This is a genomic window from Bacillus sp. CR71 (assembly GCF_003429245.1).
GTDB lineage: Bacteria > Bacillota > Bacilli > Bacillales > Bacillaceae_G > Bacillus_A > Bacillus_A thuringiensis_S.
Genome location: NZ_CP031748.1, coordinates 2,720,128 through 2,777,798, shown reverse-complemented (window position 1 = coordinate 2,777,798; position 57,671 = coordinate 2,720,128). Strand labels below are relative to the sequence as shown.

The window sequence follows — 57,671 nt, the reverse complement described above, 5'->3', positions numbered from 1 at the left end:
GTTGTCATTGATTTAGATACGGACTATATTTATACCCCAAATAGATAACAGTAAACTAGATTGATTAGTATTTATGATTCAGCTAAGTGTTTAATAAAATAAGTAATTGCCCAAATTAATGTCGCAAATTGAGTGACAAAATACATTGTCCATTCAAAGCCAGTCAGTTTTCTCTCTCGTTTAACCTTCTTTAAGTATCTGTAAAATATGAGTGTACTTAAAAACATAAGTAACAATGATAATTGCTGTAAATCATCGACTATACGTACCGCCATAGACTCCATCGCCCTCCTATTCAAAATAAAAGCTATACTTTAAGAGTATCATTAATTGGTAGTTTATTTCCATTTTAAACAATTATGTCATAAATAAAAAGAGCACTCAGCTATTGAGTGCTCTAAAAAATATTAATTAAACTCAGTTCCTTGTAATGGTTACATGTAATTCCCCTTACTTTTTATAACTCAGTTCTATTACTTGTGGTATATACTTACTATCATATTTTCTCGTATAGATTTCTCCATCTGGAGTAACTAATTGTAAAACAATCTCACCACAAACCCCATCTAGTATTTCAAATTCACCTTGTGCATTTGAAATACTGCGTTCCTTACTTTCTTCAATTGAATCTTCATATATTTTCACATTAGATATAGGTTCGTTATTTTGATCTACGATAATACCTCTTGAATACTTACCAACCACGATGCATTGGTCATCTTTTTTATAATATTTAGTCACAACTATAGCTCCAATTATTATAGCGGCACACACAAACAAGAGAATTATTTGGCGCCTCACAACAAACCTCCTAATTCAAATTATTCTTTTCTAAACTGAAAATTCAAGTGTCTTGATTGGTTGATTTCCTCAATTACTTTACGAATACCTTCTTCAATCTTATCTTCTTTTACATTCGAAACATTTAACTTTAACAGTTTTTCTTTAGGAAAATTCCTCATATAATTCTTATCAATAGTATCGACACTTATTTGCATGTCACCTAATTTTTGTATAAGTGTTTCTGTAACTGTGTTTTTCTGCATTTCTAAACAAGTGTGTATTCCAAATGTGTTTTGTCTATTATATGTAAATAATGATTGATCTTCATTTTGCACTTTTTCTAATGTTTCTGCTAGTTTTATTGATCTATTGTAGTAGGAAGAATTAATTTTACTTTTATGACGTTCAAACATACCGCTCTTTATATAAATTTCTAAAGCCGCTTGAGAAATCATCGGACTATCAATATCTAGTATCTTTTTGTATGTATAGAAAGCATTTGCAATGGATGGTGGGATGACTGCAACTCCAACCCGTAAACCAGGAAAAATAATCTTCGAATAACTTTTCAAATATATGACATGACTACAATTATCCAAGCTATATAACGGATCTGCTTTTGAATCAGTTTCTAAATCTGCTAAATAATCATCTTCCACTATAAATACATTGTATTTCTTAGCCAATAGTGCGATTTTTTCTTTCTCATCTTTAGAATAAGAAGTTCCAAGCGGATGATGATATCTCGGTATCGTATAAAAGAATTTTATTTTTCCAGTTTGAAATATTTGCTCCAATTCATTCAAATCGATACCTTCATTCGTACGTTTAATACCGATTACAGGAACTTTATTTATTTCTAGATAATCAATATATAGATGATATGTTGGCTGTTCAATTAATACAGTTTCATTTCCATTCGGAAATGGTATAGAAGTTAATATAGCAAGCGCCTGCTGCACACCTGACGTTATAAAAATATTGTCTTCTTTCGTGAACACTTGATAATTTGCCAACTGTTTTTGAATGACTGGAATTAAAGATGGTAACCCTTTCGGTGTTCCGTATACGAACAAATCATTTTTATAAGTATCAATAGCCTTATTAATGCAATGCTGAAAATCTAAATATGGGAAAACATCTGGATCTGGTGCTGAAGAAGCGAAATCAATTATCTCGTTATTTTCTATGGTACTCCCAGATTTCTTAACAACGTAGTATCCACTTTGAGGGACAGAATATATAATGTGACGCTTTTCTAATTCATGAAGCGCACGTATAACTGTTGCCTTATTACATTCATATTGCGTAACGAGTGACCGTATAGACGGTAATTTCTTCCCTTCTTTTATTTCTCCATTTTGAATCATATTTTCTATGTCATTTAAAATATGTAAATACTTATACATATTACACCTCCTCCAGCAATTCTATATTTAATTACATCGGTTCTCTATTCATATAGCATTCATTCCTCAATTAGTTAATTTTCCGATCATCTATATCGTAAATCCCAATAGCATATGAATCATTTTCAATCCATTTCTTTACTGCTTCTGTTTTAAGTACACCTTCAACTTCTTTTTCTATTTTCTGTCCAAGTTCTCTCGCCCCTATTTCATCATCGCTAATCTTAGTTTTTATATCAATGGTAACAGGTTGATTCTTTTTATAATTTATTTGCTGAATACCAAACCCTTCATATCCGTTTTTTCTGAATGCGTCATCAAATATATGTCCAAAAACTTGATTCCATCTACTCTCTGCCTTTACAACTTCTCTATTTCTTTGAGTTATATTGATTTTATAAGCCATTACACCTTGTATCGCCAACCTTTTATTAATATCATTTTTTATTTCGTTACTATCTTCGCTATCAGCAATCTCTAAATCTACTATCCTTTCTTTTTCATCTCTTATAGCAGCACTAAAAAAAGATTCCTCCTTTACAGCTGCTGTAGCAATATCCATCACTATAGACTCTTCACTTTTAGCATCTTCAATCTCATTCTCACAGGCACATAATAAAGTGAAACTTTAATCATTGGGGGTTTTGTTCATCCCCAATGATTATTAGTTGAACCAATCGGGCTTTTACGGGCAGTTGATCCCCCCACCTAACTTCTTTCGCTGAATTTTGAGGTGGGGATCTTACTGCCCGTTAATGCGGGATAAAACAAGTGGAAATAAAAATACAAGTAACTTCTTTCCCTTTCTCATGCAGCACCCCTCCATATATTTTCATTTACGATAAACTTTTTACTTTGACATATAAATACTTTCTTTAATTATTTAAATTTAACATTATTTCACATTTACCCCACTTAACAAGGGAATTACAATTAATAAATAGAATATCTCTATGAATAAATAAAAAGTGAGGGATATATAATGCAACGTGTAAATACGATTGATATTAGTAATGTACTACAATTGGAAAAAACTCTTTCGACTTTATTAAATAAAATGATTTCTTCAAAACTAGACCTTGAAAATTGGTTAAAAGAGCAGTCAAAAGTAATTTGGGACATCGAAGAACAATTAAGATCACATTACATCGCCTTTCAATGTAATACGGATGATGAAGAAATAAAGGATACTTTTGAACATGATCAACAATTTGTAAAGCCACTTTTAAAGCGGTACCAAAATTTATTGGATAATAAATATTTAGAGTCACCTTTTCGAATGGAATTAGATTCTAACGTATATGGTTTATTAGATACAAAAATAAAAAATGCTCAAAAGTTATTTTGTGAGGAAAATATCGAATTAGAAATACAGGAAGACAAATTAGTCACAGAGTACTTTGAAATTACTGGAGGATTAAGTGGAATTTGGGACGGAGAAGAAAAAACGATAACAGAATTACAATCCTATTTACAAGATTCGAATCGTGACACCCGTAAAAAGGCAAAAACCATTATTTCTGAACAATTTTTATCTGTTGAAAAAGAACTCCAAAACATATTAAATCAATTAATTGAAATTCGCCATCAAAAAGCAAAAAATATTCAACTAGAGAATTATCGCGATTATATGTTCAAAAAATACGAGCGTTTTGATTATTCAGCGAAAGATTGCTATGAACTAGCTGAATCCATACGTAAGTATGTTGTGCCTCTTAAAGATAAAATATTGCTAGAGAAAAAAGATAAACTGCAAGTTGATACGCTTCGCCCGTGGGATGTATCAGCTGTAACTCCAGATCAAAAAGTACTTAAACCTATTGCAAATGAAAATGATTTAATTGAAAAGAGCACTCATATCTTTAATAAACTAGATGTTGAATTTTCAGCACTTTTAAACCGAATGTATAAACACAATTGTCTTGATTTAACAAGCCGCAAAGGAAAAGCAGCTGGTGGCTTTTGTGAGTACTTACCAGCTTCACAATTATCTTATATTTTTATGAACTTAAATTATACACAAGATGATATTGTCACTTTTATACATGAAATGGGTCATAGTATTCATAACGAACTCATAAAACCATTAAAATTACGACAGTATATAGAAATTCCAGCTGAAACAGCTGAGCTAGCCAGTATGACAATGGAGTTATTCTCGCTTAATTATTGGGATACCTTCTATACAGACAAAAAAGATTTAAAACAAGCAAAAATTAACTTCTTTAAAGATGTTATTTCATATTTACCTATTATGCTTATTGTCGATCAATTTCAACACTGGCTGTATGAAAATCCAAGTCATACTTCTGAAGAAAGAAATGAAAAATACTTACAACTTCAAAAACATTATCAGTCTAGCGTCATACATATTGATGGCTACGAAAACTGGATAGCAACGAGTTGGCTACCTGTACTCCATATTTTTGAAGTACCATTTTATTATATTGAATATGCGATCGCCCAACTTGGTGCATTACAAATGTATAAACAATATAAAGAGGATCCTAAGCAAGCGCTAGAAAATTATAAAAAGGCATTATCACTAGGAAGCTCGCAATCTATAAAAGAAGTGTATGATGCAGCCGGTATTCGTTTTGATTTTTCTGGTGAAACAATTAAAGAACTAATGCTATTTGTAGAAAAAGAATTAGAATTACTTGAGCAATTATAAGAAGAAAGCTGCACCTATATTTTTGGTGTAGCTTTCTTCTTTATTTTATTAATCAGCTCTATGTACTGAGTATCTCCATATCCGATTGTTGGAAAAAGATAAAACAACTTTATTAATAATTCACGAGTTGATAAATCTTTATTTTTAGAGATGAATTTCATTACTGCATTATCTTCTGTTAACATTTCTAAAAATAAGTCTATAGCCTGATACATTACAGGTGGTACCTTATGAGAGGTCTTTTTATGGTTTACTAATACTTCATTGTATATAGAAGAGTAATTCCCCAATTCAAGTTCAATTTGATTTACTTTAAATTCATCCTCTCTAAAGCTATTTAAGTATACCTTCCCTTCATAAGCAGACTGTTCAAGGTGAGAAAGTATGGTAAGTAGGTTCATTTGGCAAAACATATCTTCACCAAACCATAGAACAATACATTTATACTTTTTCGTAAAAAGGTTTTCTAACGGATCTATAACCTTTTTTATATAACTTTCTACTGAACTGTTATGTCCTTTCGCTCTTGTTTTAATAAACTCTTCATTAAAAACTTGAGTAGTAGCCGAGTTCACACACATTGCCTCATTAAATGGTGCATAATCAGAATCACCCATTAGCTTTTCGTTTTTAAATTCTTCATACATAACTTGACCATTTAATATGTTAAGTACCTCTTTATCAAATAGCTCACTCTTCCTATTTCGTAACTGCTCAACCTCTATTTTTCTAGAAATATTCATATTAAACGCCCCTTCTTTATTTAAATTTAGTTTAACAAATGATTGAATAGGCATTTTGTTAAGTTGGTATTCTCTTGGATTCATTCCAAAAACATTTTTAAAACTTCTACTATAAACCTCTTGGGAAGAGTAATCGTAATCCAATGCGACCTCAATTATCTTCCTACCATTCTTTAAATCCTCCGTAGATAAATACAACCTTCTAAGAAGAATATAACGTCTAATACTGAAACCCGTTACTTGATGAAATTTAAAAGAGCAATAATAAGGAGAATACCCCATGTAACGAGATAATTCATCTAATGAAAATCTCTTTTTTAAATTGCTCTCAATCCAATTAATCATCTGCTGTATATGTTCATTCATTTCCTTCACTCCTTATTTAAAAGTATAGGAGAAGTGCGTTTCTTTCTTTTGATATTTCTTGTGTTTTATAACATGAGCCTTTCTCTAAAGTCTTTATAATCTATATATAAGTATTAATTTTATATTTTTTCATCTATCTTATTTTGTCATACCTTCTATTCATTTTTCAATTTAGCGTTAATGAGTATGTTGGCAACACCTTACTAATTATTAAAGGTCAATTTACATCATATTTCATTTTAAAGGATTTCAAAAATTAAACACGAATTTTATAAAATAAAATTCTTTTAATTCCCAAGTTAAAAAATTAAGGTTTGGAAAGGACGTTTCAATGAACAAGCTAGAAAAAGAAATACTTCAATTCATAAATGAACAGTATCCGTTGAATTTTATTAACATTAAGCCAATAACAAATGAGATGTATGAATGTCTTACAGAACAAGGTACATACTTCAGTAGAATTACAAACTACAAAACATATGAAGAACAGATAGAGGAAGTTTTATATACAAATTTTTTATATCAAAATGGTTTAGGTGTTCCACCAATAATCCCTTCATTACAAGGGAATTTTGTAGAAAAATTCACATTAGACAAGGAGATTTTTGCTGTATTATATAAAGCTGCTCCTGGTATACATTTACCAAGGTCTGAATGGAATTCTAATATATTTAAAAAACTTGGTAAACAAATTGGAAAATTACATCGTATATCTAAAAGCTTTGAAAAGATTAAACCAGTAAAACATATAAACGATTGGTATGAAAATGAAGAATATAATTTTCTTAAATATATCCCTAAAGAAGAAAATACAATAAGAGAAATTGCATCTGACGTTTTAACTTCCATAAAAGAGCTACCAAAATCCCCTTCAAATTACGGCTTAATACACGGAGATTTATGGTTAGAAAACATTTTAGTCGAAAATAATTCAAACTTAACAATGATAGATTTTCAAGACTGCGAAAAACATTTTTACATATTCGATTTAGCCGTTCCTATTTATAGTGCAATAGAATATTCATTTGCTGGAAATGGGAATATCGTTGACTATGAGTATTCTATTACAAAAGCACTATTTGAAGGCTACCAAGAGGAAAATGAGCTACCAAAAGAGATGAAAGACAAGTTTCCGTTATTTATTAAATTAAAGGAGATTTTTGAATATAGCTTAATGCATATGTATTGGGATAAAGATGAATTAACGGAGGAACAAGTACGGATTATGAACCTTTATAGGATGAAGATCGAAAATAAGAATACCTATATCAATATTTAAGAATACTGTTGTTTAACTACAAGGAAACTTTAGTTAAACAACAGCATTTATTAATTAGCTGACAACCTTTTTTATGACTTATAAATACTGATTCAATAATCTTTTCAAATACACTTCATTTTGCGGTGATACTTTTTCAGAAAATCTAGCTGCAATAATAATAGGAGCCCATTGAAAAACTTCATCTCTTGATATGCCGGTACGACTGCAATATATATGTAAATACATCTCAGCTAATTCTACCGAAGATTGTGAGTACAACAAGTATGTTCGAAATACATCTGCGCGAATATCACCTGAACTAGCATCTACCCAATCTATAACTTTCACTTTCTCTTCCTTACTCAAAATCAAATTAAATGGATGAAAATCTCCATGACATAGCCTAAAATCAAATGTAATAGATTCTAATTTTTGTAATATATCCTTCTTTTTGCGTTCATCCAATTTATGCACAGATTTAATTTGACGCTCTAACCTTTCCCTCATTAACTCCATTTCATCTGTATTCACATGTATAGCATGGATCTTTTTTTGCTCATTAACACAAAGGCCGATATAACGCTCTGCCTCATTTAAATTATTAAGCAGAAGATCACCAATGTTGTCCCCTTTTACATGTTCCATAATAATTGCCTGTCTATTTTGTATCTTTGTCACTTCGAATACGTTTGGAACTGGCAGCCCGCATGAATAAGCATATTTTTGTTTTTTTGCTTCATTCATAGACTCTGTATCTGGGAGGTAATCTTTAAATAATTTTACAACCTTATCATCAGTTAAATAAATTTCTGCAGTATTCCCTTTTGCAATTGGATTACCTAGATTCACTTCATTTCTCTCCTTAAAATAAGTTTGAATAATGCTTAATCCTTTTCTTTGCATTCACTCTAATCATAACGAAAACCTTCTTCACGAAGATATAAAAAACTTACCACTTTCTATCCTTAAATAGAAAGTGGTAAGTTTAGTTCTTTAGGAATATTGGAATGAAACTCTGGTGTATACACAATAGAAAATGAATATCCCTGCTCAATAAATGATACTTCATTATGTTTACATTCAAAGGGAACATTATTTTTCTTAAAGTTATTTTGGATGTGCTGTAAAAATGCTGAATCCGGTGTTCCGAAAGAAACATGAACTTTCGGTGGTAAAGCTTTCATTGCGATTGGAATCCAAGGTCTCTGCCACCAAGTCGCGACGATATATGCAGTGCCACCTATAACAAAGTTAAAAATATCCCCATCTTCCATCGTTTTCATATTTAGATTTGATTTTAACCATTCCGTAAAAACAGGTACACTTTTAACAGGAAGACCAATTTCCCTTACGTATAAAATGTTTAAAGGTGAGTGTGGTACTAATACATCTTCTTTAACATAACTATGCGCGATAATTTCGAGAAGATTTCCATCGCCATCTCTGAAATATAAGTTGAATCGGCCGCTCTCTTCATCAATTGTATGACCATCTTTCCATTTTACAATGAGTAATCCAGACTTTTCAAGCCATCTTGCAACTTCATGAAATTTTGAATATGGAATCTCAAAAGCAAAGTGCGCAGGTGCAATTGGTTCATATAATTCTTGAAAACTAATTGTAGTGTACGGTGTTACTTTAAATTGAATAAATGATTCTGTTTCTTTTTTTATTGGAAAAGATAATATGTCCCTATAAACTTGTTTTACCCCTTCTATGGAAACCGTTTGTAATTTTATATCTAATATATGTGTAATCACGTTACATTCCCCCTTGTTTCTTATTATCTATTCGTATTGTATTACACTTATAAATAGATAAAATCAAACGGAAGGATGGATTTTTCATGTAGAAACTACAACTTTAGTATGAATATGTTAGCTCCAATTATTTTTTATTTCTGCTATAACAATTTCTGGTTTATCCCAGTGCAACATGTGTGTAGTATCAGGAATTACTTTTACTATACTGTCCGTTTTCTCTTTAAAAACATTTACTGTCTTATCTCTATAATCCGCCCAAACTTGTGGGACTGTAGCTCGAAGTAATACAATATTAGCCGGTAGCTTCTCATATATATCTATAGTTTCATCTTTATGCATACCTCTTATTATATTACTAGCTGTATTTCCCCTGGCATGCCACCATACTTTATTATCCATTTCGATCCCTAGATCCTTTACAGCAACTTCTAACAATGAAGACCACCTAGTATAAGCTGCTTTTTCACTTTTGAAAAATTCGTCCCAATTATTAAAAACGTATTCATCAAAGTCCTTTTCATAATAAGCCATTTCATCTTCCAACGTTTCTTCTTTAAGCCTTTTTGTTTGATATCCACCATCAATAAGAATACTTCCTTGTACTTTTTCTGGATGATTTAACAAATAAAATAACGCTACAAAACTTCCCCATGAATGTGATAGAAAATAGAAGTATTCGATTCTCAATTCATTTATTATTTCATTTAACCAATTTGCTAAATTGTGCATCTCATAATCTTCTGTTCTTTCAAATGGGGGTGTTTTACCATGTCCAGGTGCATCAACGGAGATAAATCTATACTCTTCTTTTAATTCCTCAGCAATTTCTATAAAACTTAAACTCGTACTACCTAATCCATGTAAACAAAAGATAACGGGCTTGTCATTATTCCCCCATTCAGTAATATGTACATTTATTTTTTCATTGCTAATATAGTAACGTTTCAAAACATTTATCCTCCATATTTTGATTTTTTAATTTACACTTTATTTATTTCTATTATTTTCAAGTATCTCCTGTATTCTTTTCCACACAAAAAGCTGCTTTTCTTTAAATGAAAAGCAGCTTTTACACTAAAATATATTACAATTTAACAGCAATAATCATAAATCTTTTTGAATTAGTACGAATCCCTTTTTCAAAACTATACGTATCAATGAACTTTTGTAAAATAGTAAAATCCTCTTCCTGTTCTCCGAATCTAGGAATAATAGGGGTATGTTTTAATAAGAAAATGAGATCTTCAGACCTACTGTAATAATCAGTAACATCATATTCACGTACTTGCACGAGATCAAATCCTGCACTAATAAGTTCATTCATATACTTTTCTTTTAAAGTACCATCCCGTTCACCTAAGCATTGCCCTCTACCAAATGCTTCTTTCAGGTTTAATTTATCATTCTCACTTACTTGTTGTGTTAAGAAAAAGGCACCCTTTTTCATTACTTTCGCTAACTCAGATGCCAGAAACGGGGCATGACAACTTGAAGCAATATCAAAATGTGCATGTGGAAATGTTAAAGCTTCAGAACCCATTTGAAGAAACTCAACATTTTGTACACCTGATTTTTTCAAGTTAGAATGTGCCGTTGCAATCATGCCGTTAGAATTATCAATTCCAATCAACAATTTAGCTGATGATGCTATGTTAAGTACATTTTCTCCTCCCCCTGTACCAACATCAAGTAAAATATGTGATGGTTTACACCTTTCTTTTACCTCACTATAAAAGTCCCATGTATCTCCTACAGTTTCACATTTTATTTTACTAAAATCCCATCCATTTAATCTTCCTATTTTATCATAGAAGCTTTTATACTCTAATTCGTTCATCTTATTACTTCCCCTTTGTAAAAATAAATTAAATATGTATAATAACCTACGACACTCCTTAATTATATATTATAAATTACAAATTATTAAAACAATATTTCCCTTCACACTACAATAAGTTTACATAACATTTTTATGGTTTATCTTTATCTATATATTCTAAATGCCCTCTTCCCCAACTACACATACTATCCAAAACAGTACTGACTGTTTTTCCATGTTCAGTTAAGCTATATTCTACTTTAGGTGGTATTTCTTGATAAATTTCTCGTTTTATTAGTTGATCTTGCTCTAATTCACGTAATTGCTTCGCTAACGTCCCTTGAGATATATCTGGTATCAATCGCTTTAATTCACCAAAACGTTTCATTCCATCTGTTAGCAAAATAAACAAAATGAGTGGCTTCCATTTCCCACCGATTATTTGTAATGTTGCTATTACCCCTTTTAACTTCGGTTCTTGTAAATCCATTTTTCTCACCTCTCCTCAGATATCATAAAGTGAAACTTTAATCAGTGAGGGTTTTGTTCATCCCAAACTGATTATTAGTTGAACCAATCGGGCTTTTACGGGCAATTGATCTCTTACCTAACTTCCTTGCATTTTCCTAACTTTGAGGTGAGAGTTTTACTGCCCGTTAATGCGGGATAAACCATATTTAGCGATTTTTCCAATTACTTATCCGCATAAATAGCGATTAGTACGAAATTTACGACTATGTACATATAAAGTGCGTACTTTTCACTTGCTCCCTTTTAGCGAATAATAAAAGCATAGCACAGTTATATTCTAAATTTTTTATTAAAGGAGTGGCTAAAATATGTCTATTACTACATTAGAAAATAGTCGTATTGTTATCATTGGCGGGAGTTCTGGTATTGGATTGGCAACGGCAAAACAAGTAATTGAACAAGGAGCACATGTTATTATTGCAGGGCGTTCGGAAGAAAAATTAAAAGTTGCTAAAAAATTAATAAATAGCAATCATCTTCAAACTTATATATTGGATAATCAAAATAAAGAGCAATTACAAATTTTTTTCAAGACAGTTGGGAACTTTGATCATTTATTCACACCGGGAGCCTCTTACACACTTGGACCAATTACCTCTACAGAGGAAATTGCTGAAAGTAGCTTCATCGGAAAGTTTTGGCCTCAATATTATGCCGTAAAATATGCAATTCCTTTTCTTTCAAACTCTGGATCTATCGTGTTAATGTCCGGTGCATTTAGTCAAAGACCACTTAAAGGCGCACCTGCTTATGGAGCTTGCAATGGTGCTATTGAAAGTTTAGGGAAGGCTTTAGCTGTGGAATTAGCTCCTATTAGAGTTAATGTGGTTTCTCCTGGAACAATACAAAAAGAAAATGAACAAAATGAAAATAGACTAGTTGCTTACGAAGCTTATAAATCTCTTTCACTTGTACAACGAGCTGGATATAATGATGAAATTGCACATACTGTCCTATATTTAATGCAAAATAGTTTTACTACGGGTAATGTATTGTTTCCTGATGGAGGGTACACATATCATTAAATTATTTAAGACAAAAGCCCCTTATTACGGTGGCTTTTGTTGCTCATTTAAACATTGCTGAAATTTCCAAATAGATGATTACATTACTTTAGTACCAACTGGTTGGTTTTTAGATGATTCATTACAATCCGCTCATTTTGTACATTTGCAAATAAAATTGTGCTAGTAGTTGACGAATCGAATCTCGAAGTAATTTGTCTTGATATTTATGGATAAGTTTCCAAAGAAAAAAGGCATATAATTAATGCCTTTTTTCTTTATCATTATTTAACTGGATAACAAACTTCTGTAACCCACTTATTAGGATCCGATTCCATCGCTGGGCTCACATGATAAATATTAAACATCGGGCCTGCTAATTTGTAACCTTCTGTCTCAATCCATTTTGCCGCAGCCTCATTTACAGCTGTCATCTGTTCATAACTTCCATTAACTGTTATAGAAGCTATATTGGTTGATTTCATATTTTTAAATGTAACGTCTTTTGTATTTTCGTGCTTACCTAGAATACTTAGCTGTATTTCTATATCTACATCATTTTCTTTGTATTCACGATCATGGAAAACCGCAATACTATAACTCGGATGGGCAATACTAATATTTTTCATTTGAATTTCTTGCATTAATACACTCCATAAATCACCTTCGCAATTATACGATGGAATAATCTTTCTAACACTAGCTACAGTTCTTTCTGGAATTTCTTTTATTGAAACATGATAATTCATCTCAACAACATCCTCTCTCATCGTTTTCATTGAGTCTTCGAGGAGACGTAATTGTTTTTGGAGGTTATTCATGTCTTCTTTAATTTGAGCACTACGATTTAAAAATTGCTCTTTTATGCTATCTATATTATCGCATTCTATTATTTCTTTGATGGTAGCAATATTAAACCCCATAGCTTTTAATGTTTGAATTTGATTTACTTTTTTTAATTGGTCAGCTGAATAAAATCGATATCCACTCTGCTCATCGACTTTTACTGGTTGTAATAATTCCACTTTATCGTAGTGTCTCAACATACGTATACTAATGGAAGATAGTTTCGAAAAATCCCCTATTTTAAACATGATTTCCTCCTATAAGTTACATCTACTTTGAAGCTCAACTTCATCATAAACAATGACATTATGTGAGGGTCAACTATTTTTAACGATTTAAATAATAATTTAACATGTTATATTTATATAATTAAAAACCTATATTCCTGTTTTTATGACTACTGCAATTGATAACCATTAGTTATTTTTCTCAAGACATTCATAAACCGCCATCATATCTCGTTTATCCAACTCACGAATACGATTAAAAATTGGTATTTGCCCAACAGCTTCTGTTAATAAGCTCTCATCCACAACATCACTAACTTTTCCAGTTAACCACGTTTGTACATCCACGCCCTCGACAACTTCTTTTAACCCTTCGTCATTAATACCACTTGCATTACAAGTTACACATGGAATTGTTAGTTTAAAGACACCATCATGTAGATTATCTTCGGTTATCACTTTCTTACCTTTACAAAATGGACATGGATTACTTTTTTTAATTTTATTAATTTGGGTAACTATTTTTTTGTATCCAAACGCTTCGTATACATACGTAAGTTTTTTATATTTACCATTTGTGAAATACTTATCTATAATGTTTTCTCTCGTTTCATAAACATTAGGGAAATCACAAACAGTTACTTGATTATTAACACTAATGGATTCGATATTTCCTTTTATTTCACCCCAGAATGGTAAGACATTTTGTAACACCATTTCATAGTTTGAAAAGCTTGCTTGTTCTAATTCAAACATCTTCAGTGCAACTTGTGCTTTTCTTGGCAATAAAGAAACATCTTCTGTCAATACCATATCGCCACCAACAATAGACTTCAATTTAACAAGTGTCGGTAAATCACCAACTGTTTTCACTACTTCATTAATAGGCTGATTAATTATTTCACGAATATCTACGTTATCAAATTTAAGTGGTTTATGATGATTTAAAACCGTCCCCTCGCAAATTGGACATTTCATCATTTTTTTTGAACTTTTAATTTCTTCTTTAATAGGTGCTTTTGAAATAACAATATATCCACCAATAATTGTATTAAATCCTACCCATGTTCTGCGTGTCTTTCCTTTTTTATCATAAAATGATTTTTCAAAATACCCGTACCAAAACGTATGCTTTTCTTCTTCTGACATATCATTATAGCTCTTTGACAAATCGTGATCAAGCTCATTTTTTATTTCTTCGAATAGAAATTCTATTTTTTCATGCTGATAAAATTTTAATACCTTCATGATTTCTGGATCGAATAGCCCATCCCAAAATGGAACACTTTTATCTTGAATGGCAATATCTTTATCAAAAACTTCAATTTGAAGACGTCCAGAACAAGATGGACAATGATTGTCCTGTGAATAGAAATCAAAACTTCTCGTATCTTTATTAATTGGATGAGCAGCTACAATATGATTAATTAATCCACCAATCTCATATAAGAAACTATATTGACTATATAAATGTCTTTCAAGATCAATAGCAATAACAGGTGCGATTGTATCAGATTCATATTCACCATAAATTAACCTAGCCATTGATGATAAACTTTTTAAAATACCGCCCTTATAAATATTTTCGGCATTTTTAAAATAGTTAATATGATTTTCTTCTAAATAGTGAACCCCTTTTTTCTGCTTAAGCATTGAAGAGATGTGTATTTTCTCTGTGCTATTCACATTACTTTTTTGACGATAGTAATCCTCATGATTGACAACATCCAAATGCTCTATAGATTCATTCTGCCTTTTTCCAAAATCAACTATATAATCAGAGCTTTCTAACATGTAACGATTATGCTCAATCATAATGATCGAAACTGATTCATCTTGCAGAATACCTCTAATACTATCGATAAATTGATTCAAAATATTTTGTGATAAACCTTTTGAAGGCTCATCAAAAATAAATAATGTATGTGGATTTCTAGTGTTTGCAAATAATTCCGAAACTAAATGAACACATTGAAACTCACCTGTCGATAATGTTTGTGTTTTTCTCTCTAATGTTAAATAGCCAAGCCCTAATTTAATTAGTAGGCTCAAACGTTTATAAGCGATATCTTCATTTGGAAGTTCATCAATAATATCCTCAATCGAGCGCTCAAAAATATCATCAATGTCTTCACTATACTTTGTCAGTTTCTTTTTAATATCTAGGAAAGTTGCTACAGTTGATCGACTTGTAATTGATTGATTTCGGTCTTGTCCTACCATAACTAATTTATCTTTTGGATATCGTTTCAAAAAATCTGTAGCTAGACATTCGTTGACAAGTGTAGATTTCCCACATCCTGATTCTCCTGTAACTGTTACAAGCCTGTTTTTAGGAATTTGAAACTCAGCCATTTGGATATTACGGCAATATAAATCATAGAATGTATAATATTCTGTTGGTATTTCTTTATTTCGATCCCACAGTATTGACTTTGGTCTTGGTGATTCTTCCACAATTTTCCCGCCATATTTTCCGCTACCAGATCCAAAGAACAATTGCTCATCAGTTGTATCTAGTACTGTATCTGAATGATCAATAAGCCAAATTTGATTTTTACACCCTAATCGTTTAATCTCTTCTAAAATTTGTAATAAAGTTTCATGATCAAGTCCAACTGAAATCTCATCAATAATAATTACAGCATTTTCACTTACTGCCATGAATTCGGCCAAATAAAGTCGTGTTAACTCTCCACCTGATAACGTACCCATAATTCGATTTAATGTTAAATAACCAATGTTCATATTAATAATATTTTGCAGTATATGCTGTTTTTCTTCACTAATATTTAACTCTTTTGCTAGTGAAAGAATAGATTCAATACTTAAATCATTAATATTTGAGATTGAATGTGGCTTGTCCAACAAATCAATTTCATGTTGTTCAATTTCTTCACTATAACGTTTTCCCTTACATTTTTTACACTCAACATTTTTTGTAGTACCACGGCCTTTACAACCAGTACACCAGCCTAATTGATTATTAAATGAAAAGACCTCTGGAGAAAGATTAAATACCTCAGCAAGTTTTTCCCGAACCTCTGTAAAAACACCAGTATGAGTACCAATCGTTGAACGCGGATTAGACGAAATCGATGATTTTCCTAGAAAAAGTACTAAAGGTATTTCTTCCATCTTAATGGCACTAAAATTTGTTTCCATAATGTTAGGAAATAAATATTGATATTCAGCCTTTGGCAATAAAGAAACTAATCGTTTTTTTGATTCTTCACCAATTGTTTGGCAAAAAGTTGTTTTACCCGATCCAGATAAACCAGCAATTCCAAACGATTTATTAAACGGTATAGTTGCATCTAATTTATTTATGTTATTAGCAATTAATTGATTTACTTTCATATTAACCTCTATTCTTATTTATTCACAAAAGCATTTTTACAATATAATAATTACATAATGAATATTACCTATTATGCAATTATCCTCTCGCTTCATGAATCTTATCCTTGTATATTTCAAACCATTGTTGCCATTCATCTTTAGAAAATTCTTTCTCTTCTCCTTTTAAAACGTAAGAAAAAAGATTTAAACAAATATGCCAACCAGCTATATCTCTCGGTGTATGATCTGTTAATTCATGAATGTACTCTTTAAGAAGTAAAAGAGTACCATTTTCCTCTTTATGTATTTCAAATCGGACACGGTCTTTATCCCAAGTAAATTCAAGTACTGAGTTTAGTTGACATTCTAAAATATCAATGTTTATGAATGAACCGTCCATCATGTCGAACTTTATTATTCCACCAGTTTTAAGGCTTTCAATCTGTAAATTGGACATCCATTTTTTCAGCTTACTGTTTTCTGTTAATACAGACCAAACTTCCTCTACCGTATATGGAAATTCGCGTTCAAATTTTACAATATATCCACCAGTTAGTTTCCCAATTTCAGCTATCATTTTAATTGCCTCCTTATATAGAATATATGTTCTCATCTCATTTTACACGAATATAAATATAAAATAAATATTTATGTCAGCGAAGTGTTAATTTAAAGTGAATGGTGCTGAGAAAAACTTAAATATTTTCTAAATCGAGTTATATAATATTGAAAATTAAATATAGATTTGCGTACAAATAAAAAAGCCGCATTTGCGACTTATGAAATCATAGGATTAACTCCTGTTTTGTTGAATGATTAACGCTTAATCGCATCGACAATTAGCGATGGAAAACCAAGTTTATCGCCTTTATTTCTAGAATCATACCTTTTCGAACGGAAAATAACACCGTCGTTTGCATCCCATTCGTTGTAATAAAACCGACCATTTTCATCACAATATTCAAGTAAAACTACCTCGAATCCAGCAGTTTCAAACATTTCCGTTAATGTTATATAATTATGAACGATTTTATGACTTGCTGCTGGATGATCTTTCGGACCGGGTCCCCCTATTTGAACTATATTTTGATATGCCTCATCCTGAAAGAATGCATCAGGGACTCCGCACCGAATATGACCAGATGGTTTTAAAAATTCATAACAAATTTCAGCTGCTCTTACACCTTCTTAAAAAGTAAGGTGTTCCCATACATGCTCAGCTAAAATAGCTGAAATAGAGTTGTATTCAAATCTTTCTTCCCACGTAGCTTTATCTAGTAAGTTAAGTTCATCTTCTTGCGTTTGAATCCAACCTGGATTATTATTAAACACTCCAGCTCCGGCAACTACTTTAATTTCGTCTTGTTTTATTGCCACCATGTTCACCTCTTAAATATTTTAATTCATTAATATATTCTATGTTTACTATTATCCTTCCTCCTTTAACAAATTTAGTACCATGAGTCCAGTACAATACCGAACTCATGTCCTAAAACTCTCTAACGCAACGATCTGTCTAACTCTATAAAATTAGTTCATAATATACGATTTTTCTTACAGAAATATAGCACAGCAAACATTAGCATAATACCAATTACGTAAAAAATTGTTGTTCCGCTCCCACCAGTATTAGGAATTACCCAATTATTCTTCGCATTTTTCACTGTTATTTTTTGTGTCTTTACTGCTTCTGTAATTTCTATTTCTATTTCTATTGGATCCCTAAGTAACATGTATCCGTTCGGTGCTTTTATTTCTTTAATCGTATACTTTCCAATTACTAATTGGTTGGAAATTACCTTTCCTTTTTCATCCGTTATTAATCTACTAACTTCTTTCCCTTCTTTATCTAACACTTGAAATACAGCGCCTTTTAGCTTTAATTCACTATCCTTATCATCAACTTTTTCAATTTCAAATTGCCCAGTCGGATCTGGCAATTTCTTATTTTCTATTTTAATTTCTACTACTGTATCTTTTTCTATTTTTACAGTTATTTTTTCTTTTAATAATTCGTAACCTTTAGGTGCTTCTACTTCCACTAAGGTATAGTTTCCTATTGGTAAGTCCTTTGATATCATTTCTCCTTTTTCATCTGTTATTAACTCTCCAACTACTTTTTCTTTTAAATCTTCTATATGAAACTTTGCTCCTGCTAGTTTTTTATTTTTATCACTTATGTCTACTTTCACAAGCTTCATTTTCCCCATTGGATCTGGCAATTTCTTATTTCCTATTTTAATTTCTACTACTGCATCTTTTTCTATTTTTACAGTTATTTTTTCTTTTAATAATTCGTAACCTTTAGGTGCTTCTACTTCCACTAAGGTATAGTTTCCTATTGGTAAGTCCTTTGATATCATTTCTCCTTTTTCATCTGTTATTAACTCTCCAACTACTTTTTCTTTTAAATCTTCTATATGAAACTTTGCTCCTGCTAGTTTTTTATTTTTATCACTTATGTCTACTTTCACAAGCTTCATTTTCCCCATTGGATCTGGCAATTTCTTATTTCCTATTTTAATTTCTACTACTGCATCTTTTTCTATTTTTACAGTTATTTTTTCTTTTAATAATTCGTAACCTTTAGGTGCTTCTACTTCCACTAAGGTATAGTTTCCTTTTGGTAAGTCTTTTGATATCGCTTCTCCTTCTTCATTTGTTACTAGTTCTCCAACTATTTTTCCTTTTGGATCTTCTATATGAAACTTTGCCCCTGCTAGCTTTTTATTTTTATCACTTATGTCTACTTTCACTAACTTCATTTTTCCCATTGGATCTGGCAATTTCTTATTTCCTATTTTAATTTCTACTACTGCATCTTTTTCTATTTTTACAGCTATTTTATCTTTTAATAATTCATAGTCTTTTGGCGCTTCTATTTCTACAAGGGTATAGTTTCCTTTTGGTAAGTCTTTTGATATCGCTTCTCCTTCTTCATTTGTTACTAGTTCTCCAACTATTTTTCCTTTTGGATCTTCTATATGAAACTTTGCCCCTGCTAGCTTTTTATTTTTATCACTTATGTCTACTTTCACTAACTTCATTTTTCCCATTGGATCTGGCAATTTCTTATTTCCTATTTTAATTTCTACTACTGCATCTTTTTCTATTTTTACAGCTATTTTATCTTTTAATAATTCATAGTCTTTTGGCGCTTCTATTTCTACAAGGGTATAGTTTCCTTTTGGTAAGTCTTTTGATATCGCTTCTCCTTCTTCATTTGTTACTAGTTCTCCAACTATTTTTCCTTTTGAATCTTCTATATGAAACTTTGCTCCGACCAATTTTTTATTATCATTATTACTATCAACTTTTTTTATTTTTACTTTTCCAGTACTAGGCTTGTTCCAATGTTGCCAGTTAAATTTGAAATTGTGAAATTCAAATCCACCAGTTTGTTGTACCGCACCGACAAATGCTTGTCCATTAATCGAACCGCCTTTTGTTTCTAATACAGCATTGGGGGCAAACACACTACCAACGACACCATATCCCTCTGTTATAATTTTTTTCGCATTTGGAAAAACCCAAATCACTTTCCCATATAGCTGAGTAAACGGGGAATTAGGAGAATATGGTTGTGATGTAGGAACTATATCTGTAGCCCTTCCAATATTGTTCGTATCATATAGAATAGACCCATTTTTAAATGTAACCTCTGTTGCATCCGAATACATAACAATAAAATCTTTGTCCTTAGCATTTGGTAAAAATACATCTCTTATATCTAAATTAATTTTCCCTGTCAATTCTGATGAAACATAAATATTAGGATTGTTTATATCTTTTCCGATTCCATGACTCATATTTGGAATTGGGGTATTTGTTTTATATTGACCTGCATTTTTACTGACTTGGTTCACTATATTGCGAAATTCATTAAATTTCGCGTCAATTTCTAGTTTTTCTTTATAAACGATACGATCATAAGAGGATTGTATGATGCGATCTGGATCACTCTCTTTTGTCATTACTACTATTCCGTTTTGAATGATAAAAGATTCTTCTCTTGATTTCTTAAATTTTCCAGACAACAACAAGGACGGATATCCCTCATCAACCCATTTTTCACCTACTATATTAGATGTTCCCGCTGCAGCACCTACAATTGTATACCCCGATGCATCCATATCACCTTGAACTGCAGTTGCTCCTTCAATGTCGCCACCTATTGCTTTATGGTTACCAAAGACAACTGCATTATAACGCGATATATCACCTAGACCTTCTAAGTTTGTCGTGGATCCATATACTTCTTTTGGTACATATATGACAAAACTTACACTTAACATTAACAAAACAATAAAATGAATACTTACCAGCTTTAATCGTAGCCTCAATTCCTTTGTTCCCACCTTTACCGTATTTTTTCTATAGTCGAATAAAATGACATATTCACCAATGAGGATTTACTTCATCTTTTATATACTTTATATACTTTCTTTACTTATCTCTGAATTTCCGGTCCCACTTCCCATTAATGCAGGATAAATAAATACATTCTATCTAGTTAACCTTTTCTTATAAATTACGACTAGAAACACACATAACAATAGGATTGGAACTATTACAGTCCACTTATTAAATATAAATATCTCTGTACTCACTTTTTGTTTTTCTTTCTCGTTTAACTCCACACGCACACCTCGAACTAGCAATCTATTGGTGTTTACTCCATAAGGCGTACACGTAATTAAAGTTGTATAATCTTTTTTTTGTACAATTTGTAGATCGTCCGTTTCGTGTGGTAACACTACTTTAATTTGATCTACTTTATAAGCAAGAACTTTGTCTAAAGAATGAATATAAAAAAGATCTCCTTCGCTCAACTTATCTAAATCTGTAAATAATTTTGCTGATGGTAAACCACGATGCCCTGTTAAAATAGTGTGCGTATTTTCTCCACCTATCGGGAGCGAAGAAAAATCTAAATGACCTATCCCGCGGCTCAATACTTCCTCAGATGTCCCTTGATAGATTGGCAGTTTTATATTAATTTTCGATATTTCAATATACCCCATTACATCTCCTAAATTTAACGCATCAGCATATGCTTGATGATTACTTTTTTTTTCAGAAAATGGATCAGTAAATGTTTTCGTGGAAGTTTGAACTTGTTTATTATATTCGGCTGCTTCTTTTTCCCTACGTTCGACTTCTTTCTTTTGTAGCTCTTTGATCTTCTTATCGTAAGAGCTAATCTCAGAATAATGTGCACGAGTCGCCAACCAATTACTAATAGTAGGATATAAAAAAACACCTAATCCAAATAAAAAAATACCTCCCAAAACAAGATTTCGTTTCATATTTCCACCTCTGTATATGCTTAAATATCGAAAAGAGGGAAGCATTTTGCTTCTCCCCTTTTCCCATAGTTACATGTTCCTAAAATCTTAATTATTAGCAGACTTTTTTCTAAAGAAAACAAATGCCGCTGTAACCATTAACGTAAGACCTATTACAGTAAAAAGAGTCGTTCCTATGCCACCCGTTACCGGAAGAACCCATCCACTTTTATTATTTTCAATCGTTAATTTAACCGTTTGATTATTTTCACTAATCTTTACATCAATGGGATCTTTTAATAATTGATAAGAAGCTTTTGTACCATCTTCTTTTGTATATGTTGGAGCTTTCGTTTCGAAAATTTGATAGTCTCCATATGGAATGTTAGACCATTTAATAACACCATTTTCATCTGATACACCTGTTACTTCTTTTCCTGCTACAACAACTATTTTTCCATTTTTATCTTTAAGTACAAACTCTGCACCTTTTAATTTATTCTTATTAGCACCATCAATTTTTGTTAACTCAATTATTCCAGTTGTTGGAACAACAACTACAGGTTTAGATTCCTTTTCTCCAATTACATCATTTTTATTTGTAAAATCAATTTTTGCTGTATTTAAAATTTCCGAACCAGATGGTACTCCTTCTTTTACTTGAGATTTAATTTGCAAATGAAATTCTTTTTTACCATCTAATTTTGTGAAATCTTTTACTGTAGCTGTTACTTTTTGACCTTCTATAGCTACCTCTACAATGCTTGCATTTACTTCTGCTCCATCAATTTTCACGATTGGCTTTCCTTGAATCACTAAACGATTATCCAAAGTATCTGTTACCACATATTTTTTGTATTCCTTAATGTCTTCTGGAATTAATGTTTTAATATCATAATTATAATTAGTTAACGGATTGATTGGTAACGCTTCCAATTTTCCGTTAATCTTTTTATCAATTATTGGTTCTTCATAGTTTTTCACTTCTAATTTAACTACTGTACCAGAAGTAATAGTTCCATCTTCATTAATTGTTCCGGAGTTCTTAACAAAAAACTCACGTTTAGTTGGATCTATTACATAGCCTTTCGGAGCTTTTGTTTCTTGGAAATAGTATTCTCCATACACCAATCCTTGCACGCGAATATGACCATTAGCATCTGTTACTAACTCTTTTTTCACTTCTGTACCGTCTTTTTTAAATAAAGAGAATACTGCACCTGCTAATGCTTTTTCATTTACACCAGTTTTTATTAAATCCACTGCACCACGTTTAACCTCATTTTTAGGATACATGTGAACATCATAGTTTAGCACCTTACCCTCTTTATTCGTTAATGGGATATCCACTGTATACGTATTGGGATTTAGATTAACATGTGGAGGTCCTGCCACTTCTTTCACCTCATAACGTCCTAGCGGAAGATCTTTTAATACAGCTTGTCCGTTATCATCTGTTACTACTTGCGTTGGAGTTGCTCCCATTACAGGTTTCACATCTTCTTTCACGATTTTCCCATCGTTTGAAATTTTTTCAAAAGACGCAACCTTTTTCACTTCAAACGTTACACCTTTTAATGGTTTCGCATCTTTTGGCACCTCTTGATTTGCAGAACCGTCACCTTCTAGTCCCTGCGCTCCATCTTTTTCTTGTTCATACTTATGAATCGTTAAAGTACCTTTAGATGGTGAATCTGCCTTTACTAATACACTAGACCATGTAGAAAATGTTAAGAATAACACTAAAAGCACACTAAATATTTTTTTCATTTCTCTTATCCCCTTTACTACTTCTATCATTTTAAAAATCTCTTTATTACTATTACCTTCTTAAAAGCAATAGTGTGCCAAGTATCAGATTTAAACGAATAACATAAAACATAGTCGTCCAACAATCCATTGTTTACAATCACTTATTCACATTTCTTATCTTCTATTATTACGTTGTCTCTCCACATGATATATGTAATTTTCTCCCCTAAATTACACTTATATCTCTACTTCAAAAATCATTACATTTGTTACATAATAGCTTTCACTGCTAATTTCGACTAGTCACTTACTGTCAATCTATTAATTTCTCACTTCCTATCCCTATTTAAAATCCAACCTTAATCATTTTTAATACATATAAGTAATAACCAACAAATAAGTGTGACGATTCATATTTTACGTTACTGTCCAAAACTATTACCTGTATATTCAAATAATATGTGCTATTCATGTTAAATTATGGTATTATTCTTAGAAGTTTATAACTTTTATTTATATTTTTTATTAATAAAGGTTTTCCGTTTCTACTTATGAAAAAAGGAATATATGTTTATTTAACTATTACGCATAACTGTAAGGAGGAAGAATATGACTAAAAAGCTCAGTCTAGTTGAGATAGAGTACATTTGCAATATGTTTTTCCAATCTTTTGAAATTCCAGTTTGTTTTTTAGATTGTAACAAAAATATCCTTTTAGAATTCACATCAAAAAATGATTCACACTTGTTGTATACATCAAAAATAGAACAGTTACATGTGCTTTTTCAGAGAAATGATACATATAATTCCCCCATCTTCAGAACTCACGAACATCTAGGGCACTTCATTTTAATTCACATAAAGAGCGATTATATGGTGAACGGTACTGTTATTATTGGGCCCTTGGCACATGTGAATTTTTCTACAAGTAAAGCGGATAGTAAACTTAATTTTATTCCAAATTATAAAAGAACAAGAGACCATTATTTTTCATTGTCAGTCAAAGATCAAAATTTCTTTGTAAATATAGCAATATTGTTCTATAACATTCTCTATAAAAAAAATTCAGATGTAAGCACATTTTCAAATAACAGTGACTCACTTCATATAAGTCATAGCAGAATCTTAAACGAAGATGTATATATTTCAATGCAAAAAGACGAATCCATTTATCATAATTTATATATAGAGCAGCAACTACTTGGTTCTATAGAAAACGGGGATAAAGAAACCGTGCTCAAATATTATTACGAATTCCAACAAGAGACTCTTTCATCTTTATCTTCATTCCATCAATTAAGACGTCATAAAAACATTTGTATTTCATCCATTACGCTCGCCACTAGATATGCGATAAAAGGGGGTCTTCCATCTGGGATAGCTTACAAAATTTATGATTTACATATTCAAAGAACAGAAAATTTAAAAGACAAAGAATCTGTTTGGGATTTATTAAAAAATGCTTTTTGTACCTTTGCAGACCGTGTAAAGGCACAAAAAACACAGCAACATTCACAGACTATTGCTATTTGCAAAAACTACATTTTTAAAAACATTTACAATCCAATATCTGTTAAACAACTTGCTAAATTTGCAAATGTGAATTCAGATTATTTATCTATATTATTTAAAAAAGAAGTCGGTATTTCATTAATTGAGTACATTCAACGTGAACGAATCGAAGAAGCAAAGAAATTATTAACTTTCACCACCTATCCCTTATCAGACATATGCGCTTCGCTTAATTTTAGCGATCAAAGTTATTTTACTAAAATTTTTAAAAAATTCACCAATGAAACACCTGGTAAATATCGAAAATCTCATGTTGTCATTTAGAGTGACACTTCCATTAAAGCAAAGTGTTTTCAGTAACTTATCAATGGCAAATTAGAAGTACTCCTATATTCATGAGCTATAGGATTTATGCTATTTTCAAATCAAAAAACACGTTACTATTCTCATTAAAATAAAAGAATAGTAACGTGTTTTATATGTAATATAGTTCTGTAGACAGAATAGTATCCAACTGCAAATTTTTATAAAGGCCAAATGTACCGCTTAACTATTAAAATCTTAATAAGTAAAAAATCCATATTTCGTTTTATTTACTTTCTACTTTATTTCTTTTGAATACTGAACTCTTTTCTTCAAACGAATAATCCCTACTATTATTTTTGTATCTTTCTAAATTTGCGAATCAAAGTGAGTACTGTACCTGTAATAATCATCAATATGCCGATTGCTGCACTGTTAGTTGTACTTACACCCGTCTTTGGCAGCTCCTTATATGTATATTCTTTTTTATCTGTATTACTGTTATTTGAGATACTATTGCTATTTGTCTTATTAGCAAGACCATTAGGTTTGCTAGTTTCTTTATCTTTCACTAATACTTTTTGTATTGTATTTACCTCATTACCCACGGAATCTCTTACACTATATATTATTTCATAAATACCAGCTTTAGTTGTATCTATAGTTCCTTTATACGCTACTTTAGAAGTAAGATCACCGTCTTCTTTGTCAGTAGCCGATACTCCTATCAACGGATCAAATTGATCACCCTCAGTAATCGAAGTTGTAGCAGGTACTTTTAGTATTGGTTTTTCATTTTTAATTTCTTCTCTAACTTTGACCGTTACAGTTTGCTTCGCCGTTACTTCATGACCTTTAGAATCTGTAACCGTGTACGTTAATACGTAAGTACCGGCTTTTGATGTATCTACTTCACCATCAACTTTAATTTTAGAAGTGAGATCACCGTCTTCTTTATCGATAGCTAATACTTCTGCCATTGGAACAGATGAATCTCCTACATGAAGTATCGCTCCAACAGGCACTGTTAATTTAGGTTCTAAATCTGATATTTCTCCATTTCCCTCTACAATTACAGTCTGTATAGCCGTTGCATTCCCGCCTTTAGAATCAACAACCAAGTATTCCACAATGTATGTACCTGGTTTTGAAGTATTTACATCGCCTTTATGCTTTACTTTATTTGTTAAATCACCATCTTCTTTATCAACAGCTTTTACATTTCTCATTGGATCAAACGTATCTCCTACACGTAGTGTAATCGTAAACGGTACAGTTAACTCTGGAGCTTGGTTTTCTGCTGTTTTTTCGTTTTCTTTCACTTTTTCTATAATTTTTGCAGCATCAAAAGCATTTTGGACTGCTTGAACTTCAATTGAGTTCGTTCCATATTTATTAGTTGCCACTTTAAGGCATGCCAATTTCAATTCAGAAAAATTAGAAGTCATGTTTAATTCATCAGTATTTGCATAATAGAAAATATCAAACATTTTATCTTCACCAATGCTATTTACATTTACACCGTTATGAGTACCACCTTGTGCAATTAAATACGCAACTTTATTAATAATACTTGAGTTAAAATGAACGCCTCCATAATCCTCTCCATTTAAATCATTATATTTACTATAATCATCAGGATACGGTAGTCCATCTGAAAAATTAATTGCAGTTGGATTTTTCATATTACGAAAAATCGATCCAGTTTGTTCTCCTATTGTCCAGTTAAATTCCCCATTATTTATGTATTTCTCTATAGCCGTTCCCATAATATCCGATAATGCCTCATTAATTGCCCCAGATTCTCCTGAAAATTCAAGGTTAGATTCACTTGATGTAACTGCATGTGTAAATTCATGACCGGCTATATCGAACGCTTTTACCATAGGATCTCCATATAAAAGCATACTAATGTTATTAATATTAGTACTAAATGCATTTTCCCAATTTTCAGGATCATTTGTTCCTCCAGAATCCCATGCATGTACAACTGAAACTACTTTGTTTCCTTTATTATCAAAACTATTACGCTTATATTTTTCTTTATAAAAATCGTATACCTTTGTTGCTAAGAAATGAGCGCTTACCGCCTTTGGATCATTAAATGTTGTTGAAACGCTAGTTGCTAGTATACCAGGATAATAACTTTCTTCATTTGTAATATCTCTATAATTTACATCATATGTCTCAATTCCTTGTCCTCTTGTGTAATCAGCAAGCGCATAATTCCCACTGGTCTGTTTAGAAATACCAAATGTACGAGTTACGCCTAAATCATCTTTTCCTGTTCCAGTTAATGATGTAAAATTGCTAGTTTTATTTTCCTTAACGGATTGAACATACTCTTCACTTATTTTCAAACTTGATTCTTGTACCATATCTTTTAACATTTCACCATTATGAGCATTCACTAAATAAGTTCCAGATACATAATTTGGTGTTGTAGCAGCAAATGTAACTTGATATGCATTGCTAGCCTGTCCATGATTTTCATCAACAAAAATAACTGCCTTAACTTCTGGCTCAGAAATAAATTTAGTATCGTTTCCGTACTTTTTATAAATATATTGTTTTGCTTCTTCTTTTGATAAATTAATAGGTTTCTTTAAATCTTCTTGTGTTAAATTTTGTGCGCTATCTCCTGAAATACTTTTAATAATACCTTTTTTATCTACGTGAGCAGTCAACTGGTGACCATATACTTCTTTTCCTTCATATATTTGTTGCATGCGCACAAGTGTAGTTCCATCATAAGAACCACGTTTTTGAAGAACCTTGTAATCTACTCCTGTTTCTGCACTAACTTGTTTTGGAGACAAAGCATGCTCCGTATTTTCCTTAAGTGCATCTTTCACTACATTCTCTGGCGCCTTTTTTGATGGTTGTGTAAGATCACCTGTACGGAACGAATCCTCTTGAATTTCTACTTGCATTTGACCAGTTTCCTCTGCATGACCTAATCCATATGGCGTTACACTTGTTAAAACGAATCCTGTTGTTAATGCAACTATAGCTATTTCTTTTTTATTTCCCATGATATTCCCCTCGTATAAATTCCTATTATTTATATGAAACTGCTAAAATGTATACAATCTATTCCTAACATAAAAAGATGACTTTTGTAATCAACAAAAGCCACCTCTTTAATATGTAATATCCCTAAAATGTTTTTAATACATAATTTCTATACAAAAAAGAAAAAAGCATTCATTAACGAGCATTTTGCAATACTTTTATTAGGTCATTTATATTTTCAACTTTCTGTTGAAACTGATCAAGTCTGCTATGTAGCAATGAAGGATTTTTATCTTCAGTTGAAATAACTTGTTTTAATTCGTTTTCTAATTTATCATACATATCAAAGAAATTATCAAATTCTACACTTACAAGCTCTTCATTTTCGCGATAGAATCTTTTTGCTTCTATATAAGTCATATATGATTTATTTAAAAATCCTAATGAAATTAAATATTTAGAAGTGTTTTCTTGATAAATAGCAATATCACACGCTATTTTAATATCAGAATAAGTCTTTTGAACAAGACAATGCAATTCAAAAATCTTAAACTTTAATCCATTATTCATTTCATCCCCTCCCATCGTATCTATTCTACATAAAATTAGAATATTATACAAAGAAAATTATTAGCATGAAATTGACAATTAAAAAGATAACTTAAGGATAAACAAATTCCTCTCATTACAAATTATAGTTGCGAAGCATTTACCAACTTAACAGAAAAAATAAAAAGCGAAAAGAATAAATCCCTTCCGCTTTTAGAGTAATAAATACATTTCATATTGCGCTAAAGAATTCTTTTCAAATCCACATTTCTTTAAAAAACCCTCCAGTAAATTATTGTTAGGAAACCCAATTGATAAACTTGATAAAATTAATTCTTCTCTTGCTACTTCTAATAATTTCATCCCAACACCAATATTTCTATAAACTTTGTCTACGAAAATAAAACTAATTTTACCTTGTTCATTTACACATAGAGAGCCTTTTAAGTCATTATCGACATATGCACCATAAAATACATTATTTGTTTTTTCGATATAATCAACATCATTTTGCCAATTTATATGGAAGTTTAACCATTTCTGAATTTCATCTTTAAAAGTTGGAAATTCTAATTGTTTTACTTCAATATCCTTACAATCTTTATTCATTATTTTAGTCAAATCATTTAAATTATAATAAGAAAGATCGTACACTTTTTCATAGCCCAACTTATTATAAAAATGAATCGCTCGGTCGTTTCCTACAATGACTTCGAGAAAAAGTTGCTTACATCCATGTTGAATCGCCTCTTCTTTATGCAGTTCAAATAATTTTTGACTCACACCAATACCGCGGTAATTAGGATGAACCGCTAATGTTCCACAGCGCATAGTCTTTATACTTTCATAATCCTTTATACCACCTAATATTACGCCAACTGATTTGTCACCGTCTAAAGCAAGAAAAGAATGTTCTAGCAAATTACCTTCTGGTCCAAAAAAACGTTGTATAAAACCCTCTTTTGAAACTTCCATCTTAATAATATAATCGGAAAATCCATCTTTAAAAGCTTCATATACTAAATCAATATTTACTTCACTACACCTTTTATATTGAATCATATAAAATTGCCCTCCAATTGCTTGTATTAATCTCAACATGTACCCATATAATATATTCCATCTATTATAAATTTCAGCTCTTAATTTGAAATGAACGGACATTTCCCTACATATAACTTACTATTAATTTGTTTTATAACAAACTATCTATTATTTACTACATTAATCTCATAAACACGTAAAAAAGCAATTAAATGCTCACATGCTCTTTCGCATGCTAGCATTTTAAAGATTTTTTGTTCTTCTTTCGTTTTATCATTTGCTTGATCTGAAGCAGCTTTTAAACATAAAAATGGTTTTTTATTTATTTGACACACATAGGCGAAAGCTGCTACTTCTTGATCAACTGCCAATGCTCCGTATACAGTATGAAGTAAATATCTCATTTCTGAACTACGAATACGTTGATCTCCAGATAAAAATGTACCGAAATGTATCGGATCATACAATCGTATTTTTTTTATTCTTCTTACAAGTGATTTTGTTGTTTCAATAGGTGCTGTTCTACCGTTATATAAATTAAAAACATCTTCTCCTGAGCCAGCAGCAGTAACATCGTGTTGTATTGCGTTTAGTGCTACTACAATATGACCGTTTTTCACTTTGTTTGATAAACTTCCGCATATTCCTGTCATAAACAACTCATCTGGCTGAAACTCACTAATTAACAATTGTACACAACTAGCGCAGCTTACTTTACCGACACCAGTTACAACTGATATAATTTCCAGCTCATTGATAGTATGAAAATGAAATTCCCAAGCTGCTCTTTTTTCAACACGTTCACTCGGATAATGTTGATGCAAATACGTCAGTTCTGGTTCCCATGCAGATACAATTGCAATACGTTTCATTACACGCTTCACTTCCCCTATTGTCATTTAAATAAGTTATCTATACTTTCTCGTTCATAATCTGGAATCCATTCTTTATATTTCTTATATAAATCTCGTATTATTTCTTTATTCTTCGCAATTACTTCACATCCTCTATCATCATACATAAACATGACAATATCTTTCGTTGCATTTATGAGAAATACATCTGGATAAGAAATTTCTTTTTTCCGTCCAAATCGAGGATACAAAACAGAGAAATCCTCATGATTAGCAGCTTGTATAAGCGATTCATATTTAATATCTTCCGCAAGACATTTTAAAGAAAATTGATATGTACAATATAATGTGAAACTTTAATCAGTTCATCCCCCACTGATTATCAGCCCTCACCAATCGGGCTTTTAGGGGCAGCCCGCCCCCCACCTACCTTCTTTGCTTTCGCTGAATTTTGAGGTGGGGGTCTTACTGCCCGGCAAATAGCGGGATAAATCTGCCTCTTCATCTTCAAATAGAAACGGTAACGTTTCTTGTCTTATATGAAATCTTAAATCTCTTTTCTTAATATATTTATTGTATACATTTATTTTCTGTGGAGTTTTTGTGTTTTCCTTTTTAAATCTATAAACATTTGTCACTACAAACACTACATCTTCTTTTGAAAATATGTCTTCAAATAAGAATTTATTATATGTATATAGCTGAGAAAAGTATTCCATATTTAAATCGTCGGTTCCTTCTACAATTTGATATTTATCTTTTCCAAAATCAAAATACAAATGATTTTCCCACTGAGAATATAAGTACGGTACTAATGTAACTCCTGGAAATGTTTGATTCATATATTCTTTTAATTGCATTTCCTTGTCCCTTCTACTGTACAATTCTTTTTAAATACCAATATGCTTCTTCTAGCCACGGATGTATAACTTTCAATGTATCTTTCCTTTCCCACAAATATGAAATATATACAAAAGCAGCTTTTTCCAAAGATTTTTCCAATCCTTTTTTTATTTCTATTAAATATGGTGGTGTCCCCTTTTGATCCCATTCTATTTTATCTGCAACAAATAAAACTAAATCCATCTTTGTTGGGTGTTTACGCAGTGTAGTATGACAACAAATTGCATCTAATACGTCTTCATCTTCTACTTTAAATATTTCTTTTGCGATTACTCTCGATAGTTTTTGATGAATAATCATAGGAAACTTTCTTTCTGCTTCCTCTATTTCTACCCCAAATTCTTCAGCAACTGCAATCCGCTCCTCGTTCGGAAAAATGCCACTAATATCATGTAAATATCCTGCAATTGCTGCTTTTTCTTTATCTACGTGAAACTTTTCTGCAATCTTTTTTGCCTTATTTGCCACACGAATTGAATGTTTATATGTAAACTCTTTATTATATTTTAGTAGAAAATCTTTAATATCATTGTCTATTTTTCCAGTTGGAGCAAATGAATATATATCATTATATAACATAGAAAATCCCCCTTATAACTAACTTTCAGTATAATGCAGAATTTAAATATCTTTGTTATTTTATATTCGTTATTAATCTTTTTACTCCTTTTTAATACGTTACATGAAATTTTATACAGAATCATTGCTACAAGTACATAAATGTTTGATATTATAGTAATGTTGATGATTTGTAAGGAAAGGAACTACAAAATGAATAAAAACATATTAATTATTGATGATGATAAAGAAATTGTTGAATTACTTGCTGTTTATTTGCGAAATGAAGGCTATAACATTTATAAAGCTTATGATGGCGATGAAGCATTGCAGAAGGTTTCTACATATGAAGTTGACCTTATGATTTTGGATATTATGATGCCAAAACGAAACGGATTAGAAGTTTGTCAGGAAGTACGTGAAAATAATACTGTACCAATTCTAATGCTTAGTGCAAAAGCAGAAGATATGGATAAAATATTAGGTCTTATGACAGGTGCCGATGATTATATGATCAAACCATTCAATCCATTAGAATTAGTAGCTAGAGTGAAAGCTTTATTACGAAGATCATCTTTCCAAAATGCTACTTCGCAAAAGAATGAAGATGGTATTATTCGTATTCGCTCTGTTGAAATACACAAACATAATCATACTGTTAAAGTAAATGGAGAGTATATTAAACTAACCTCTATTGAATTCGATATTTTATATTTACTTGCGAGTAATACAGGAAGAGTATTTAGTTCAGAAGAAATTTTCGAACGCGTTTGGAATGAAGATGGTTATGGTTCAAATAAGACGGTAATGGTCCATATTAGCAACTTACGGGATAAACTTGAAACGGTAATGAATGGAGAAAAATTTATTCACACTGTTTGGGGAGTTGGCTATAAAATTGAGAAATGAAGCATTTGATATATTAAAAGATATCCCTAAATGGAAACTTATTTTTTGGCTCTTACTAGCTATCACACTCACTCCTATTACTGAATTAATTATTTATCGCCTCGTTACGAGTGTAATTGAAAGTTCACTTACTCTAACCGAGCTCGGTAAAGAATTCATTCGAATTTTTGGTTATGAAAAGTATAAAGGGGTTAAAGAATCTTTATGGATGATGATTGTTTCTTATTTGTTTTTATTTTCTATTTTTTCATCCTATCTTTACATTTTTTATCGTCACGAGAGAAAACTTTACTATGAAACTTGTATAAAAAAAATGATAGAAGAAATTCGTTACATTGCAAATGGAAACTTCAATCATAAAGTTTCTGTTGTAAATCATAATTATTTGGAAGAGTTAGCAATCGGGATCAATGAAATTGTTGAACAATTAAAAGTCTCAATTGATGAAGAAAGACAAGCGGAACAAGCAAAGAGTGAACTTATTACAAATGTATCACATGATTTACGTACTCCCCTTACTTCTATAGTTGGATACGTAAATTTAATTCATCATGATAATTATAGAGATGAAGTGGAATTGCGATACTATATTCAAGTCATTTATGATAAAGTAACTCGTCTTAATGCATTAATGAATGACTTGTTCGAATATACACGTGTTCAAAATAAAGAGTTAAGCTTGTATTCTGTCCCCATTGATATTGTAGAGTTACTTGGACAATTAACTGTTCAATTCCGAATACAGGTTCAAGAAGCTAATATAGAATGTAGACCTTCTTTCCCATCTCAAAAGCTCATGGTATTAGCTGATGGTGACAAATTAGTGCGTGTGTTTGAAAATCTTATTATAAACGCTATCGCTTATGGAAGCGAAGGTCGCTATATTGACCTTACTGCTTATGAAAGCAATAATATGATTACAATTGATATAACAAATTACGGACAACCTATTCCTAGTACGGATTTACCTCATATTTTTGAACGTTTTTATCGCGTTGAAAAATCGCGCTCTACAAACACTGGTGGATCTGGACTTGGATTAGCAATTGCAAAAAGTATAGTCGAATTGCATAAAGGAACAATTGAAGTATATAGTGATGACGAAAAAACAACTTTCACTGTAAAACTACTCCCCTACAAAGGTTAATATCACAAATAAAAAGTTCAATTTCTTATCATATAAGAAATTGAACTTTTTCCATTAATTACAAAAAATTAATAATCCTTTATAATTCTTTAGAAATTCTTTACCTTTTCTTTCTTCCTAATTAAGCATTCTTTTTTACAATACTATTATTGATGTCATAATAGGAGGATCGCTTATGCAATTCTTAAAAAAATTCGCTATTTTATTATTATCTTTTTTCATTACTGCACTTATCGTTTTATATTTTTACCTTTATGTAAATGGTCCGATTATTCAAGCTAAATCAGCTATCTTAATAAATGCTAATTCAGGTGAAATTGTTTATAAAAAAAATGAAGAAACTCCAGTACAATCAGCTGCTTTATCTAAATTAATGACAGAATATATCGTATTGGAGCAACTAAATGATAGAAAAATACAGTTAGATGACTTCGTACAAATAAGTAACGAAGTATTCCGAGTAGAAACAAGCCCTATACAAGTAACATCGAATGATAAAACAACGGTTCGTGATTTACTTCATGCATTGCTACTGGCAGGGAATAATCGTTCTGCACTCGCTCTTGCAGAACACATTGCTGGAAATGAAGATAACTTTACAGTATTAATGAATAAAAAAGCAAAAGAACTAAAGTTATTACAACCATCTCCATTTCTAAACTCTACTGGAATTAATAATGATACAAATAAACAATCAACTACAACAGCAATAGACGTAGCTAAATTAGCAGCACGATTAATAAAAGATTTTCCAGATGTATTGAATATTACGAAACTAACCTCTTACCAATTTTCCTTCAAAGATTCCCAGGTTTTCAATACGAATAAAATGATATATTCCCTTAATGAAAACATTAAACTTCAAGGTGTTGATGGCTTACAAACTAGTTTTTCAACTAATGGTAATTATAGTTTTGTCAGTACAGCAAAACTTGAAGATACTAGACTAATTTCAGTAATATTAGATGCAGATGAAGAAAACATTTCATTTATTGAAACAAAAAAGTTGCTACAGTATGGTTTTGATCCTTCCTCGTACTCTGCACTCCAAGCTTTTAAAGACACCCTTACATCGTGGACAATATTGCTTCAGTTTAAAAATTTAATTATACAAACTATAATGATTTTTTTAATCATTACCACCTTAATGTTTTTACATATACGTCAGAAAAAATCCGAGGATTTCAATTAAGAAATCTTCTTATATATAAAAACCGACTTGCGTTTGAGATGCAAGTCGGTTTTTAATTCTATTATCCTCTTCCAATTAAATTTGCTGAAACTGGTTGCAAGTTTAACTGCCTCGCCCATATAGACAGCTGACCAATATGATGAATTTCATATCCCATGTCTTAAAACCTATGTTTTTCGAGGCATACACCCATCTCTGTTTCCGTTCATTGTGTTCGTTTGTTTAGTTTAAATGGGTTAATCTATTAATTCTATTAAATCCAACAATTTAACTATTACATATTAAAGTTCTATTCATATACTATAGTAGATTACTAGAAAGGAGGCTTAACTATGGATAGTTGCGTTGTATTTGTAAACGGACAACCTTTTTTAGTTCTTTCAGTAGCTGGTATTGAAATTGCTAGATTAGAGATTTCCCTTCAAGTAGCATTAGCTCTAAGAGTGCTTGGGATACCAATCTGTGATTAATTACCAAATTAATAAAAAAAGAGGGCATTAGCCCTCTTTTTTTATTTTCTTCTCACCTTTTCTTAACAACAAACAAAATTCAAATTTGATTAATTATAAAAAATTAAAGTACATGAACGTTACATGAAACACTTGTTAAGATCGCTGTCCTTCACACTATTTATTTCGCCGACATTATATAATCAAAGCACACGATGATTAACTTTTTATACGGCTTATTTTAAGTGTGCTAGCCAATACTTTTACTTGTATGTTCTATACACTCATTCTCTACGGTATACTGATACCAACTTATATTTTTTGATGAGAGCCCATTTCCCTATATCCCTCTTTATTCCCATGCACTTTTTTCTCAAATCCAAGCTAAATAATCTATATTGTTATCTTTTAAACTCGCCTCACTATCCGATTATATTAATAACCTATCACCTGGTAACCATTATCTAATTTATCTTCAATTGGATGGTCCATCATTTATACTTACGGATTGGCTTTCCCGTATCTATTGTGCATGGACATTAGGTTTTCTAGCATCTAGCTCATTTCTTTAAAAATGTAGGGTATTTCGTCTATTATTAAATGAATAATGTTTGGAAGGGTGATGTAATATGACAGAAATTAAAGTAGGGCTTACACAATTTTTAGACTTCACACTGAAAGGTAGTACAGCTAAAACAAACTTTATAAAAAATCTAAAATCCCAACCTGAATATCAACCAGCTTTTGATTACTGGAAACAATTACGAGAAACTGTTATTAAATTTCATCAAAACAAACTACCTTTTGAATGTTTCGAAACATTAGTACAAACGGTTGATCAGAAAAAAAAACAAAACTACATTGATGTTATAAAGCAATACAAAAAATTCATTAAAAATAAAGACATCTCCTGGTTTGATCCAGGTAAATCACATTGGAAATCAGATGATTTAATCGTCCGTTCATCACCTGAACTTGGCTTATTCATTAATAATGAGCCACATCTTATCAAACTGTTTTTCAAAGGAAAAAAAGAGCGAATTGATAAATACAACATTAACTCGACACTTACACTATTAAATGAATCAACATTTTCAAATGAACGAAACGATGTGAATTATACGGTACTTAACATCCAAAAGAACAGAATGTATACGAATAACTCTATTAATAATAATCATTTAGTAGCGCTTAAATCAGAAGCTAACCAGTTTTGTTACATATGGAATAATCTGTAAAGTTTACTATTCATCCCTTTCAATACCTTGTTGATGCATACTTTAGTTACAATTTTTACAGATTCATTCAGTTTCGTTTAATTAGGGCTCACCCTCTTATTCCTCAGAAACAATGCAGGTGGGCCTTTTTCAAAAATGGTTTCTTTGTCAGTTTTAATATACTAGCTCTCCCCCTGAAACAGCTGCAATTGAAATTATTTTTGTTTTATTATCCACTATACCCACCAAGCCCCTTTTGTTAACATAATATAATTATAAATTACTATTGTTGCTACTTCTTCCATTCATATTCTAACATACTCATTTCCCATAAATTCCAATACGTTTCTCCTACTCTTTTTGACTCTCTTAATAAGCCTTCTTTTACAAACCCTATTTTTTCGTAACAGAAAATGGCCGATGTATTAAAATCGTACACACCAAGAGTTACCCTATGTAGTTTTAATTCGTCAAAAGCAATATGAAGTACTGCTTTCATCATATGTTTTCCTATAGAACGTCCTCTCATCTTCGTATTACCAACTAATACTTTTCCAATTCTAGCGGACTTATTAATATTATCTATTTGCCCAAGCGAAATATGACCAATAACGTCTGAAGTCACTTCATCTACCACTTTGAAAGCGAGTGTATTTGCACTTTCTATATACTTCTCTAATTGCTGTTCGTCTAAAGGGAATGTGAATGCATTTCCTGACCATTGTATTAGAAATTCTTCGGAGTTAATCCAATTTATTAATTGTTTAAAATCAGATTTCTTAAAGCTTTCTAGTTTAATCACTTCCTTGCTCCTTTCATACATCATGCTTTATAACCTCAAACTTATTTCTATATAAAGAATATATTCTCCTTTTATATGAAATTAAAATAAAGCCATTCATGTGAATGGCTTTACAAAAAAGCAGCATAATTATGCTTTGTTTGCTACATCAATACCATTAAAATCAAAGTCAGCAGTAACCGTTGTAACAGGTGGGAAAATTGCTTCAATTTTACAAATGGAAATAATTACTCCAACCGATCCAGGAATAGCCGCAAGCCTAACTAGATCACAACTTACAGACGAAACAGTACCTACATAAGTACGTCCCTCTGTATTAATTTGAACTGTTCGATTAATTAATTTCTTAAGTTCATCTCTAATTCCTTGTACACAAGAATTATCACATTTCTCATGCTGTTCTTTTTTACACTCTTCGAATACTTCCCAACAATCATCTTGTTTACATGTACACTTCTTTTTACAATTATTAAATCGAGAACCCAATACCTCACCCCCTAATCCTTTCTATTAGTAAAGTATGTCCACTAGCTTAAAAGGGTACGAGGCAAACACATAAAAAGAAAAAAAACAAACAATTGTACTATACTTTCTTTTCATTATTCATTATAAAAACAGACTTCTCCTAATTAAAAGCTTGTTTAATGAGCGGCCGTGAATTTAGTCCTACTCCATTTAATGTTTAGACACCACTTTCTAAAACAAATCTTTTTTCTTTTAAATAAGACGCACCTTAAAAACACACTAGATTTTTCCATTAACTCACATATACATAGACTTTATTTGTGGATTTTTCCTTTGTTATTGTGAAATATACATTTAAAAAAGCGTACTCGAAAATAAGATATTATTTGTAATCAGAACGCTTTCTTCAACAAATGTTTATTGGAAAACACCATAACTAGTAGTAGTTCTCTCCACTATCTCTTAAAAATTAGCATGGTTTGTATGAACTCTATATCGAGTAGAAAACACTCTATCATATAAAGATAAAATAGTAGGTTAATAAACAAGCCATTTTTTTATTAAAACATAGAATAATATGAACACTATTGAAAGGAGGTAGAAATGAATGTCTTGGAAAAATGATTGCTGGAGTTCTCAGAAAAAGCATTGTTGTGATGATTGGTGGAAATCTAAAGAAAAGCATCATTGTGATGATGATTGGAGTTCTCAGAAAAAGCATTGTAATGATGATTGGTGGAAATCTAAAGAAAAGTGTCATCGTGACGATGATTGGTGGAAATCTAAAGAAAAGTGTCATCGTGACGATGATTGGGGTTCTAAACGAAATAAGTGTCGTTGTAAATGTTTCTTTATTTGTTGCCATTGTAAAAGAAAAAATTGGTAATTTTTTTAATGTCAACGTAAAGAAAAAAATATGGCTTTTGGAACCAATCGGGCTTTTCCGGAAAGTTAATCCCACACCTACTTCCTTACTTTCGCTGAATTTTTAGGTGGGGGCATTACTGCCCGGCAAATAGTGAAATAAATACTAGAATGTAATATATAAAAAGCTGACTGAGTATAGTCAGCTTTTTATATATTAACACGTAAAAGTTTTAACAGACATATAAAGCAGGCACGCTTTGTTATCACCTTGTTGTAAATTAGTATTTCTCCATTGAGTAGACATTCCATAATATCGTATTTTGATTAAAACAAAAAACATACTTAACACCAATAGTAGAATTTTTCTTCTTCATCAAATTCACTTCTTTTCTTTTTATTAACATAAAAAAGGAGCTCTGTTTATATAGAGCTCCTTTCTAATTTTATAATTTACTAGACTGTAACCCCTGAATAAACGGTACTACTTCAGGATTTACAAGTGACGACAAATCACCTAATTCTTTTCCTAAATAAGCTGCTTTAATAACACGGCGCATTACTTTAGAATTACGTGTTTTCGGTAAATCTTCTACAACGTGGATGTCTTTAGGACACAACGCTTTTCCAATATGTGAGTTTACTAAACTCATTAATTCTTTCTTTAAATCTTCTGTAAATATTACCCCTTCTCGTAATACAGCAAAGCAATGACAAACTTCACCTTTCACTTCGTCAGGTACACCAATTGCAGCAGCTTCGATTACATCGTTATGTTTCACAAGAATAGATTCATATTCAGCAGGTCCAATACGTTTACCTGCAATATTTAACGTATCGTCTGAACGCCCTGTGATGATATATTGTTCACCATCGTAAATGACCCAGTCACCGTGGACCCATTTATTTTCAAAACGCGACCAATATGTGTTTACGTAACGTTCATCATCTTCCCAGAAGCTTTTCGTCATACCTACCCAAGGTTTCTCTAAGCATAATTCTCCGACTTCATCTCGAATTGGTTTACCTTGATCATCCAGTACGACAGCTGCCATTCCTGGTAAAGATGCGTTAAAACTAATCGGTGCGATTGGCTTAATAAGAACATTGCCGAAAATCCCACCAGAGATTTCAGTTCCACCTGAGTAGTTACAGATTGGAACATTTCCTTTTCCAACTGTTTCAAACAGCCACATCCATGGATCAGGATTCCAAGGTTCTCCTGTTGATGCGAATACTTCCAAACTCTTTAAAGAATGTTTATTGACATACTCATCACCTTTTGCCATTAATGCTCGGATTAACGTTGGCGAAATACCTAGATGAGTAATTTCATATTTATCAACTGTCTCCCATAACCGGTCTGCTTCTGGGAAGTCTGGAACACCTTCGTACATAACCATCGTTGCTCCATTAATGAGTGAACCGAATAATAGAAACGGCCCCATCATCCAGCCCATATCAGTTACCCATAATACACGATCACCTTGTTTAATATTCATTCCAAATCCTGCATCAAAAGCTGCTTTCAAAGGAAATCCTGCATGCGTGTGTACTGTTCCTTTCGGCTTACCAGTCGTTCCTGATGTATAAATGAGCATTAATGGATCATCACTTTGCATTTCCTCGGCATGTATGAATGGTTTTTCTTTTTCTAGCGTACTCCACGAAAAGTCATAGTTATGTGGTGTAAAATCATTTCCTGCATGACGAACGATAACAACTTTTTCAACAGTTGGGCAATGTTCACAAGCTTTATCTACTTCATCTTTTAAAGAAACAATTTTACCGCGGCGTGAAAATCCATCTGCGGTAATAATCATTTTTGAACCTGCCGCTTGCACACGTGTCATAACTGCATCAGACGCAAAGCCTGAGAATATTGGTGAAATAATTGCTCCAATTTTCATTACAGCTAGCATCGCAACAACTGTTTCTGGAATCATCGGCATATAAATTGTTACACGGTCACCTTTTTCAATACCCGCGTGTTTCAAACCATTGGCAACACGGCTTACCCAGTTATCAAGCTCTTCATATGTAAATGATTTTGAAGTTCCATTTTCTCCTTCGTACTGAAGTGCTGGCTGTATTCTTGTCTCTTCATCCGCAAGCCAGCGGGATAAAGCTGATTCTACAACGTTACATGTTCCGCCATTATACCACTGTGCAAACGGTGTACCATTTTCTAAATCTAACACTTCTGTATAAGGTTTCATCCATTGATAGCCAACTGCTTTTTCTGCCTCTCCCCAAAGCCAAGCTGTTTCCTCAATAGATTTATTATAAAAAGTTTCATAGTCTTCATATCCCAATGATTTCATCCAACTATATAAACGTGTTTTTTCCTTGTACTCTTCTGTTGGAAACCAAACTGCTTGTTTCAATGTTTTCCCCTCCTTAACTTTTTGAGCAAGAAAGCCCTAAATAGGGCTTTTAAACTGGATATACAGGATGTTTACGATCCGTGAATACTTGATATTTACTCATATACATTTCGAAACGTCCTTTTAACTCTTCACGTAAATTGTTTGGATGAACAATACCATCAATCACCATCTCTGATGCTAAATGATAAATATCAATATCTTTCTTATACTCTTCACGTTTTTCAGCAATGAAGCTAGCACGCTCTTCTTCTGGTAAAGCTGCAATTTTATTTGCATATACAGCATTAACCGCAGCTTCTGGACCCATTACCGCAATAGAGGCTGTCGGTAATGCCAAACAGCAATCTGGTTCAAATGCTGGACCTGCCATCGCATATAAACCAGCGCCATATGCTTTACGAACAACGATAGAAATCTTCGGTACAGTCGCTTCACTCATTGCAGAAATCATTTTTGCACCGTGGCGAATAATACCAGCACGCTCTACTTTTGTACCGATCATAAATCCTGGTACATCCGCAAGGAATAATAATGGAATATGATATGCGTCGCATAAATTAATAAACTTAGCAGCTTTATCAGCTGAATCATGGAATAATACGCCGCCCTTCATACGCGGCTGATTTGCAATAATACCAACTGGCTTACCATCAATACGTGCTAAGCCTGTAATTAGCTCTTGAGCAAATAATTTTTTTACTTCATAGAATGAACCTTCATCAATAACTCTATTAATGAGATCTTTCATATTGAAAGGAGCATTTTGATTTTCTGGAATGATTTGTTCTAACGTTTTATCGAATTGTTTCGGTTCTTGAGGTGTAACCAATGGAGTCTTTTCTAAGTAGTTGTTTGGAAAATATGAAATGTATTGTCTTGCTTGTGTAATCGCATCTTCTTCTGTCTTACATAAAACATCTCCGCATCCTGATACAGAGCAATGCATACGAGCTCCGCCCATCTCTTCTAAAGTTACCTTCTCACCGATAACCATCTCAGCCATACGAGGAGATCCTAAATACATAGATGCATTTCCTTCTACCATCATTACAACGTCACAAAAGGCTGGAATATACGCACCACCAGCTGCAGAAGGTCCAAATAACAAGCATACTTGAGGAACTTTACCTGATAACTTTACTTGATTATAGAAGATTCTTCCTGCACCGCGGCGCCCTGGGAACATTTCTACTTGATCTGTAATACGTGCTCCAGCAGAGTCGACTAAATAAAATAACGGAACACGTAGTTTTTCAGCTGTTTCTTGAATACGTAAAATCTTTTCAACTGTGCGTGATCCCCATGATCCAGCTTTTACAGTAGAATCATTGGCCATTACACACGCAGTACGACCATGTATTTTACCCGTTGCCGTTACAACGCCATCCGCAGGTAAGCCTGTTTGTTCACAGTTAGCAAATAATGCATCTTCTACATATTCGCCATTATCAAATAGAAGCGCTAAACGATCTCGAACAAATAATTTTCCTTTTGCTTTATTTTGCTCATGATATTTCGGTGCCCCGCCTTGTTTAATTGTTTCAACTCGTTCTTCAAATGAATTAGATTGTTGTTTTTGGTCTAACATATTTACTCCCCCTTATACATCGGTTTGCGTTTTTCTTTGAATGCCTGTAATCCTTCTATTCGATCTTTCGTATGGATTACACCTTCATACGCTTGTTTTTCCATTTGTAATCCGGTATGTAAATCAACTTGAATACCATTTGAAATTGCCTCTTTTGCTAATCGAACAGCAATCGGTCCATTACTAGCAATTTTCTCTGCTATTTCAATCGCTTTCTCTTCAAGTAAATTAGCTGGTACAACAAATTCTACTAAACCGTATTCTTTTGCTTCTTGCGCTGAAATACGTCTACCTGTATAAATTAATTCTTTCGCTCTACCAACACCAATTAATCTCGGTAAGCGCTGTGTACCACCTGCTCCTGGTATAATTGCAAGTGTCGTTTCAGTAAGACCAAGACTTGCAGATTCAGCAGCAATTCTAAAATCACAAGCTAAACTTAATTCCGTACCACCACCAAGTGCAATTCCATTTATAGCAGCAATAACTGGCTGTGGTAATTGTTCAACCATCTCCATAGTAGTGCGAATCATACTAACAGCATGGCGAACTTGTTCTTCGTTCATATCGGCACGCTCTTTTAAATCTGCACCAGCACAAAATGCTTTTTCACCAGCACCAGTCAAAATAACTACACGCACGTTTGAATCTTCACTTATTTGAGTTAATATAGTTTGTAATTCATCTAATAATGCTAAAGATAATGAGTTTGCTTGTCTTTCACGATATAACGAAATCTTTACAACGTGAGGTGTTACATAATCAACTGAAATGTTTTGTAATTGTAGCATCTTCTCACCTACTTATCGTTTTATGTTGAAGCGCTCTATACACATGACTCGGTAATTGGATATTTAATTTACTTTGAATAAATTGACTTGCTCTCAATAACTTCTCTTCATCAATATTCGTTTGGACTCCTAACTTATGGAGCATATGTACTAGGTCATCAGTAGCAACATTACCTGATGCTCCTGGTGCATAAGGGCAGCCCCCGAGTCCACCACAAGAACTATCAAACGTTTTAATACCGTATTCTAATGATTTAACTACATTCGCTAGAGCCATTCCATACGTATTATGAAAATGCATTGCAAACTGCGAAGCATCATACTTCTTTAATAGATGTTCTAATACTTGTTCTACTTGTAATGGATTTGCTACACCGATTGTATCCCCAAGAGAAACTTCATAAATGCCGTATGAAAATAGTTGATTACATAATTCGTCAACTGCTGTGACACTTATATCCCCTTCATAAGGACATCCAAATACAGTAGAAACATAGCCTCTTACCTTTTTCCCTTCGAATAATGCCTGTTTTGTTATATCTTCAATTACAACTAATGCTTCTTTAATCGATTTATTAATATTACTTTTATTATGAGATTCACTTGCTGATAAAAAAACATTCACCTCATCTACATTTTGCAAAAAAGCTCGTTCCAAACCATTTTGATTCGGAACAAGCGCAGCATATGTAACATTTGGATCCCTTTTCAGCTCAGAAAATACATCATTTGCATCTGCTAATGCAGGGACCCATTTTGGGTGAACGAATGAGGAAACTTCAACATACGACAATCCTGCTTCTGTAAGTAGTTGAATCCATTTTACTTTATCTTTTGTGCCAACAATCTTTTTTTCATTTTGTAAGCCATCACGTGGCCCGACTTCTTTAATGACAGCAAAATTAGGTAGTTTCAATTCGCTTCCCCCTATATCTCCCTATTCAATTTCTAATAATACATCTCCTTCATTTACAAAATCGCCTTCTTGCACATTAATTTTCATAACTGTGCCAGCTTCTTCTGAAATGATTGGAATTTCCATTTTCATAGATTCCAAAATGACGACATCCTGCTCTTCCTCTACTGTATCTCCTACTCCTACAACAATCTTCCAAACGTTTCCTGCCATCGATGCGTATACTTTCGTCATCATTTTTTCCCCCTTAATATTGTTAAATCTTATTTTTTAACGAGTTGTTTCGTTACAAACCCCGTTGTATAAATACCCTCTTTGAACACTTCGTCTTCCAAAACTTGCAGTAGCATTGGCGTGTTCGTTTTAATACCTTCTACTTTTAATTCTTCTAGAGCATCATGTAATTTCGAAATTGCTTCTTCACGAGTCTCGCCATGTGCAATGACTTTCGCAATCATTGGATCATAGAAAGGTGTAATCGTTACATGATTTTCTAAGAAGTGATCAATCCGTACATTTGACGGTAATGTTAAATCTGTAATTTTCCCAGGTGATGGGAAGAATGTTTTCGGATCCTCTGCATAAATACGAGCTTCAATGGCATGACCACTACGTTTTACATCATCCTGAGTAAATGATAGTTTCTCTCCACTTGCGATAAGGAGTTGCTGTTCTACAAGGTCTAATCCCGTAATTTCTTCTGTCACTGGATGCTCTACTTGTAATCTCGTATTCATCTCTAAGAAATAGAAGTTCTTCTGATCATCTACAAGAAACTCAACTGTACCTGCATTTGTATAGCCAAGTGCTTTGGCAGCTTGTACAGCAACTTCTCCCATCGCCTTTCGTGTACCTTCATCTAAAAATGGTGAAGGTGCTTCTTCGATTACTTTTTGATTTCGGCGCTGTACCGAACATTCACGCTCCCATAAATACACTGTGTTACCATGTGTATCTGCTAAAAGCTGAATTTCAATATGATGCGCATCTGCTATATATCGCTCTAAATACATTTCTCCGTTACCAAAGAAGTTTTGCGCTCTTGTTTTATTACTTTCAAACGCTTTGGTGAGCGTTTGCTCAGTTTCCATCAACTGCATACCAATGCCTCCGCCGCCTGCGGATGCCTTAAGCATTAAGGGATAACCAATTTGTTTTGCAATTTCAATTGCTTCTTCAGCAGTTTCAATATTTGTAGTAATACCTGGGACTACTGGGACATCTGCTGCTTGCATTGCGATACGTGATTCGATTTTACTTCCCATCTTCGTAATGATTTCTTCTGAAGGACCGATAAATACGATTCCTTCTTCTTTGCAACGAACCGGAAAAGACGGATTCTCTGATAATAAACCATAACCCGGATGAATCGCTTCTGCATTTGTCTTCTTAGCTATTTCAATAATTTTTTCAAGGTTTAAATAACTTTCTTGAACACGCGGTCCACCTACTAAGTAAGCTTCATTTGCCATCTTCACATGAAGGGCATTTTCATCTGCTTCAGAATAAATAGCAACAGTGCGTATGCCAAGTTTTTGACAAGTTTTCATAATACGAACAGCAATTTCCCCGCGATTCGCAATTAATATTTTTTGAAACATAGTGATTCCTCCCTTTTATCTACATCCTAAATGTCTAGCAATTACGAGACGTTGAATTTCAGAAGTTCCTTCACCAATTTCTAATAGTTTCGCATCACGAATATGTCGTTCAACTTCATATTCACGCATATAACCATATCCACCATGAATCTGTACTGCTTGATTCGCAATACGGCTTGCTGCTTCCGATGCAAATAGTTTTGCCATTGCCGCTTCTTTGCCGAAAGGTTTATCGTTATCTTTTAACCAAGCTGCTTTATGTACTAAATTGCGTGCTAGCTCTACTTCAGTCGCCATATCAGCTAATTTAAATTGAATCGCTTGAAAATTAGAGATTGACTTTCCAAATTGTTGACGTTCTTTCGCATATTGTAATGCACGTTCAAAGGCTGATTGCGCAATACCAACTGCCAATGCAGCGATTGAAATACGCCCTCCATCAAGTGTATATAAAAATTGTTTAAAGCCTTTATTTACATCACCAAGAATATTTTCTTTCGGTACACGAACACCATCAAGTACGATTTCACAAGTATTAGAAGCGCGAACACCCATCTTATCGTAAGGACTTGAAATCGTTAATCCTTCACTCGTAGTAGGCACGATAAATGCAGAAATACGTTTTCTACCATTCTCTTCAATACCGTTGACAGCGGTTACAATAATTGTATTTGCATACTCTGCGTTTGTAATCCAACACTTCTCACCACTGATTACATACTCATCACCATCTAATACCGCTTTCGTTTGAGTACCACCTGCATCTGATCCAGCATTCGGCTCCGTTAATCCGAAGGCACCTAATGTTTTACCTGACGCCATTGGAACTAAATACTTTTGTTTTTGTTCTTCTGTACCGAAATAATAAATTGGAGAAGCACCTAATGAAATTGTTGCAGCATAGCTTAAACCGGTGCCACCACAAGCGCGACCAATTTCTTCAACTGCTAAAGCATACGATACTGTATCGCCACCTGAACCTCCATACTCTTCTGGGAATGGGATGCCTAGTAATCCTAGTTCGCCCATTTTTTGAAATGTTTCATATGGAAACTCTGCAGTTTTGTCATAATATACAGCTTTCGGTGCGATTTCCTTTTCAGCAAAGTCACGTACCATTTCTTTAATCATTTGTTTTTCGCGAGTTAGAGTAAATTCCATTCCGCTACACACCCCTTATCGAATATTGAGTTTCGACAGCGTGCGAGTTTCTACTACAAACATAACAACTTAAAAGACAAGAATATTAGTTAGACAATTGCTATAATTCTGTCATAACTTAATTTTAAAACAGATTCTGTACTAATGCACAAAAAAATTCCTACATTGTTCTACAACAACATAGGAGGTTTTGTGTCGAATTATGTAATTTATTGTTTAATAATCTCTACCTTTTCCGGAATCAGAAATTTCTACTAATGCTTCAGGATATGGTTCGAAATATGTTTGTCTTAATAAATACTTTTCATCAAATCGAATAGCCCATGATTTTAAAATTGTAAGTAAACTACTAAGTGGTATTTTCTTTTCTGCATACTTTTGTAACAGTTCTATAAAATGATCTTTTTCTTGTTTTTTTAACTTTGTTTTAAAATATCCAAAAATGTGCTCGCATACATTTACATTCGATGTATAACGGGGCGCACGCATAAATAATTCATATAAAGTCTTCTCATAGTTTTCAAATACCACTTCAATCTTTTCATTTTTTTGATTTGCAATTATACGACCTAATTCCTTTTGTTTCACCTGATTATATGCCATAAATAAATATTTATTATCCGACTGAAACGATACAAGTTCTTTCATATTTTTATTGTGTTTAATCATTTTGTAATATGCGATTGTAAATAGCCTTGTAAAGAAATGCTCTCTAATAATAAAATTCGACAATCTACCTTCCTCTTCAATAGGAAGATACGAAAAATTTTTTACTACTGCTCCGCCAAATAAGCCAGCTCCTTTTCCCTTTGCTGGCGCTTTTTCAAAACCAGAATAAATTTTCACATCACGCGTACCACAACTTGGTGAACGATTCTTTAAAATAAAACCATCCACATCCGATATCGTTTGTAAAAAGTCATTTGAAAACTGTTCCATTTTTTCAGTTACATCTTCTCGTGTCGACGGTTGCACAAGTCTATTCTCACCATTTTCTTCTACAATTCGTATCGTTTCACGAGGAGTCCCCAATCCAATCTCGACTTCTGGACAAACAGGTATAAATGTAACAAATGGCTGCAAATTTCGTATTGTTACATCTGGAATCATCTCTCCATTATAACGACAAGCATCAAATTCTAAACATTTACTTACGACGATTGTAGGTTTTGCAAATTGTCGCATCTTATTACCTCCTTATTACTAGTCCGTATAATATAAATTGTACTAAGATTAACATTTTAAGCAAAGTTTGATTCAGTTATTTTTATGAGAAATATAAATCCAATGATACATTAACAATCATTCAACTCTATTTTCTATAAATGTGCGCCCTATTAATGAGGGTTTAGATATTGTGAAATGAATAATACACACATGCTTCGGAGAAATTAATGATTAAGAAAGGAGGGATTGTTATGAAAAAGAAATTATCATCTATTTTGAGTGTTTTAACACTATCTATTATGTTTTTAGGTACATCTACGCAAGCTGAATACGATGGAAATAATATGAATAGAGTTAATAACACTGATATTTCAACTCGAGTAAATGACAATAACTTAGACAGAGTTAATAATGATGTAAGAACTCGAAATATAAATACAACAAATGATTTAAATGATAATCGTGATAAAAATAATAATTGGGCTTGGCTTGGTTTATTAGGACTAGCAGGATTATTAGGTCTTAGAAGAAGAGACAAAGAAACACGCTGATTTAGAATGTTTTTAGTAAACAAGCACTTATTTATCAAAAATATATAATGAAAATAAATCGCCTTTTTAAAGGCGATTTATTTTTACTTAAAAGTAATGTATGTAATTCACACTTCAACGATTAAAATCGTGGAGTTAATCCATACAATATAAATTGAATCGTATTTTCAATTTCCGCTTCATCATTCCATTTTTCTTCAGGCAATAATAAAAATCGTGTTAATAATAAACCTAATACAGCTGATAAAGTAAGACGTAGTACGGAAGATGGTGGTATCTCAATAATTTCCCCTTCTTCTTGAAATTTCACAATCAACTTTTTGAAATGTGAAAACAGTTCTGTTTCTACTAATTGCTGTATTTCATTTTTCAGTTCTGGTTGGAATGGCACCTCTTGAATTAATATTTTTATCATAGGAAAGTGTTTTTGAGCAAATTTAAACCTATTATGAATTACAACCCTTAAAAGTCTTTCATATGATTCATACTCCGATTTAAATATTTCTTTTGCAAAGGTTTGTACGAAAAATGGTGCAGCGAACTTAGTTAAAGTTGGCATTACGACCGCTAGTAATAAATCTTTTTTCGTCTTATAGTAGCGGAAGATTGTTCCTTCCGCTACACCAGCCCGTTTTGCAATTTCACTTGTTGAAGTTGAAGCGTATCCTTTTTCTCCAAACATATCAACAGCCGCCTCTAATATTCGCATTTGACGTTCATTTCTTTTATCCGTATTAGTTGCAGCTATTAATTCCTCCAGCCAATCCTTCTGCATTTATAAAGCTCCTTTTTGTCATTATTATATTTTGCGATGTTTCTTTAAAGCAAATACATTTCCTACTGCAAATAATATTGAAAAAAGTAATAATACAGTAAGATCTAATGCAATCTCTGTAAACCCTTGATTCCGAATCATCACTTGTCTCATTGCGTCAGCGCCGTATGTGAGTGGAAATACTTTCCCTAACATTTGTAGCCACTTGTTCATAGATTCCATTGGAAACAATCCAGAAAAGAAGATTTGTGGCACAATAACAAGCGGTATAAATTGAATCATTTGAAATTCATTATTTGCGTATGCCGATAAAAACGTACCTAATGTTAGTGCAGTTAAAGAGAGCATACATGTAATAAGTAGCGTTAGCCATATAGAGCCAGCTACGTATAAATCTAAAATATAAACGGAAAAACTTACGATAATAATGGATTGTATAAAGGCAAAGATTCCAAAACCAATAATATAACCTGCGACTATTTCCCATCTTCTTATTGGAGTGGATAATAACCTTTCTAGCGTACCACTTAAACGTTCTCTTATGAAGGATACACCTGATAATATAAATACAAAGAAAAATGTAAAGAAACCAATTAATACAGGACCAAGCCCATCAAACATCGTAAAGTCTTTAGAGCCATGTAAAAAATTTACTTCAGGTTTCATAATCGATACATCATTCTTCTCTGTGCTTTTTTGCAATACTTGAAGTACAGCACGATTTTTTGACGAATCACTACCTTCCAACAGAAGTTTCATTTTTCCATTCTCTATACGAAATACTGCATCTACCTTTTGTTTTTCCAACTCAGAAATCGCCTTTTCCTTACTGTATTCATAAATTGACGCTTCTTGATTTTTCATCATTTTTACTATTTGAGCAGGCATATCAACAACAGCAATTTGCGGTATATAGTCTTTCTGTGTAAACACTAGTGACAAAAGCCAAAGTAATAACATCGGTGCTCCAAACATCATTGCTAACGAACGCTTATCTCGAAAAAATTGACGAATAATACGTATAATTACACCAGTAACTCTCATGATGGCACCACCTCTTCCAGCAAAAAGACATCTTCAATCCGTCCAGATGACACGCGTTTTTTCAATTCTTCAGTTGTTCCAACCGCAACTAGTTTCCCTTCTCTAATTAATCCTAGACGCTCACAAAATTCAGCTTCATCCATAATGTGCGTCGTTACAATAATCGTTGTGCCTTTCTTTTTAAGATCATAAAATTTTTCCCAAATCGTTTTCCTAAGAAGCGGATCTATCCCCACTGTAGGCTCATCTAAAATTAATATTTCTGGTTCATGGAGGAGTGCTATTGCTAATGATAAGCGTTTTTTCATTCCACCTGAAAATTGTTGTACTTGCTTTTTCATATACTGTGACAATTGTACAAGTTCAAAAACCTCTGCAATTCTTGTCTTTTTACTTTTTCCCTTTAATCCATACATCGTTGCTATAAAATCTGCATTTTCATATGCTGACAATTCTTCATATAATGCATCCGCCTGGGCCATATAACCAATTCGTTTCATTTCATTTAAATTAGGCATATTAGTATTATTAACAAGCACTTCACCTTTCGTTGCCTCATTAATACCTGCAATCATTTTAATGAGCGTTGTTTTCCCCGATCCAGAAGGTCCAACAAAACCAAAAATCTCTGCTTTTTCAACTTGCAATGAAAGATTGTGTAACACTTCTTTTTTTCCAAAACTTTTTGATACAGTCCGTAAAATAATTGAAGGTTGTTGCACGTTTCATCCTCCTTTTCCAATAAAAATGAGTGAGTACTCACTTTTATTTTACTCTTGCTTAATTATATGTCAAACTTCGTTGATTAGTATGTATGTTCAATCACCGATATTAAAAAATGAAACAGAGTCGACATTAGAATTTCATTTCCTAAAGTCGACTCTGGTTCATTTAAACTATAAATTTCACTTTACGTTTTTAAATTCATATACTTCCGAATTCTAGCAACGTCTAAAGAATATTCGATAACTAATTGCTGTAACGGTAAAATAACTGTGTCAGGATATAAATGTGCATATTGTAATGTTTCTGCATATTTTTCTAACCTTTTTTCTAAATACTTTATTATTTGATCAGGATGACTTACTAATAAACATTTACAATAATAATGGATTTGTTCCTCAATCGCCGTGTATTCTTCAATTTCATATTCTTTATGCATGTGTACACCCCTTTAAGTTTTTTATATGAATTACTTATCACAATTTTCACTCGACAAATTTTAAGTTTTTTGATTATTTACACTATAACAAACACTGAGGGTCAAATTTTGTTACTTTATGTAACGTAGAAAATTTTTAACAAAATTGTAATGTTTACTCCTGCAAAATACAGAAAGCCCCTTTACTCATTTTTGTATAAAAAAAATCGTACAGCTTAATTTAGCTGCACGACTACAATTTCTGGCCTATTCAAAATCCTTTGCGGAATGATACTATTTCCTAATCCTCTACTCACTACCATTGATGTATTTTGTTCTACATATAAACCCGCTGTATATTTAGGTAAAACACCTTGATTTGGCGCAACTAATCCTCCGATAAATGGCAATCTAACTTGCCCTCCATGAGCATGTCCCGATAAAACCAAATCCAACCTCTCATTCGTATATTCCTTTATAAATTCAGGCCGATGGGATAATAATACATTATATTTATCTGGCTGCATTTCAATTTTCGCTTTTTTAATTTCATCTATTATAATATTTCCTTCATCACGGTTTCCAGTAACAAACTCTGGATCATCAATACCTAGCAAGTTTATTTCTTGCTCACCCTTTCGAATGCCTACATGTTCATTCCTTAAAACATTGACATCATATTTCTTCAACTCTTTTTCTAAATTGTTATACTTTCCAGACCATTGTTCATGGTTTCCTGTCACAAAATATACAGGATATTTCTTTACAATTTCTCGTATTAATTGCATACTAACTTCTGCATCGTATGATTTACTGTCAATTAAATCACCCGTAATCGCAATAATATCTGGGTCTATACTTTTTATTTTTTGAATTAACACATCTTGATTATCGCCAAATTTTTTATTGTGTAAGTCTGAAATTTGTAGAATTTTATACCCTTTAAAAGAGGATGGTATTTTACTAGAGGTTATTTTAACCTCAGTTATACTTATTAAATTGTTCTGTAAATATAAAAAGATTGTAAAACCTACTAATATACAAATAATCATTACGATTCTATTAATCTTTTTTTTCATATTTTCTCCTTTATATTCTCATCAAACACTTCTATATGCTAACTGAATTATATTATACTTTCTTGAAATTTATTTAAATTAATAAAATAATACAGTACAGAAAATTTCATATGAGATACGTCATATATATTCGTTATATTTTTACTTTTACCTTTTTAATAATAAGAACACAAAAACGACTCTTATCACACGAAAAGAGTCGTTTTCTAACTTTATACTTTTAATACTTTTATGTTAAAAATGCGAAAACTAAAATACTATTACCTAAGAGCCTTAACTATAACTTCCGTTGCCTCTGCAATGAGTTGATTATCATAGCTAGCCTCTTTCTCATCTTTACTAGATAAAATTGCGATGATAATTGGTGCTCTATTCGGAGGCCAAACGATAGCAATATCATTTCTTGTTCCGTAACTGCCAGCACCTGATTTATCTCCAACTACCCAGTCAGTTGGTACGCCTGCACGAATAAGTTTGTCCCCTGTAGCATTTCCTTTCATCCACTCTGTAAGAATTTTACGTTTTTCAGCTGGAAGTGCATTTCCGACCGTAAAAGCTTTAAGATTCGTAGCAATTGCTTTCGCTGTACTAGTGTCACGAATGTCTCCTGGAATAGCTTCGTTTAATTCTGTTTCAAAGCGATCAGACATAGTAACCCGATCCCCCATCTTTCTAAGCGCTTTTTCATATCCTTTAGGTCCGCCTATTTTATTAAATAAAATGTTCCCTGCAGTATTATCACTTGAACGAACAGCAGCCTCAGCAATTTCTCCTAGTTTCATTCCAGTATCTACATGTTTCTCTGTAACAGGTGAATAATCCACTAAGTCTTCTTTCGTAAATGTGATTACTTCATTTAATGTATCAATTGAGTTTTGCTGTAGTAATACTCCTGCTGCTAAAGCCTTGTAGGTTGATGCGAAGGCAAATCTTTCGTTAGATCGATAAGAAATTGTTTGATTTGTACCAGTATCAATCGCATATACACCTACTCGAGCATCAAATTTTTTCTCAAGTTGAGAGAACTCTTTATGCATCGCCTGATTTTTATGTTTCACTTGTCCAGTCTTTTCTTTCGCTTCAACGTGCAGTGCCCCTCCTGTAAAAGCTTCTAGGCTTGTAATACTTAAACCTAATATACCAACGCATATTCCTATTTTTAGCATCCTCTTATTTTTCAAAATCATCATTCCTTCCAAATTTTTAGCACCTTTTTATACGTACACATAATAGACAATCACCGAACCAAATTTGTTCCATAAACTAAAAAAATTATAGCTAGTATGAGAGTTATTAACAAAATAAGAGATAGTAGCTACGACGCCTCTATCTCCTATTTCATATTTCATTTTTTTACTTATAAATGGCTTTATATGAACAGGTTCTTTCCCTGAGAAAAGTACTCTAATTTTGCTTAGAACTACCTGTACTAGTAGCTTCACCATGTATACGTTGCTGTTTTAAATCAAAGTATACATCTAATACTTCCTTTCCGATTATAGAATTAATTCCATTTTTATCATCATGAAGCCATGGAACTACTACGGAAAATGCTACTTCTGGATTATCATATGGAGCATATCCAACTAACGTTAAGTTGTAACATTCCATACGTTCTCCTTTTGCATTTCTACCAATCGGGTCATCTCCACCATATACAGTTTGGGCTGTTCCTGTCTTTCCTGCTGGTTTATATGGCGCGTTTTTGAAATATTTCACGCCAGTTCCATCACCTTCTTGGAATACCCATCTAAACCCTTCTTTTATCCGATCAATGTGTTCTTTCTTCATATCAATTCGATTTAATACGACAGGCTCTATGGAACGTATAACTTTGCCAACCTCTTCTTTTATTGATTGTTCTCGTATTTCTTGTACAATTTGAGGTTGCATTCTATAACCACCATTCGCAATCGTTGAAATATATTGCGCTAATTGCAACGGCGTATACGTATCATACTGACCGATAGAAAAATCTAGTAAAAACCCAGGTTGACTATCTACTTTTCTCGTTTGTCCAATTATTTCATTCGGTAAATCAATACCTGTTGGGACACCTAAACCAAATTGCTTGAAATAATAGCGCATCGTATCAAATGCTCCTTGCTTAATATCCAATGAGCCATTTGGTACGTAATTAACTCCCGCAATTTTTAAAGCTGTCTGGAACATGTATACATTCGAAGATACTTGTAAAGCCCGTAAATCATTAATATTACCAAATCCGGATACATTCCACGATTTCTTAGCTTGTGTACCTTTAAATTTCATCGGCGCGTCATAAAATTGATCTCCTGGATGTATTGCGCCTGTCTCATATCCAGTTAATAAAGTAGCACCTTTTACAGCTGACCCTAGCTCATACGAAGTTGTCATGTTTCCTAATGCCAAATCCTCAACTTCTATTTTCCCTTCTTTTTCTACAATCTTTTTGCCTGCCATTGATAAAATTTGTCCGTTATTTGGATTCGTCATGACAACAAAAGCTCGATCGAGCAGTGGCTCTGAACTCTTAAAAGCTCTCAAGTTTTTCTCTATACTTTCTTCCACTTTCTTTTGTAATTCCATATCAATCGTTAATGTTAAACTATTACCACTTTTTCCTTTAGAGATTATTTCTGTGCTAACAATGTTTCCTGATTTATCAGTAATATTTTTCACTTCTTCTTTTGTGCCGTGTAATACATCTTCATATCGTTGTTCAATATAACTTTTTCCAACACGATCATTACGGTTATATCCACGTACTAAATAAGAATCTAAATTTTCTTTCGGTAATCCTTCTTCACTACTCGTAATATTTCCTAATACAGAACGAAATAAATTACCGTTTACATAATTACGTTCCCAATCAACAGTTGCATCTACTCCTGGAAAATTCGCAAGATTTTCGCTTATCCGCGCATACTCTTCATCTGTTACATCTTTTTTAATGATTTGTGGTGTTAGTTGATAACCTGAACTCATTTTACTTTTAATAGCTAACACCTTTAAATCTTGTGCTGTTAATTCTGCTAATTCTACCTCTGTAACACGACCTCGTCTTAAGTCTTCTATTTTTTTATCTAACTCTTTTCCCTCTATACCCTTTTCTTTAAACTTTTCTATATCTTTCTTAGTAATCTTTGTCTCCGCACGTTTCGAATTCAACTGCATCCAAAAATCTTTTTTATCGATATCTGTTAATTTATTTATATCTTGTTCAGGCATTTCAAGTACTTTCGCCAAGTCTTTTGCTGTTTTTAAAATATCTTCACTCGTAATTCCCTTCATCCTTGTATACGTAATTGTGCGAAGAGATTTATTATTAACAACTGTTTTCCCTTCTCGATCTAAAATTTGTCCACGTGGAACTGGAATACTAGTTATTGCATTTTGACTACTTTCCACTTGGTTCTTATAAGCCTCTCCCTCAACGATTTGTACCTTTCCTAGCTGCATAATAATAGCTGAGAATAGTACAAATATGCAAAGGAACATTATATTTAATCGAATAGATATATATGTCTTCTGCTTCTTGCCTTTTTGTTCTTTCATAAATCCTCCATTTAATCCTTTCAGAAATTGCTACAAATACTAAAAGCATTCCTTATATATTAGATACCGATAATCGGTTATAAATATTGCCTCAATTTTTTGCTTAATCCTTGTAAGCAACCATTTCTTTTCGTTTAGATACGGAATTAATAACTCTCCCTTCCTGTTTTCTCTCTATTTTTTTGCCACTTGCATGAGAAGTGCTAAACTGTATAATGACCCTTATCAAACTTACATATAAACTTGCTAGTAAATTTTCATGCTAATTATTCCTTTCTTCATGCTGTAATACTTAATAGACAACCTAAACAATAAAGTTGTTCCACATTTACAAAAAAA

50 protein-coding genes and 3 pseudogenes (1 of these 53 running past the window's edge) are annotated in these 57,671 nt (G+C 32.4%); 12 read left to right on the top strand and 41 right to left on the bottom strand.

Features of this window, described 5'->3' with window-relative positions; translation table 11 throughout:
* A protein-coding gene (locus DOS87_RS13860) for a hypothetical protein (protein ID WP_043333358.1) crosses the window boundary here: on the top strand, nt 1–48 show its 3' portion. 195 nt of this gene lie to the left of the window's left edge; 48 of the gene's 243 nt are visible here — the last part of the coding sequence; its start codon lies off the left edge, out of view; it ends in the stop codon at nt 46–48.
* Between the two features lie 23 nt (nt 49–71).
* Here DOS87_RS13860 and DOS87_RS13855 read toward each other — a convergent pair whose 3' ends face one another.
* The 4 genes from DOS87_RS13855 to DOS87_RS13840 form a co-directional block, all read right to left on the bottom strand.
* Nucleotides 72–275, bottom strand: a complete 204-nt coding sequence (locus tag DOS87_RS13855; RefSeq protein ID WP_000290889.1) for a hypothetical protein — start codon at nt 273–275, stop codon at nt 72–74.
* A 175-nt stretch (nt 276–450) separates the two neighbouring features.
* A complete protein-coding gene (locus DOS87_RS13850; RefSeq protein WP_001254188.1) occupies nt 451–801 on the bottom strand; it encodes a hypothetical protein in 351 nt (116 codons plus the stop codon).
* A gap of 20 nt (nt 802–821) precedes the next feature.
* Complete coding sequence (locus DOS87_RS13845) at nt 822–2,192, bottom strand: aminotransferase-like domain-containing protein (RefSeq protein WP_000280114.1); 1,371 nt, start codon at nt 2,190–2,192, stop codon at nt 822–824.
* A 70-nt stretch (nt 2,193–2,262) separates the two neighbouring features.
* Nucleotides 2,263–2,754 carry a DUF4030 domain-containing protein gene (locus DOS87_RS13840; protein ID WP_098578616.1) on the bottom strand — a complete coding sequence of 164 codons (492 nt, stop codon included), beginning with the start codon at nt 2,752–2,754 and terminating at the stop codon, nt 2,263–2,265.
* Nucleotides 2,755–3,174: 420 nt separating this feature from the next.
* On the opposite strand from DOS87_RS13840, the gene DOS87_RS13835 reads away from it, so the two are divergent.
* Nucleotides 3,175–4,866, top strand: coding sequence for a M3 family oligoendopeptidase (locus DOS87_RS13835; RefSeq protein ID WP_001190030.1), 1,692 nt, complete (start codon nt 3,175–3,177; stop codon nt 4,864–4,866).
* Nucleotides 4,867–4,880: 14 nt separating this feature from the next.
* On the opposite strand, the gene DOS87_RS13830 is transcribed toward DOS87_RS13835, so the two are convergent.
* Complete coding sequence (locus DOS87_RS13830; RefSeq protein WP_001002111.1) at nt 4,881–5,975, bottom strand: helix-turn-helix domain-containing protein; 1,095 nt, start codon at nt 5,973–5,975, stop codon at nt 4,881–4,883.
* A gap of 331 nt (nt 5,976–6,306) precedes the next feature.
* Between DOS87_RS13830 and DOS87_RS13825 the strand changes: the two genes are divergently transcribed.
* Entirely contained in the window at nt 6,307–7,254 is a 948-nt protein-coding gene (locus tag DOS87_RS13825) for a phosphotransferase enzyme family protein (RefSeq protein WP_001037122.1), read from the top strand.
* Nucleotides 7,255–7,332: 78 nt separating this feature from the next.
* Here the strand turns inward: DOS87_RS13825 and DOS87_RS13820 are convergent, their stop codons facing one another.
* From DOS87_RS13820 to DOS87_RS13800, 5 genes are all read right to left on the bottom strand, one after another.
* Nucleotides 7,333–8,085 (bottom strand): aminoglycoside phosphotransferase family protein, encoded by a 753-nt coding sequence (locus tag DOS87_RS13820; RefSeq protein WP_001048505.1) that lies wholly within the window; start codon nt 8,083–8,085, stop codon nt 7,333–7,335.
* A 116-nt stretch (nt 8,086–8,201) separates the two neighbouring features.
* Nucleotides 8,202–8,996, bottom strand: a complete 795-nt coding sequence (locus DOS87_RS13815) for a VOC family protein (protein ID WP_000627905.1) — start codon at nt 8,994–8,996, stop codon at nt 8,202–8,204.
* A 117-nt stretch (nt 8,997–9,113) separates the two neighbouring features.
* Entirely contained in the window at nt 9,114–9,947 is an 834-nt protein-coding gene (locus tag DOS87_RS13810) for an alpha/beta fold hydrolase (protein WP_000833444.1), read from the bottom strand.
* A gap of 136 nt (nt 9,948–10,083) precedes the next feature.
* Nucleotides 10,084–10,836, bottom strand: a complete 753-nt coding sequence (locus tag DOS87_RS13805; protein ID WP_098578044.1) for a class I SAM-dependent methyltransferase — start codon at nt 10,834–10,836, stop codon at nt 10,084–10,086.
* 133 nt (nt 10,837–10,969) lie between these two features.
* A complete protein-coding gene (locus tag DOS87_RS13800; RefSeq protein WP_000365520.1) occupies nt 10,970–11,308 on the bottom strand; it encodes a winged helix-turn-helix transcriptional regulator in 339 nt (112 codons plus the stop codon).
* A gap of 349 nt (nt 11,309–11,657) precedes the next feature.
* On the opposite strand from DOS87_RS13800, the gene DOS87_RS13795 reads away from it, so the two are divergent.
* Nucleotides 11,658–12,374, top strand: a complete 717-nt coding sequence (locus DOS87_RS13795; protein ID WP_000029094.1) for an SDR family oxidoreductase — start codon at nt 11,658–11,660, stop codon at nt 12,372–12,374.
* Nucleotides 12,375–12,637: 263 nt separating this feature from the next.
* Here DOS87_RS13795 and DOS87_RS13790 read toward each other — a convergent pair whose 3' ends face one another.
* From DOS87_RS13790 to DOS87_RS13755, 7 genes and pseudogenes are all read right to left on the bottom strand, one after another.
* Nucleotides 12,638–13,447: a MerR family transcriptional regulator gene (locus tag DOS87_RS13790; protein ID WP_000472619.1), complete on the bottom strand. Its 810-nt coding sequence runs from the start codon at nt 13,445–13,447 to the stop codon at nt 12,638–12,640.
* 168 nt (nt 13,448–13,615) lie between these two features.
* Nucleotides 13,616–16,786, bottom strand: coding sequence for an ATP-binding cassette domain-containing protein (locus DOS87_RS13785; RefSeq protein ID WP_000867738.1), 3,171 nt, complete (start codon nt 16,784–16,786; stop codon nt 13,616–13,618).
* A gap of 79 nt (nt 16,787–16,865) precedes the next feature.
* Nucleotides 16,866–17,345: an SRPBCC family protein gene (locus DOS87_RS13780; RefSeq protein WP_016077658.1), complete on the bottom strand. Its 480-nt coding sequence runs from the start codon at nt 17,343–17,345 to the stop codon at nt 16,866–16,868.
* Between the two features lie 239 nt (nt 17,346–17,584).
* Nucleotides 17,585–18,145, bottom strand: a pseudogene (locus DOS87_RS30195) (class I SAM-dependent methyltransferase).
* Nucleotides 18,146–18,303: 158 nt separating this feature from the next.
* Entirely contained in the window at nt 18,304–21,111 is a 2,808-nt protein-coding gene (locus tag DOS87_RS13765; RefSeq protein WP_208730365.1) for a SpaA isopeptide-forming pilin-related protein, read from the bottom strand.
* A 162-nt stretch (nt 21,112–21,273) separates the two neighbouring features.
* On the bottom strand, nt 21,274–22,077 hold the full coding sequence (locus tag DOS87_RS13760) for a class C sortase (protein WP_098578050.1): 804 nt from the start codon (nt 22,075–22,077) through the stop codon (nt 21,274–21,276).
* 87 nt (nt 22,078–22,164) lie between these two features.
* Nucleotides 22,165–23,826: a SpaA isopeptide-forming pilin-related protein gene (locus DOS87_RS13755; protein WP_098578047.1), complete on the bottom strand. Its 1,662-nt coding sequence runs from the start codon at nt 23,824–23,826 to the stop codon at nt 22,165–22,167.
* Between the two features lie 591 nt (nt 23,827–24,417).
* On the opposite strand from DOS87_RS13755, the gene DOS87_RS13750 reads away from it, so the two are divergent.
* Entirely contained in the window at nt 24,418–25,644 is a 1,227-nt protein-coding gene (locus DOS87_RS13750; protein ID WP_000162841.1) for a helix-turn-helix domain-containing protein, read from the top strand.
* 332 nt (nt 25,645–25,976) lie between these two features.
* Here DOS87_RS13750 and DOS87_RS13745 read toward each other — a convergent pair whose 3' ends face one another.
* From DOS87_RS13745 to yqeK, 6 genes and pseudogenes are all read right to left on the bottom strand, one after another.
* The gene (locus tag DOS87_RS13745) at nt 25,977–28,658 is read right to left on the bottom strand and encodes a M4 family metallopeptidase (RefSeq protein WP_098578048.1); all 2,682 of its coding nucleotides are present in this window, start codon (nt 28,656–28,658) and stop codon (nt 25,977–25,979) included.
* 175 nt (nt 28,659–28,833) lie between these two features.
* The gene (locus DOS87_RS13740; RefSeq protein WP_001059022.1) at nt 28,834–29,208 is read right to left on the bottom strand and encodes a hypothetical protein; all 375 of its coding nucleotides are present in this window, start codon (nt 29,206–29,208) and stop codon (nt 28,834–28,836) included.
* Nucleotides 29,209–29,400: 192 nt separating this feature from the next.
* Nucleotides 29,401–30,249 carry a GNAT family N-acetyltransferase gene (locus DOS87_RS13735; RefSeq protein ID WP_000617064.1) on the bottom strand — a complete coding sequence of 283 codons (849 nt, stop codon included), beginning with the start codon at nt 30,247–30,249 and terminating at the stop codon, nt 29,401–29,403.
* Between the two features lie 143 nt (nt 30,250–30,392).
* Nucleotides 30,393–31,130, bottom strand: coding sequence for a phosphorylase family protein (locus DOS87_RS13730; RefSeq protein WP_002082744.1), 738 nt, complete (start codon nt 31,128–31,130; stop codon nt 30,393–30,395).
* Nucleotides 31,127–31,945 (bottom strand): annotated as a pseudogene (locus tag DOS87_RS30620) (DUF3885 domain-containing protein). The gene DOS87_RS13730 and the pseudogene DOS87_RS30620 overlap by 4 nt, the downstream one beginning before the upstream one ends.
* A 13-nt stretch (nt 31,946–31,958) precedes the next feature.
* Nucleotides 31,959–32,567: a bis(5'-nucleosyl)-tetraphosphatase (symmetrical) YqeK gene (gene yqeK / locus DOS87_RS13715; protein WP_098506502.1), complete on the bottom strand. Its 609-nt coding sequence runs from the start codon at nt 32,565–32,567 to the stop codon at nt 31,959–31,961.
* A gap of 192 nt (nt 32,568–32,759) precedes the next feature.
* Here yqeK and DOS87_RS13710 point away from each other — a divergent pair, with 192 nt between their 5' ends.
* From DOS87_RS13710 to DOS87_RS13700, 3 genes are all read left to right on the top strand, one after another.
* Nucleotides 32,760–33,455, top strand: a complete 696-nt coding sequence (locus DOS87_RS13710; RefSeq protein ID WP_001038808.1) for a response regulator transcription factor — start codon at nt 32,760–32,762, stop codon at nt 33,453–33,455.
* On the top strand, nt 33,445–34,602 hold the full coding sequence (locus tag DOS87_RS13705) for a sensor histidine kinase (RefSeq protein WP_098425356.1): 1,158 nt from the start codon (nt 33,445–33,447) through the stop codon (nt 34,600–34,602). Before DOS87_RS13710 ends, DOS87_RS13705 begins: the two co-directional genes overlap by 11 nt.
* 175 nt (nt 34,603–34,777) lie before the next feature.
* Complete coding sequence (locus DOS87_RS13700) at nt 34,778–35,794, top strand: D-alanyl-D-alanine carboxypeptidase family protein (RefSeq protein WP_001160048.1); 1,017 nt, start codon at nt 34,778–34,780, stop codon at nt 35,792–35,794.
* A gap of 61 nt (nt 35,795–35,855) precedes the next feature.
* Here DOS87_RS13700 and DOS87_RS13695 read toward each other — a convergent pair.
* A pseudogene (locus DOS87_RS13695) lies at nt 35,856–35,945 on the bottom strand (DNA damage-inducible protein DinB); the annotation flags it as partial.
* 181 nt (nt 35,946–36,126) lie between these two features.
* On the opposite strand from DOS87_RS13695, the gene DOS87_RS13690 reads away from it, so the two are divergent.
* Nucleotides 36,127–36,264 (top strand): DUF3956 domain-containing protein, encoded by a 138-nt coding sequence (locus DOS87_RS13690; RefSeq protein WP_000376554.1) that lies wholly within the window; start codon nt 36,127–36,129, stop codon nt 36,262–36,264.
* 608 nt (nt 36,265–36,872) lie between these two features.
* Nucleotides 36,873–37,481, top strand: a complete 609-nt coding sequence (locus DOS87_RS13685; protein ID WP_000136050.1) for a hypothetical protein — start codon at nt 36,873–36,875, stop codon at nt 37,479–37,481.
* A gap of 271 nt (nt 37,482–37,752) precedes the next feature.
* Here the strand turns inward: DOS87_RS13685 and DOS87_RS13680 are convergent, their stop codons facing one another.
* Complete coding sequence (locus DOS87_RS13680; RefSeq protein ID WP_000990084.1) at nt 37,753–38,286, bottom strand: GNAT family N-acetyltransferase; 534 nt, start codon at nt 38,284–38,286, stop codon at nt 37,753–37,755.
* A 105-nt stretch (nt 38,287–38,391) separates the two neighbouring features.
* Complete coding sequence (locus tag DOS87_RS13675) at nt 38,392–38,748, bottom strand: hypothetical protein (protein ID WP_000535572.1); 357 nt, start codon at nt 38,746–38,748, stop codon at nt 38,392–38,394.
* 599 nt (nt 38,749–39,347) lie between these two features.
* Here DOS87_RS13675 and DOS87_RS13670 point away from each other — a divergent pair.
* On the top strand, nt 39,348–39,719 hold the full coding sequence (locus tag DOS87_RS13670; protein ID WP_208730364.1) for a hypothetical protein: 372 nt from the start codon (nt 39,348–39,350) through the stop codon (nt 39,717–39,719).
* 318 nt (nt 39,720–40,037) lie between these two features.
* Here DOS87_RS13670 and DOS87_RS13665 read toward each other — a convergent pair whose 3' ends face one another.
* The 8 genes from DOS87_RS13665 to DOS87_RS13630 form a co-directional block, all read right to left on the bottom strand.
* Nucleotides 40,038–41,978: an AMP-binding protein gene (locus DOS87_RS13665; protein ID WP_000806506.1), complete on the bottom strand. Its 1,941-nt coding sequence runs from the start codon at nt 41,976–41,978 to the stop codon at nt 40,038–40,040.
* 49 nt (nt 41,979–42,027) lie between these two features.
* Complete coding sequence (locus DOS87_RS13660) at nt 42,028–43,569, bottom strand: acyl-CoA carboxylase subunit beta (RefSeq protein ID WP_000886744.1); 1,542 nt, start codon at nt 43,567–43,569, stop codon at nt 42,028–42,030.
* A gap of 2 nt (nt 43,570–43,571) precedes the next feature.
* Complete coding sequence (locus DOS87_RS13655; RefSeq protein WP_000939814.1) at nt 43,572–44,360, bottom strand: enoyl-CoA hydratase; 789 nt, start codon at nt 44,358–44,360, stop codon at nt 43,572–43,574.
* Between the two features lie 4 nt (nt 44,361–44,364).
* Nucleotides 44,365–45,276, bottom strand: a complete 912-nt coding sequence (mvaB, locus tag DOS87_RS13650) for a hydroxymethylglutaryl-CoA lyase (RefSeq protein ID WP_000775435.1) — start codon at nt 45,274–45,276, stop codon at nt 44,365–44,367.
* 21 nt (nt 45,277–45,297) lie between these two features.
* On the bottom strand, nt 45,298–45,513 hold the full coding sequence (locus tag DOS87_RS13645; protein WP_001987345.1) for an acetyl-CoA carboxylase biotin carboxyl carrier protein subunit: 216 nt from the start codon (nt 45,511–45,513) through the stop codon (nt 45,298–45,300).
* A gap of 26 nt (nt 45,514–45,539) precedes the next feature.
* On the bottom strand, nt 45,540–46,877 hold the full coding sequence (locus tag DOS87_RS13640) for an acetyl-CoA carboxylase biotin carboxylase subunit (RefSeq protein ID WP_000486742.1): 1,338 nt from the start codon (nt 46,875–46,877) through the stop codon (nt 45,540–45,542).
* Nucleotides 46,878–46,892: 15 nt separating this feature from the next.
* Nucleotides 46,893–48,038 carry an acyl-CoA dehydrogenase gene (locus tag DOS87_RS13635; protein WP_000397279.1) on the bottom strand — a complete coding sequence of 382 codons (1,146 nt, stop codon included), beginning with the start codon at nt 48,036–48,038 and terminating at the stop codon, nt 46,893–46,895.
* 216 nt (nt 48,039–48,254) lie between these two features.
* On the bottom strand, nt 48,255–49,223 hold the full coding sequence (locus DOS87_RS13630; protein WP_001248644.1) for a YbgA family protein: 969 nt from the start codon (nt 49,221–49,223) through the stop codon (nt 48,255–48,257).
* 233 nt (nt 49,224–49,456) lie between these two features.
* Between DOS87_RS13630 and DOS87_RS13625 the strand changes: the two genes are divergently transcribed.
* Nucleotides 49,457–49,756 carry a WGxxGxxG family protein gene (locus DOS87_RS13625; RefSeq protein WP_061660872.1) on the top strand — a complete coding sequence of 100 codons (300 nt, stop codon included), beginning with the start codon at nt 49,457–49,459 and terminating at the stop codon, nt 49,754–49,756.
* A gap of 121 nt (nt 49,757–49,877) precedes the next feature.
* Here DOS87_RS13625 and DOS87_RS13620 read toward each other — a convergent pair whose 3' ends face one another.
* The 7 genes from DOS87_RS13620 to DOS87_RS13590 all read right to left on the bottom strand — a co-directional run bounded on the left by DOS87_RS13620 (nt 49,878) and on the right by DOS87_RS13590 (nt 57,332).
* On the bottom strand, nt 49,878–50,531 hold the full coding sequence (locus tag DOS87_RS13620; RefSeq protein ID WP_016512809.1) for a TetR/AcrR family transcriptional regulator: 654 nt from the start codon (nt 50,529–50,531) through the stop codon (nt 49,878–49,880).
* A gap of 24 nt (nt 50,532–50,555) precedes the next feature.
* Entirely contained in the window at nt 50,556–51,575 is a 1,020-nt protein-coding gene (locus DOS87_RS13615) for an ABC transporter permease (RefSeq protein ID WP_098578263.1), read from the bottom strand.
* A complete protein-coding gene (locus DOS87_RS13610) occupies nt 51,572–52,297 on the bottom strand; it encodes an ABC transporter ATP-binding protein (protein WP_001187074.1) in 726 nt (241 codons plus the stop codon). Before DOS87_RS13610 ends, DOS87_RS13615 begins: the two co-directional genes overlap by 4 nt.
* Nucleotides 52,298–52,485: 188 nt before the next feature.
* On the bottom strand, nt 52,486–52,737 hold the full coding sequence (locus DOS87_RS13605; protein WP_000548621.1) for a hypothetical protein: 252 nt from the start codon (nt 52,735–52,737) through the stop codon (nt 52,486–52,488).
* 215 nt (nt 52,738–52,952) lie between these two features.
* Complete coding sequence (locus DOS87_RS13600) at nt 52,953–53,795, bottom strand: metallophosphoesterase (protein ID WP_000727189.1); 843 nt, start codon at nt 53,793–53,795, stop codon at nt 52,953–52,955.
* Nucleotides 53,796–54,055: 260 nt separating this feature from the next.
* A complete protein-coding gene (gene bla / locus DOS87_RS13595) occupies nt 54,056–54,982 on the bottom strand; it encodes a class A beta-lactamase Bla1 (protein ID WP_142330558.1) in 927 nt (308 codons plus the stop codon).
* A 217-nt stretch (nt 54,983–55,199) separates the two neighbouring features.
* Nucleotides 55,200–57,332: a peptidoglycan D,D-transpeptidase FtsI family protein gene (locus DOS87_RS13590; protein ID WP_000662984.1), complete on the bottom strand. Its 2,133-nt coding sequence runs from the start codon at nt 57,330–57,332 to the stop codon at nt 55,200–55,202.
* Nucleotides 57,333–57,671: the final 339 nt, after the last annotated feature.

Bases quoted from the DNA above. Each gene is read 5' to 3' on its own strand.
- DOS87_RS13855 (WP_000290889.1), bottom strand. From the start codon at position 275: ATGGCGGTACGTATAGTCGATGATTTACAGCAATTATCATTGTTACTT.
- DOS87_RS13845 (WP_000280114.1), bottom strand. From the start codon at position 2,192: ATGTATAAGTATTTACATATTTTAAATGACATAGAAAATATGATTCAA.
- DOS87_RS13840 (WP_098578616.1), bottom strand. From the start codon at position 2,754: ATGGATATTGCTACAGCAGCTGTAAAGGAGGAATCTTTTTTTAGTGCT.
- DOS87_RS13835 (WP_001190030.1), top strand. From the start codon at position 3,175: ATGCAACGTGTAAATACGATTGATATTAGTAATGTACTACAATTGGAA.
- DOS87_RS13830 (WP_001002111.1), bottom strand. From the start codon at position 5,975: ATGAATGAACATATACAGCAGATGATTAATTGGATTGAGAGCAATTTA.
- DOS87_RS13825 (WP_001037122.1), top strand. From the start codon at position 6,307: ATGAACAAGCTAGAAAAAGAAATACTTCAATTCATAAATGAACAGTAT.
- DOS87_RS13805 (WP_098578044.1), bottom strand. From the start codon at position 10,836: ATGAACGAATTAGAGTATAAAAGCTTCTATGATAAAATAGGAAGATTA.
- DOS87_RS13800 (WP_000365520.1), bottom strand. From the start codon at position 11,308: ATGGATTTACAAGAACCGAAGTTAAAAGGGGTAATAGCAACATTACAA.
- DOS87_RS13795 (WP_000029094.1), top strand. From the start codon at position 11,658: ATGTCTATTACTACATTAGAAAATAGTCGTATTGTTATCATTGGCGGG.
- DOS87_RS13790 (WP_000472619.1), bottom strand. From the start codon at position 13,447: ATGTTTAAAATAGGGGATTTTTCGAAACTATCTTCCATTAGTATACGT.
- DOS87_RS13785 (WP_000867738.1), bottom strand. From the start codon at position 16,786: ATGAAAGTAAATCAATTAATTGCTAATAACATAAATAAATTAGATGCA.
- DOS87_RS13780 (WP_016077658.1), bottom strand. From the start codon at position 17,345: ATGATAGCTGAAATTGGGAAACTAACTGGTGGATATATTGTAAAATTT.
- DOS87_RS13760 (WP_098578050.1), bottom strand. From the start codon at position 22,077: ATGAAACGAAATCTTGTTTTGGGAGGTATTTTTTTATTTGGATTAGGT.
- DOS87_RS13755 (WP_098578047.1), bottom strand. From the start codon at position 23,826: ATGAAAAAAATATTTAGTGTGCTTTTAGTGTTATTCTTAACATTTTCT.
- DOS87_RS13750 (WP_000162841.1), top strand. From the start codon at position 24,418: ATGACTAAAAAGCTCAGTCTAGTTGAGATAGAGTACATTTGCAATATG.
- DOS87_RS13745 (WP_098578048.1), bottom strand. From the start codon at position 28,658: ATGGGAAATAAAAAAGAAATAGCTATAGTTGCATTAACAACAGGATTC.
- DOS87_RS13740 (WP_001059022.1), bottom strand. From the start codon at position 29,208: ATGAATAATGGATTAAAGTTTAAGATTTTTGAATTGCATTGTCTTGTT.
- DOS87_RS13735 (WP_000617064.1), bottom strand. From the start codon at position 30,249: ATGATTCAATATAAAAGGTGTAGTGAAGTAAATATTGATTTAGTATAT.
- DOS87_RS13730 (WP_002082744.1), bottom strand. From the start codon at position 31,130: ATGACAATAGGGGAAGTGAAGCGTGTAATGAAACGTATTGCAATTGTA.
- yqeK (WP_098506502.1), bottom strand. From the start codon at position 32,567: ATGTTATATAATGATATATATTCATTTGCTCCAACTGGAAAAATAGAC.
- DOS87_RS13710 (WP_001038808.1), top strand. From the start codon at position 32,760: ATGAATAAAAACATATTAATTATTGATGATGATAAAGAAATTGTTGAA.
- DOS87_RS13700 (WP_001160048.1), top strand. From the start codon at position 34,778: ATGCAATTCTTAAAAAAATTCGCTATTTTATTATTATCTTTTTTCATT.
- DOS87_RS13690 (WP_000376554.1), top strand. From the start codon at position 36,127: ATGGATAGTTGCGTTGTATTTGTAAACGGACAACCTTTTTTAGTTCTT.
- DOS87_RS13685 (WP_000136050.1), top strand. From the start codon at position 36,873: ATGACAGAAATTAAAGTAGGGCTTACACAATTTTTAGACTTCACACTG.
- DOS87_RS13680 (WP_000990084.1), bottom strand. From the start codon at position 38,286: ATGATGTATGAAAGGAGCAAGGAAGTGATTAAACTAGAAAGCTTTAAG.
- DOS87_RS13670 (WP_208730364.1), top strand. From the start codon at position 39,348: ATGATTGCTGGAGTTCTCAGAAAAAGCATTGTTGTGATGATTGGTGGA.
- DOS87_RS13660 (WP_000886744.1), bottom strand. From the start codon at position 43,569: ATGTTAGACCAAAAACAACAATCTAATTCATTTGAAGAACGAGTTGAA.
- DOS87_RS13655 (WP_000939814.1), bottom strand. From the start codon at position 44,360: ATGCTACAATTACAAAACATTTCAGTTGATTATGTAACACCTCACGTT.
- DOS87_RS13645 (WP_001987345.1), bottom strand. From the start codon at position 45,513: ATGATGACGAAAGTATACGCATCGATGGCAGGAAACGTTTGGAAGATT.
- DOS87_RS13640 (WP_000486742.1), bottom strand. From the start codon at position 46,877: ATGTTTCAAAAAATATTAATTGCGAATCGCGGGGAAATTGCTGTTCGT.
- DOS87_RS13635 (WP_000397279.1), bottom strand. From the start codon at position 48,038: ATGGAATTTACTCTAACTCGCGAAAAACAAATGATTAAAGAAATGGTA.
- DOS87_RS13630 (WP_001248644.1), bottom strand. From the start codon at position 49,223: ATGCGACAATTTGCAAAACCTACAATCGTCGTAAGTAAATGTTTAGAA.
- DOS87_RS13625 (WP_061660872.1), top strand. From the start codon at position 49,457: ATGAAAAAGAAATTATCATCTATTTTGAGTGTTTTAACACTATCTATT.
- DOS87_RS13620 (WP_016512809.1), bottom strand. From the start codon at position 50,531: ATGCAGAAGGATTGGCTGGAGGAATTAATAGCTGCAACTAATACGGAT.
- DOS87_RS13615 (WP_098578263.1), bottom strand. From the start codon at position 51,575: ATGAGAGTTACTGGTGTAATTATACGTATTATTCGTCAATTTTTTCGA.
- DOS87_RS13605 (WP_000548621.1), bottom strand. From the start codon at position 52,737: ATGCATAAAGAATATGAAATTGAAGAATACACGGCGATTGAGGAACAA.
- DOS87_RS13600 (WP_000727189.1), bottom strand. From the start codon at position 53,795: ATGAAAAAAAAGATTAATAGAATCGTAATGATTATTTGTATATTAGTA.
- bla (WP_142330558.1), bottom strand. From the start codon at position 54,982: ATGATTTTGAAAAATAAGAGGATGCTAAAAATAGGAATATGCGTTGGT.
- DOS87_RS13590 (WP_000662984.1), bottom strand. From the start codon at position 57,332: ATGAAAGAACAAAAAGGCAAGAAGCAGAAGACATATATATCTATTCGA.